Source organism: Roseinatronobacter monicus, assembly GCF_006716865.1.
Classification (GTDB): Bacteria; Pseudomonadota; Alphaproteobacteria; order Rhodobacterales; family Rhodobacteraceae; genus Roseinatronobacter; species Roseinatronobacter monicus.
The window spans coordinates 113174-170844 of the sequence record NZ_VFPT01000006.1 but is presented as its reverse complement, the minus strand read 5'-3'; the positions used below and the strand labels follow the sequence as shown (position 1 = coordinate 170844).

The window sequence follows — 57671 nt, the reverse complement described above, 5'->3', positions numbered from 1 at the left end:
GAGACCTATACCGGGCTTCGTGAAATTGTCGGCGCCATGCCCGCTCAGATGACAACGGCATTTCTGACGCAGATGATTGTGCAAGGCGATCCACGCATGATTGCCGTGGGGCGGTACTTTCTACTTGATCCAGTTGCTGAGATGCGCGGGGCGGCCATCGCCGGGTTCGAGCTGCTTGCCGGAAACGCAAATGTGGATGCTGCCCTGCTGTCCGACCTTATCCTGATCCGTAACTGGCTGCCAAACGGCAAAGCGCTCGATACACTGATCAAGGCTGCGCTGCGACGGGAACCGTCAGGTGGAAATGTCCCGCGACCGTGGCAGCTTCACCGGGTGATGACGTCGCTTCCCGACGGCACCGGCTCGCAAAGCATTTTGGGCGTTTGTAGCCGTGGAGGTACGCGCGCGGTGGCCGCCGTAATGATCAAGGAAGGGCACGGGATAAAGGACGCGTATGTTATTCCTTGTACAAGCAGAGGGGATCAGAAAACCATCGTTGAGCAAATTGAACAAGTAATGACGATGCATGACGTGTTGCCTGCATACATCACCCCCGCCATTCGCTGCGCCCTTGCCGATGGGCAGGCGCGCGGTGCGGTAACAGCACAAGGTTTCTTGGATGTCGCACCGATGTTCGGCATTGGCGATGTAACGCCTCAACCAGGAGGGAACACGGCACTTTTCGCAGCTGTTGATCCGGACGGTGAGCTTGCGGCTCTATCAGACAACCGCCGAAGCCGGTTGATAAACAAGAGCAGAGACTGGTTCTCTGAGCACGACATCTCTAGCAGCTGGTTCGCCTCTGATGCCACTTTGATGGCAGCGCTAGAAGAGGCATCAAGCACCCACAGCGCAAATAAGATCGTCGCAGGGCGTCTTGAGGAGGGGCGTGAACGCTGGGCAAAACGCTTTGCCCGATCAGCGCTGATCTTGCGCCACGACCGCAGCGCTCCGCCTGAGGCGTGGATGAGCTTTGCCGTTGTTGCTCAGGCGCTGGAGGCTGGACAAGAGATCAAGAAAATACCCGTCTTTGAGGATATCTTGGGGCAAACGCTGGAAGTGGCGGCGGCGCGCGCGATGGACGATCTCGACGAAGATTTGGAATGGGATAACGGAGATTTTGAAACGCCTGAAATCGAGCCCGAACGACCGGGAGAACTGACCAAGTTGCTCAAGGGTAGCCCGCTCAAACCGGATCAGATCGATGGCTACCTCACCGCAGTTCTGATCGCGCCGGAATTCACGCCACCAAATGAGTGGCTGATGCCGCTGATGGACGGAATCGAGGTGAAGGGTCACGGCTCCATTCAGCGCATCCTCGACATCCTTATGTTGCGGTATGGCGCGCTGAACGAGGCTGTTATCCTCGGCGTGGTCGGCGTAGAGGTCACAGACTTGCCCCTGAAGCGCTTCCAGGCCTGGACCGAGGGCTTCGCGCAAGCGGTAGATGGCATCAAGGGCGCCTGGCCGAAACGAGCACTCAGCCGCAATGACAAGTCGGTTCTCAATCTGATTCGAAACGCCGCCACTGAGGACCTAACACCGACCTTGAAACCGTTCTTGCCCAGCTGTCGCGTTGCCGTTAAATCTGAGATATAGAATCAAATGAAATCAACGACCTTCCTTTGCCCTTAAATGTGATATTTTGCCCTTAATTGCGATTTCGTTGCCCATAACTCTGAGACAGCGTTCAAGCGGAACCAGTTCAGTTATACCTAATGAAATCCAATTTTTAGCTTAGTTGTCTCATATTTATGGGCAAGAATTTTGGAGCAAGAAGACCGCCAAAGCGTTCTGTCTCATCGTTAATGGCAACGCGACACCAGGGCAGGCACCAAGCAATACCAACTCAGGATTTGCATTTCCGCGGCGAAAATCTATGGAGTTTGGGATCATGTTTAAAACTGTCGGCCTTGTAACTTTGGATCCGGCATCATCTGCCGATTGCTGTCGTAGCGTCAATGTCGGCCCAAAGCGGGCACTCGCAATCTTCCCGTGCGCGCATTGCATTCTGGTACTTCAGAGGTCGAACCATAAGTGGCGGCTGTTACCACGCACTTAAGTTAATAGATGGATGCCGCTGCCGACTATACGGATCACTTGTCCAAGCATTTGACGTGATGGGCGGACCCTTGATTCTCGGATCGGCCTTAACTCGTGGATTGCTTGCAAAAGGCCACTTACGAGTTTTGGGGTTGGCGCTGCCTAGAGTTGGCTGTCGCACCGGAAGAGCAAAAGACCGCCGCCCAGGAGATCCGGGCGACGGAACGACGGGTGATGGCGTTACCTCAAGAGATATGCGCCCGAAGTACGTCCAAGATTTCCTGTTCACTGGAAACCCTAGCCAGCTCTTCCGCCTTGACGCGATAACCCCAGCGGTCGGCAATCGCTTCGTAGCGGGGTCGGCGAAAGGTCAAGAGCCGCTCGTATGCCCAGATCGCAAAAGCGTCGGGGTCAACAGAATCCCAGTTCTTGTCTTCGCATAGGTAGTCGCGCTCGCATTGCGAAAAAAATGCGTCGGAATAGTAGATCGGTTTGGGCCGATGCTTGAAGCGCGCAATCAAGCGCTCTTCGTCTTCGGCCCCGGCTTCAAGATAAACAATGATATGCGTAGCGGCGAGATCGGACAAGATGGGATCGTTCGGATCCCAAGGGTCGACCACACTGCAAAAGCTGCCCGACGTATCGCACGTGAAACTTGGATAGCCATAGACTGTCTCAGAACGGCGCACGAAACTAGCGGTATCCTGCATCGCCGCCTGTTCAGCGTTGCGATGGATACGTTGGCGTTCGAGGAACTCTGCACGCGTCAGCCCTCCCTTCCTTGGATCGCCTATCTTGCCCAGATAGCCCGACATTACGTCCAGATTGTCGATGGAAAACTTGGCGCGCAGAGTCAGCGCATCGACCAGAAGCAGGGGGCCAAGCACCGGATCCTGCATGGCGCGGGCACGTAGATCATCATCGATATGGCTGGCCAGATAGGCTTTGCCTAGCCGGTAATCGACGGAATAATGGTACCAGCGTCTGGTGTCCCGCAAAAGGCGCGAAAGGTGGGTTTTGCCGACGCCGCTCATCCCGATCAAGGCGATCCGCTTGCCGCTTAGGCGGTCGAAGGTCCTGCTATCCAGAGGTTTCACTGAACGGTCTCCTTCCCACTCTGGATCTCACCAAGACAGCTCAGCGCAGCCGCATCGATCCGGTCAAACAGCCGGGGCGGTATAGTGATCTTCTGTCCCGTTGGCGGTATCGCGAGTTCGTCCCAGCCCACCTTGGACAGACCGAATACCGCCAAGCAGCGCCCGGCCAGGCCGGGGCAGATCGGCTGCATCAACGCCGCAATCAAGCGGAACTGAGCCAATGCCTGAGTGCAGATCGCTCGCCTTTGGTCGGGGTCATCGACCGTCCATGGCGCTTCGCGATCGACATATTCATTGGTCAGATCCGCCAGCGACACGATGCTGCGCACCGCCGCTGCCGTGTTCACCGACTCAAAACACGCCAGCGCTTCGCCCGCCAACACCAGCGCCTGGTCGAAAAGGTCAGAATCAGGCAGGCTATCGCTCAGCAAGTTGTCCGACATGGCGATTATCGGGCGCAACCGGCTCGCAATATTGGCAATCTTACCCACCAGATCTGAATTGACCTTCTCGGCCACACCCTCGGCATCAATGTTGAAATCGGTGATGCCATCACCCATCCGTGCCGCTATGGCATAACGCAGCGCGTCTGCATCGAGCTGGTCAAGCAGCTGCGCTAGCGTGACCGAGTTGCCGCGCGATTTCGACATCTTATGCCCCCCCACGGTTACAAAACCGTGCGCATGCAGCCTGTCCGGCAATGGGACATGCGCACCGCGTAGCAGGGCCGGCCAGAACAACCCGTGGAAATTGATGATGTCCTTGCCAATGAAATGCCGTGTCTCGGTGTTTTCGTCACTCCAGATGTCGGCCCAGTTCTTGTTGCTCTGCTTCTCTTGCAGATAGTGCTGAAGCGTCGACAGATAGCCAATGGGAGCATCTAGCCAAACATAGAAGAACAACCCCGGCTCGCCCGGAACAGGGATGCCGAAATAGGGGCCGTTGCGGGTGATGCACCAGTCGCGCAAGCCTTCATCTAACCATTCAAGCAGTTTCGCGCGCACCTCTTTCTGCACTGCGCCACTTGCAAGCCAAGCGCGGATCTCCGCAGCGAACGCCTCGATCTTGAAGAAGAGGTGCTCGGCGTCTTGCACCTGCGGGCGCGCGCCGGTCAGGGTCGAAACCGGATCAACCAGCTGGATCGCGTCATAGGTCGCGCCGCATTCACAGGCATCTCCATACTGGTCCTTGCGCCCGCAATCGGGGCAGGTGCCGCGCACACGCCGGTCGTCGAGAAACCGCCCCGCCTGCTCGTCATACAGCTGCGGCACGGTTTTGCGCTGCAAATGCCCGCCCCGCTTCAACTCATCGAAGAAGGCAAAGGCAATCGCCTCGTTCTCGGGCGAATGGGTGCTGTGATAAGCATCGAACGAGATTTTTGCGCGGGCAAAATCGGCGCGGTGGCGGGCACCGACCTCCTGCAAAACGCGCTCGGGCGACTTGTTCTGCGAGGCGGCCAGAAGCTCAACCGCCGTACCGTGACAATCATCGGCGCAGACGAAGATCACCTCCTGCCCCGCCAAGCGGCGGTAGCGGGCGAAGATATCGGCCTGGATCGCTTCGGAACCGTGGCCGATATGAAGATCACCATTGGCATAGGGGAGTGCGGTGGTCATCGCCAACCTCGACTTTGCCGGAGGAGTATAGGATAGGTTTTTCATGGTCGTGGTCCTTGTTTGGGGTTCGGGTCGCACCCCCGGAGCACGGCGGCCCCGGCGATGCGGCTGATCACTCGGCCTGTTCCCATGGGAACAGATCGCGGCCGTAATGGCCGAAGCTGGCAGTGTCGCGGTAACGCCAGCCCTCGCGGCGCCACAGGCCCAGGCGGTCCTGGATGGCACGCGGCGACAGATCGGAGAAGCGGGCGCGCACCCAGTCGCTGACATCGTGCTTGCCGTCGATGATGGCGCTGGCCGCTTCGGGCTGGAGCTGACCGATGCCATAGGCCAGCTTCACCGTGCAGTCGGTGCCGCCGCCCGGATGCGACGCCAGCACCTGACGGGCGATAAAGCGGGCCATATAGGCGGCGCTGCGGTCGACCTTGGTGGCGTCCTTACCGCTGTAGGCCCCGCCACCAACCGCTACCGAAGGACCGTAGGCATCGACCACGATCTTGCGGCCGGTCAGACCGCAATCAGCGTCCGCACCGCCTTCGATGAAGCTGCCCTTGTGGTTGATTTTCACCAGGTCCGGGGCAACATCGCCCAGACAGGGGTGGACCACCCGGTCGAGCACCTCGCGGCGCAACTCCTCGAGATCGACGCTGGCGCGGTGCTGCACCGACATGATGACGCTGATCACCTCGCCCGAAGGATCAAGCGCGACCTGCGACTTGGTGTCGAGGCGGAGCCAGTGCAGCGTGCCGTCCGTGGCCAGATCATAGGCGCGCCTGATCAGCGCCCAAGCCTTCTCTGTCTCGGGCGGCAGCATCGAGCGGGTGCGGGTGGTGGCATAACCTTCCATAATGCCCTGATCGCCTGCCCCATCGATGGTCAACGCCGCGATCTCGCCCGCCTGCGGGCGGATCAGGTTGGTCACGCGTAGGTCGTCACGCAGGTCGTTGCCAGAGGCGAAATAGACCTCGCGCACCGCCGCCTCGACCGCCTCGGCATCATACACGCCCTCGGGCGCGCTAATCTCGCCACCGACAATGATGTCGACACCGTTGATCATGACTTCGCAGGCCACACGCACGCTGCTGGGCGGATGGCCCGCCGCGACGGCGCGGTCCATCTTCACATCCAGCACTGCATCCGACATCGCATCAGCCTGCTTGTCGGGATGGCCCTTGCCGACGGCCTCGGCCACGCTGGTTTGGTTCTTGATCATATCTCAGTTCCTTCTTTCTTGGGGTTGCTCAGGAGAGGGGTATGGGGCACCACAAGGCGCATCTGCCGCGCGGCCAGCACCCCGGTCATCAGGGCGTTGATCCCGCAGAAGATCAGGATGGGCAGGTGACCGCCGGCCAAGGCGTATAACACCCACAGGGCATTGCCTGTAGCCAGCGCCACGTTGCGCAGAACGATCCAGCGGCTAACCGGCTCCGCCCGCCGCAAGGTCACGATCAGTTCGGGAGTGGTGCTGACGGCGCACAAGGCGCCCGCCGTCAGCCCGACCATGGTGATGGTCGCAGGATCAGCCATCGGCCTGCCCCATCGCCGTCTTGGTGCCCAGCGCGAGGTACATGTGACGCTGGCGGAAGACGCCGCCCGGATCGGCGGTCAGCCACAGGTGACGATCGCGGTGGGTATGACCGATCGGCACAACCGACACCCCGGGCAGGAACTTGAAGCCGCGGTTTTCATATACCCGCAGCGCCGGGATCGGCAGGCCCGCATTGGTCAGGCGAATTTCCAAGCTGATGCCGGTCACACCGCGCGCGACGCAATCGCTGATCGCCTGATCGACGACCTTGCCACCAACGCCCAGCCCGCGATAGCCCGGCAGGGCGACAACCGAGAACAACTCGGCCTCGTCACCGTCGAACTTGGTCGCGGCAAAGCCCGCGATGGCCAGGGTCTTGCGGTCCTCGGCGATGTGCAGGGTGGCGTCAGCGTCCAAGAAGTCCTGCAGGTCGTTGACGTAGAGGTTCGCGCCATCGGCGGACTGGCTGACCTGCTCAAGCAGGCTAGCCACCGCCGCCGCAGCGATCGGGTTCTCCCGCGCACGGCTACTGTAGAGGTAGATGTCCGGCATGTGATGCTCCGTTGCTGATGCTCGTGAACACCAACAACCGCAGCCGCCGCGCTATATGAAGAGACGAGAATTCACTCGCCGTAAACCACAACCTACTTGTGGATAAATCCGGAAAAACAAGAAAACTGCGTCGGTAAATTAACTAGCTCGTTAGTTTTTTAATTAACGCGTCAATTGATTATTGACGCAAATTTCCGTGCCTATCTCTAGGCTCGGCGAAGGGCTAGGGCGATTCGCCCGATAAGGCAAGACAGGAGGTCGACCAATGGGTGCACCGCGCAACGCCGATCTTTTTTATAATCGTCCGACACTGAATCAGGCGCTGGAAGCACTCGAAGAGCACTGGCCGACATGTTGGAAGGGCGAGGCCGCGAACCTTAAGAAACACAGCAAAAGCAATGACATAAGCCTGTGGTATGGTGGCGAGACCGAAGGCCGCGTCGGCGTCCGGGTGATGATGTTCGCGGCCCTGCTAATGTATCGCTATGCCGAGCCCTCGGAAGTCAAGCGTAGCGCCTTCGGCGCCGTCAACGCATCCAGTCTGGACTGGATGGTAAATATCGAACCAGGTGAGAATCTCGGAGAGGCGCTGGCCTCTGGCGACAAATCCACGGTCTTCGTGATGTTGCAACAGTTACTCAGGCCAAACAATAAGGACACGCCGGGTTATGTGCAAAACTTTGATCGCTGGTGTTTCATCTTCACCGCGTGCAGAGCCCTGAAGGCACTGCAGAAGCGCACTGGCCAGCCGGTGCAAGACTGGCCGACGCTGGCCGAGGATACCGCCGTCCTCTATGACCAACTTGTCGCGGACAGGCCGCAAAACGCGACAGATGTTTTCCGCCATATCGAAGCGCGCTGGCTGACCGGGCAGGACTATGTCGCGCCAGAGGGCATTCAGCCCAAACCTATGGCAGGCGCCGTTGTTCAGCGCCGGGCTTTGCACTGCATTCCCAGCAAATTCACTGACTACCTATCGCCAAAGGGCAGGTTCCGCGAAGACGAAAACCCCCGGACGATGGCCGGCTTGGCCAGTCGGATTATCAAGCATGTGAAAACCACCGACGCGTCAGCGCGGGTCATTCTGCTTTACGGAAACCAGAATGCGGGCAAATCGGGCTGTTTGGTTGAGCTGTTGCGTCAACTTCAGAACGAAGACCCGGACCGGCCGACCATCGCGCTCGATCTGGGCCGAGACCCCGAAGCGGCAGCCCCCCTGCCGGTGTTCCTGATCAATGTGCAGGACCATAGCAATCAGGACCTGGTCAGGCGGGTGCTGGCCTTTTTGCAGACCCTGGACGGCGCTCGCACCAACGATAGAAAGTCCACGCCGATCTCTTACGATCAGGCGCTTGCACAGATCGATGGTAACACCGTCTCGCCCGACGAGGGGTGCAGACTCGATGCGATGTATCGCGAGATCCACAAGCTGCACGAGCGCAATCCGGCATTTTTCATCCTGACCAATTGGGAAGACCTGACCTGGAGCACCCCGCGCGCACAGCTGCGCGACCAATGCCGCCCCTCGCTCATCTCGTGGCTATTCAACAGTAATCCAGAAAGTCACTTGCTGATCTCAACAACCAAACCGCCATCCAAGGCTGCAGCTCGGCGCTTGCCTGAGGCCAAAAGGGTCCGGCTGAAGGACCCGCTCTTGGAAGATATCGGCAGGTATTTCCCCGGGATGAAAACGCCTGCGCCTTATGACAAGACAATGAAGCGTGCGTGCGAAAAGCTGGGCCGGGTGACCGTTCCGGGTGACATCCTGATCCTGCTCGCCGCAGCCATGCAGCTTAGCATAGGTCACGATGCCGCCGAGGAACGCGTCAAGAAGGCGATCACCGAGCTGTCCAAGGTCAAAAAGAGGATTCAGGTTGGCACGGACGCGGTGGGCGACCTTGTTCGAATCTTGGTCGAAATACTGAACAAGCGCAACATGTTCCGCATCACCATGGCGATCGCAGCATCCGACGACGGCATGCGCCCGTCGACGCTGGGGCAATTGCTGAAGGACTGGGACCGGACTACCGGGCGCAAGCTGGAACGCCCGGCCGAAACGGTCCGTGAGAGTCTGAAGGAAATGGAGAATATTGCGCGAGGGTTCTTCCTGACACCCAAGACAGGCCGGCCAGTCGACATGGCCGAATATGGCCCGCATCAACGCATCAACCCATCCGAACCAAGCTGGGAAATGCATCAGACCTTGCGCGAGCTTCTCTTGTCCACACTCAGCCATCCGGACCATTTCGAATGGGCCAGAGAATACAATGTCATCTTGCGCGAAGCCGCAGGCCAGGTGGCGCGGGTGGCCCATCAACGAGCACAGGAAAGGCGTACACAGGCCACGCTGCGGTGCCGGGCGCCACAATGGCAAGGCATGCTGCGTGACATCCAGGCCTTTGAGGCTTTGTTGGCAAGCATCGATTTCGACCGTTTGATGGACCAAGAGGCGAATACGACGCTGATTGCAGAGAATCCGATGCTGCACCAAGCCCCGCCCGATGTTTTTGCTGCCGGCGAACGTCAGCGCCCCGCTGTTGCCTTCCGCTTTGCCGTGCAATGCCTCCTGCAAGAACTTCTGGACAAGGACGCGCAGATGACGATGGTCTGGGATCAAGACCAGATGCGGGCGCATCTCTACATGCTTGTTTTCCAGCCCACTGGACAGTGGTATTTCCAGCGTATCGACACGCTGAAACAGCAGGACCTGCCGCGAACCCTGCAACCCTATCTGCTCGACATTTTTTCGCCCGAACAAATCATCGAGCTTCTTGAATCGCTTGCGATATCCGCACTGCATAGCCAATCGCCGAAAGTAGTTCATTGGGCCTGGAGCAGGTCCTTGGAGCTCATCGAGAAGCTTGCGCCTCTCAAAGCCGAGGAGCCGCCGAGCGACCGGCGCAGGGCCTTGGTAAACCGCGCGATCCGCATCCTGTGCTCGGCCGTGGATATGGCCATTTTGCGGGGTCGGCCTTTAACCCGATTCAAGTCGCAATTCGACGAGGATCAGGTTGGCCACAGCAAGACTTTGTCGCGCCTGCGCAACCACATGCGGCGCGAATATCCCGAATTGGCTGCAAACGATCCCGAGGAGGTCTCGCCGGTGTTGAATTTGATCGAAGCCGCAGGGAGGCAGCAGATTGATACAATTCAGGCCTGGCTGCGCCTGCGCTCACGCGAGGTCGAGCTTGTCGCCCTGACTCAGCCAATGGAGAACGCGCTGGATCTATTAGAAGAGATTCACCAGATCGAGGACGTGCTGGCCCGCGAGACACGGAACGGCACAGGTACGGTGGTTTCGGGCCGCCCTGCACGAACGGCACTTCGGTTGATGCTGCGAGGCGACCACTATTTCCGCGGTACCGACAATCGCAAGGGTCTGCGCTGGAGGAAGGCGGATGCGCGCATTAAGGGTATGTTGCACGCAAACACCTGCCGCTTGTCCCGGTTTGGTGCCGGCGAACAGGTGGCGCTCCTTCTGGATCAGTCGCGGTACCATTTTTTGAACAGGGACCTCGATCGATCTTTGAGTTATGCGTGGAAGGCGCGCAGCGAGTGTAGGGAAGGTCAAATCAGCTATGGTATGCAGATGCAGGCCCTCAGCCATTTCGTGGCAATGGTGATCGAGGCTGATGAGGCCGGAAAAGACAGGGAGTTTTTCTCTGGGCTGCAATGGGGTTTCGGCGGAGAGTCGGGGCTGTTGTATATGGTCGAACAGGACGCAGATGCGGTCTTTCAAACCGCTAAGTCGTTGGGCTATCAACCAACACAAGGCATCGCACTGTATCTGCGCACCCGTGTTCGCTTGCGATTAGCTACGAAAGGCCTAGCCTCGACTGAAATCGAATGGGCGGACGGGCTGGTGGCGGATGCTTGCAGGGTGCAAGAGATCATGACGAAATGCGATGATCATTCGTTCCGCGAAGACATTCTGAAAGTCGAAACACTCGCAAGGGACCTTCTTCGCAAGGCCGAATACCGAAACATGGAGGCCGTATAGGGACCAGTAGAAATCACGTAGTTGGGGTTTACTCGACCCATTGTCGCGTTGCCGTTAAAACGGCTCTGCCTCAATCTGTGTGGCGGAACGGTAGCATTCTCGCCCGCAACAATTCTGGACCGGCTCGGCCGTACATGGCGCGTTTGAGGGTCTTCAGGCGATTGATCTGACCTTCTGCTTGGCCGTTGCTCCATGGCATCTCGATGGCGTTTTTGACCGCATCGAAGTCCCGGTTCAATGTGCGGGCAAAGCGCACGAGTGGCGCCAGGTCGGTTTCAATCGCGTCGTCGATCCATGCAGGGAGCGGGTCTGCTTCGCGGTCGCGCAGGATGCCGTTGAACCGCATGGCGAAACAGCGCATCGTTGCGAAGGCGGGAGAACCGGTGTCGCGTAGCCCTTAATTGGGCTCTGCCTCAATCTGTGTGGCGCATCTATCCTAAAACTGGAAAATTCAAGAGGGAAAGTCCGTTGTTCATGCAGTTTTCCCGAACGCTGCACCGAGATATTGACGCCGTGCGCAATGCTATCGAACTTCCGTGGAGAAACGGTCAAACGGAGGGCCAAATCAATCGCCTGAAGAACCTAAAACGCGCATTGTAAGGCCGCGCCGGACCAAGTACGCCTCAGAGCCTGAATGCCGCCCCTCCGCCACACAGATTGAGGCAGAGCCGATTTAAGGGCAAAGCGACAGGATGATCCAGGGCTAGGAGTAGCTCCTTTCTGTGGAGAATGGGTGGATTTGCGTCAGAATATTTTCTCAGTTTTGCGCCTTCTTCCGCGAGGTTGACGAGTAGGCTTGCCCGCAACTCTGGAAAAGCCACGGCGCTGAAGTCTTGATAGTCCAAAAACGAGAAGGTTTGGGCGTTTTGCCCCGAGATCTTCAACACTGACCATTGGAAATCTTCCGGAACTCTTTGCAGCGCAAGGCTCAGCTTATCCTTTGCGCTCGTCTGAATATGATCAACCGCACTGCGGTGCAAGTAGATCGCCTGACCTACCTTTTTTCCAACCGCATTCTTGAGAGATTTTTTGTTTTGCAAGTTTCACCCCTCGGGTTTGGATCTTTCTAAAGGCTCTGTTGAAACATCCTACCTGACCGAGGGGTGATCGATCTAGAGTACTGCTATAATGGCCTCGGCGGCTTCGAGAGCTTCATCCGAAGTATTGGTGTGCCCAAAACTAAAGCGTATGGAGGCTTTCGCTTCATCCGATGTAAGTCCAATTGCACGGAGGACGTAGCTTGGTTCCGAAATTCCCGAAGAGCAGGCCGAACCTGTAGAAGCTGACACGATGGGCTGCAATCGTTGGAGGATTTCTCCCGCATCGCGCCCTTCGAACCTTAGATTCGCGTTGCCAGAATGACGGGAGCAAAGCTTATCTCCATTCAATCCTATACGGTCGCGGTTCGATTGCAGTTTGTGTACGAAGAGATCTCGTAGACCTGCGACCCGCGCTCTCAAAGCAGTTCCGGCCTCAGAGGCATGGAACTCCGCCGCCGAGCCAAGACCAACACACAACGGAAGGGGCAATGTGCCGGACCGAAGCCCACCCTCTTGCCCACCTCCGTGAAACAGAGGTTCAATCCGGTCCTTCAGCTCACGGCTCACATAGAGTGCGCCAACGCCCATTGGCCCACCAAATTTATGCCCGGACAGACTAACCATGTCAGCCAAATCTGCATATTCTAGGAGGTTGACTGCGCTTGGTGCCTGCGCGAAGTCGGAGTGGAGGATTGCGCCTGAATCGCGGCAAAGTGCTGATATTGAGGCAAGATCTTGGATGGTCCCGATCTCATTGTTGACCAATGCCACGCTTACCAACAAAACACCCTCGCGTAGCATGTCTCGCAGTTTGTCGAGGTCGACGTGGCCCTTCCCGTTGACCGGAATCTCTCGAACCGAACATCCTTTTGTCTGAGCTACATAGGCTGCACTTTCCAATACGCACTTATGCTCCGTCGCTGAAACAAGAATAGTCGTGCGCTGACCTTGCCGTTGCTCAGGAGTGCTCAGACCCTTGATGGCAAGATTGTTCGCCTCTGTAGCTCCGGATGTGAAAATGATCTCATCCGGATCGGCTCCAATGCAGTTGGCCACTTTGGTCCTCGATGATTCAGTAGCCTTGTTTGCGGACCACCCTGTTGAATGCTCTGAGGAGTGCGGGTTACCATGGCAGTCCGTCCAAAACGGCTGCATTGCGGCCCGAACTGTTGGCAGGATCGGGGTGCTTGCTTGATGATCAAGGTAAATGGTCAAAGGGCTTTTCCTACCAAATAGGAGGTCATCTGTAGACCAAGCTTGATCCTGGGGTCAAGCACCAGGACGTTGTTGACCATCCCCTTGGAAGGTCGCTATAACAGCCCCAAACGGGGTAGCAGTTACATGAAAAAGCAAACAACATTTGCGCAGGATTACAAGCCGCACTTCTCCGGCCACGAAACCTTTCCCTTGCGTTATGGGTGGCTGGAAAAGGCTTTTGAAGCAGTTGATGATAGTGGATTGAATAACAAAAAGATTTTTTCAGAGAGTGCGGCAATTGCACATTTTGGCGTCGGCAAAAATATGGTGGCGGCAATTCGATTTTGGGCGCAGGTGGCAGGTATTCTCACAGCAGATGGAAAGGATGTAAGGACGACCGAGTTTGGTCAGCAGTTGCTTGGGCCAAATGGTCGCGATCCATACCTTGAAAGCGCTTCGTCGCTTTGGAAGATCCACTGGGATATTGCCTCTAATCCTAAGCATACAGCCACCTATTGGTTGTTCAATGTTCTCAATGAGCCAAACTTTGACCGCGATACGGTTCTAAGAAGGTTGATAGAATTTATTGATCAGCATGGTTGGAAGCTGCCAACCGAGAAGACGTTGTCTAACGATATAAGTGTCTTGTTGGCTAACTACGTCCCTAGTGTCCCAAAACGCGGCCCAAGCGAAGAGGCATTCAATTCTCCGCTTACCGAGCTGGGTTTGATCCGGCGGCGCACCAGTGGAAAGTTCGGTATGAATTTGGGTCGTAAGCCGAGCCTGTCTAACGGCGTTTTCCTCTATGCGGTATGCGATTTTTGGGAGCGAACATCTTCCGCGAACACGCTTAGCGTTCAGTCAATGTTACTAGAGCCCGGGTCTCCCGGAAGGGTTTTCGTTCTTGAGGAGGGTGAGCTGATTGATCGGTTGGCCGATGTCGCTTACATGACCGACGGTTTGATTTCTTGGTCTGAGACAGCTGGATTGAAACAGCTTCTTAGACAAGGGGAGTTCCCCCAAGATTTTGCAGAGAACCTGTGGTCCTCCGACATTTCTGCGTTGAGAGGTTCATATGCCGCTTAACGAAATTGTCTCGGTGAATGGACGCTTTCTGCGATCTGTTCGAATTGATCAAGATGACCGCAATGAAGCCCTAGAGGGTTTTGTCTTATCGTCATCAGTACGGGAAATCCTCAGAAACTTTTCACATCAACAATTTGAGAGCGGGCAAGGTGCCTTCACTTGGACCGGTCCGTATGGAAGCGGGAAGTCGAGCCTCGCACTCGCTCTCTCCGCGTTGTTGAGCGGGAGTAAGCAAGAACGCGCGACGGCTGCGAGCAAGACTGATCCGAAGTTTGCAAAGGAATTATGGAAGTTACTCCCTCCGAAGAGAGATGGCTGGAAATGTGTGTCGGTCGTTGGGCGCAGCATGGAACCCTTCCAGTTGATCGGTAATGGTATCAAGGATGCAGGACTTGCGGCACGCCAAAGGAAGTTTGATACGCCTGAAAAAGTCATTGACTACTTGCAGTATTTGGCCGCTGACGACCGTGAACATTCTGGAGGTTTAGTTCTCTTTTTGGATGAAATGGGGAAGCTACTTGAGCACGCGGCATCCTCAACAGGAGATGCATATTTCTTCCAACTGCTTGGTGAAGCGGCGTCGAGAAGCGATGGCCGCCTTATCGTTGTTGGTATCCTTCATCAATCCTTCCAAGAATATGCGAGCCGCTTGGCACGCGACATCAAAGATGAGTGGGGAAAGATCCAGGGCCGCTTCATCGACATTCCCGTCAATGTATCCGGCGATGAGCAGATTGAATTGGTGAGCAAGGCAATTATTGCTTCAGAGCAGCCGGATAGCGCTAGACAGAACGCAGAGGCAGCCGCGGAATTACTTGCCGATGTTCGACGTGGTGCGTCCGTAGTTTCGAAAGAGCTGCTTACTGGCGCTTGGCCACTCAACCCGCTTGTTACACTGGTGCTAGGGCCTGCATCGCGACGGAGTTATGGGCAAAACCAGCGTAGCATCTTCAGTTTCCTAGGCTCGTCCGAGCTTTTTGGCTTTCAGGACTACCTTGAGAAGGCGAGCATAGAAGATCCGAAAGACTACGGATTGGCTGATTTTTGGGATTATCTCGATTTCAATCTGCAAGCTGCAATCGCCGTGTCTTTGGACAGCCATCACTTTGCAAATGCGAGGGATGCCATTGCGCGGTGGGAAGCGAAAGATGGCGGCGAACTCGGTGTGCAACTGCTAAAGTCGCTAGCCATTTTGGAGCTGACGCAAAAGCAAACCGGAGTAGGTGCGACGCTGGGCGCACTTTGCCTGTCGATAAACCAAACAAGTGCTGCAGTAGAGGAGCTTTTGTCAGAACTTGAGGCGGCGTCGATTGTTGTTTTTCGAAAGTTCAGAGGCACTTACTCTCTCTTTGACGGGAGCGACTTTGACATTGAAGTGGCGCTGGATGAGGCATTGAGAGAAAGATCAGACTTCGATCTCAGCTCAATTTCAAATGCTTTGTCTTCACCAAATATCGTGGCGAAACGGCACTACCGTGAAACTGGTGCTCTGCGCTGGTGCGAACTCAAGGTAATGCTCGAAAGCCAGGTAGAAAACTATGTTACTAGCTTTGCACCTACAAATGGATGCTTTGGCGCATTTATCATTTCACTGGACGATGCGACGCCAAGCATTGTTGAGGATTTTGGTGAGTATGGGTGGGGGGCCGACTTTGCGGTTGTGAGGTCAGAAAAATCGAAGAACCTTGTGGCACTCGCACGAGAGCACTCCGCTTTGAAGGATATCTTGGCATCGAACCCCGAGATTCATCGAGACAAAATCGCGCGCAGAGAGCTTACCGATCGTATCGAGGCGATTGGAGGCCGGATTGAGCATGAGGTCTGGCAATTGATCGCAAGCGCAGAATGGGAAACTGGAATTTATGATCTCCCGATTCCCGCGCGCCGGAACCTCACAGTTTTAGCCTCAGAAATGGCAGACCGTCGGTTTTCCCAGTCGCCCAAACTAAACAACGAACTGCTGAACCGCACCAAGCCATCGGCATCGGCCAATTCAGCGCTCAAGCTGCTACTGCATGCTGCCGTCCTTAAAGAAGGTACTCCAGGGCTTGGGTTTAAGAAGTTCCCAGCGGAGAAAGCTCTGTTCGTATCGCTCGTTGAGGCTAATGGATTGTACCGAGAAGAGGGAAATGAATGGAAGTTTATGCCACCATCCGGAGAAGATGTCGCAAATCTGTTGCCCATTTGGAAAGCAACGAAAGACTTCTTGAAGAAGCGAGGTAACCGTAACGTACAACTTACCGATGTTTATGAGCTATGGCGGGCACCTCCCTTTGGGTTGAAAGACGGTTTGATGCCATTCCTTGCTGTGCTGTTCATGCTAGCTGAACGTCGGAACCTGTCACATTATCGGGAAGGTATTTTTCTATCGACTATTTCGGATGTTGACGTGGACTATGTTCTGAGAGCGCCGCAAATGGTCCAGCTGCGCTGGATCGAAATGAACCGAACGACCAAGAGGCTGCTTACTGAGCTGGCAAACGTGGTCGGTGAAGTTGTAGACAAACCAATATCAACTTTAAGTCCGCTAGAAGTTGGACGCGCACTCATCGCAGCTTACGAAACTTCAGCACCTTGGGTTCAACGAACCGCACGTCTTCCTGAGCACGCAAAAAAAGTCCGAGCGCTCTTCAAGCGTTCTAATGACCCACAAAAATTCGCGTTTGATGACATTCCTGGCCTCTACGGACAGGACATCGACATTCTCACAGATCAAGGAATCTCTGAAATCGCTCAAAACATCAAAGAAGGGCTCATCGAAATCCGTACGGCTTACCCTGCGATGCTCACAAGAATGCGCGAACACATTCTGAATGAGCTACAAGTTCACGGGCGCACTGCGAAGGCGTACCGAGAGCTGAATGAGCGCGCGAAGAATATCCGAGATGTTGCGGGTGACTTGCGGCTTCGATCTTTCATCACCCAGCTCACAAGCTTCAGAGATGACCTACAATCGATGGAGGCACTCGCAGGGTTGGGCATAAACAAGCCTGCCAAAGCTTGGATCGATAGCGACATAGACCGGGCAATTGTTCAACTCACCTTGCTCGCGCAACAGTTCAACCAGCACGAGTCAGTCGCGCGCGTGGCCGGGCGGAAGGACAAGCGCTCTGCAATGGCGTTGATTGTCAGCGTTGATGATCGGCCCACGCCTGTGATGGAGGAATTTGATGTCTTGGAATCCGAAGATGAGGAAGTGAACAACCTTAGTAGAAAGATTGAAGAGGTATTGCAGCAGGCTGCGGAAGGCACCGGTAGAAACGTGATCTTGGCTGCTTTAGCAAAAGTCGGAGCTGCGAGGATCAAACAATCAGACGTAAGTGAGGAAGTAGATGGCTGAAAAAGTTAAACATGTTCTAGGTTTGTCTGGGGGCAAAGATAGTTCAGCCCTCGCGATCTACATGAGCCAGGCTCACCCCGAACTTGATATTGAGTATTTCTTCACTGACACGGGCGAAGAGCTGGATGAGGTTTATGAGTACCTAGCGATGCTCGAGGGCTTTCTTGGCAAGAAGATCCGGTACTTGGACCCGGGGCGAGATTTTAAGTTCTACCTTGCCCAATATAATCAATTCCTCCCGTCAGCCCAGACGCGTTGGTGTACGAAAGACCTAAAGATCAAGCCCTTTGAGAAGTGGGTGAAATCAGAATTTACCGAGCAGGGGTATACAGTCTATAGTTATGTAGCGATCCGGGCTGACGAAGATTTTCGCCAGGGTTTGAACTCGAAAAATGGAAATTTAATTACCAAGCTGCCATTCAAAGATGATGGGATCGACAAGGCAGGCGTTTTTGAGATTCTTGAGAACTCAGGACTTGGCCTGCCAGCATACTATGACTGGCGTTCCAGGAGTGGCTGCACGTTTTGTTTCTTTCAGCAAAAAATTGAGTGGGTTGGACTAAAGGAGCGTCACCCTGAAGCCTTTGAGAGGGCTAAGCAAATGGAGAAAACCGCTCTCGACCATGGGTCGCCGTTTTCATGGAGCGAAGGGGAGACACTGCTTGAACTAGAAAAGTCGGAACGGATTGCTCAAATCCGCGCAGATCATGAAAAACGTGTCGAAAGAGCGAAGGCGAAGAGGAAGGTTGATCCTCTACGGCCGGAACAAGGCGCAGTTGATCTAGATGAGATCTATGGCCAGCAAAAGGTGTGTTTGGCCTGCCATAAATGATCTGATGTAAGATTTTTTTAGGATGCAGCGTTGAAGATCTTTGGTAACCGCCCGATTTCTACCGCGGCCATTTATCCTTGACGCGTGCGATTATTTCGGGGTCATCGACGAAGTCTTCGAGGAATGCATGCCATGTATCCTGTGATATGCGCGCATCGCTGAGCATGTCTTTGAGCTCTTCGATACCATCGTCGGTTAAGGTCGTGATGGATTCGTCCGCTCCAGTGTGGACGCTGACGATCGCACCATAACTGAGGTTGTCATCATTCCAAATGACAGCCTCCAACATCTCGAGGTCCTCGCCGAGCATTTCCGCGACATATTCGAGGGTGCAGAGATTAGTCACGGTGGTCATCCTGCGGCTTCAGGTTTTTGGCTTCCAGTTCCAGGGCAGCAGTTCCCCAAGGCGGGGGTTCATATGATCATGGATGCGATCCAGAACATCTGCCAGATAGGCTTGTGGATCAAGACCGCTCATCTTTGCTGACTCGATAATGGTCATGGCACGCGCAAGAGTTTCGCCCCCAGCATCTGAGCCTGCGAATAACCAGTTCCGTCTCCCGACTCCGATCGGCCTGAGCGCCCGCTCAGCAGCATTGTTATCGATGGCCACGCGCCCGTCATCGAGAAACAGCGTAAGTGCCTTCCAGCGGCTCAGCCCATACCGGAACGCTTTGGCCAGATCGCTTTTGCCGGGGATGCGTGTTAATTGCTGCTCTGCCCAGACCCGGAAGGCCTCGACCTTGGGTTTGGTTTTTTCCTGGCGCACTGCTTTGCGTATGTCTGCGGGCTGACCGTTGATCTGGCGCTCGATATCATAAAGCGCGCCGATCCGGTCGAGCGCTTCGCGCGCGATTTCAGATTTCGTCACAATCCAAACATCATGGAAGTCGCGCCTCAGGTGGGCCCAACATGCAGCCTCTCGGAACTGGCTCTTGCCGTTGAGATCAGGAGCATAGAGCTTGGTATACCCTTTGTAGCCATCGGCCTGCAAAATGCCGCTGGATTTGGCGAGGTGGGTCAGGACATGCTCTTCTTTCCAGTCAGGGGCGAACTGGTAGACAGCCCCCGGCGGGGCTCCTCCCGCCCAAGGGCGCTGGTCGCGAACATAGGCCCACAGGCGGCCTTTTTTCACACCTTTTCCAAGCCCTCTGTCTCGTCGACTTCGATCAAGGACCCGGATAGGTGTATCATCTGCATGTAGCAGATCGCTGGCCATGATTGCGTCCTCGATCATCTTGATCAGTGGCGCCAGTGCTTTCATTGCCCCGCCGCACCAGTCGGCCATCGTTGTATCGGAAATATCTGCTCCCATCCGGGCGAAGATTTCATTGAGGCGATACAAAGTCAGCTGATCATCGTATTTCGAGACCAGGATGAATGCCAACAGGTTTGGGCCCGCCATGCTGCGCGGGATTGGTCTGCTGGGGGCGGGTGGCTGAACGATCTTCTCGCAGCACCGGCAAGATTTCTTGATGCGCGCGATTTCGATGATTTTCATCTGCGCTGCGATCATATCAAGCAACTCGCTGACATCCTCACCTACCACCCGCAGATTGCCACCGCAGTCGGGGCATGTGTCACCAGGATCAAGCTCACGGCGTTCGCGGGGGGTATCAGGCGACACTTTAGGACGACGGCGTTGCTTCTTTTCTGGCGCATCTGCTGTGGTATTACGCGCGTCTGCGTCCGTGTCAGCGTCCTCACTCTCATCTGGCGACGTGTCTTGTGCCTCGGCAACAGCGACATTCAGGTCTTCCAGCGCGAGTTCCAATTGTTCGATCTCACGCTCGATCTTTTCCGAGCTGGAACCGAACTTCTGTTTCTTCAGTTTGGCAATCCGGATGCGCAGGGCTTGAACGAGCAAGTCATGCGCGCGCAAGGTGGCCAGGATTTTCTGGTTCTCTGCCTGCAAAGAGGTGATCATCACCTTCAGAGCGGCCGGATCGTTGGGGAGAGAAATCGCTGCTTGGGACATGGAAATTTATACCATATCCCAAGCCTTATATCCACTAAAAACAAGCAATTACAGCAAGATAAATCATCCGACACGGGCTGGCGGCGCGCCCCAATCCGGCCTTCGCCACTCCATTCCTTCCCACAGCATGGCCAGCTGCGCAGAGGTCAAACGCGCGCTTCCGTCAGAGGCCGAAGGCCATGGGAAACGCCCCTTCGAGAGAACTTTATAATACAGACAAAATCCCTGTCCGTCCCAAAACAGCAGCTTTATCCTATCTCCCCGACGCCCACGGAATGCAAAGACTGCGCCGCTCGCAGGGCGCTGGCGTAGCACATCCTGTGCAATCGCCGACAGGCCGGCAATCCCCTTACGCATATCAGTGTAGCCGCAAGCCAGATAGACCCTAACCCCAGTGCCCGGACCAATCATGCCGCTTCCACCGCCTTTATCAGCCGGGTCAAGGCAGACGCATCGACATCTGTATCAATGCGCAAACTCCGGCCATTGCGCAGAACAACCTCAACCCGCCCGTCTTGCTCATCACTAACCGCACAAGGTCTCGATGCCTCAGGGTCCATTTCCAAAAACTCGACCGGCAAAAACACCGTTTCAGGGTCGTATGGCAAAAGGCCCTTCCTCTTCAGATCGTATCGCCAGCTATAGATCTGCTGCCGCGTCACATCATGACGCTGGGCAATCTGGGTCACTGTCGCCCCACCGACTCCAACTGACCGTACGATTGCCACCTTCTCCTCATCACTCCAACGTCGCCGCCGTTCAGCCCCAAGTATTTCTCCGCGCATCAATGCCTCCAATAAGGGACGTCGTTAACGACGTCGTTAAAGACATCTCATAACATCGCGAAGCGCCCAGAAGCAGGCGGTTCAAATCGGGTGGTTACGATCTTTGGAAGCGGGCTTGCGGATATGTATTGGTCCGTCGCCCGCATCAAGGCACAATCACCGCGGTAACAACCGGCCGGTTACCTTCAAGGGCTTTACCAAGCAGCCGAATCTGTCAAAGTATGCCGAAAGCGCCGACCCCTTGTCCCCGCTGCTGGGCGGGTAGCAAACCGAGAGAGTGGAAAACAGCATGAGTTCCAGCACCGTAGTTGACGCCCTCGCAAGCATAGGTATCGCGCGATTAGCGGCTTTTTGGGGTGAGAACCGACTAGAGGGGCTTTCAGAACTTGGGGTTAGTACCCGTCCTCGCGCGGTAGCTGAGGCCATGCTGTCTGAGAGTGGTCTGGCAATCTTCAAAAAGAAAGACCTCAGAAACGCTGTGCTAGAAGTGTTTTCTCCACAAGTTATCCGCGACAAACTTGGCTCGAGGCCTGATGGTTGCCCTGTAACGATTCCACCGAATTTTACTTGGGGAAGAAATGAGGCAACGACCAATTTTCTAAAGCTGATGGACCTGGACATCGACGAAGCTTTCCCAAACGATTTTTTGTCTGGCCCAGAGCCGCATCTGCAAACACACATTGAAAAGCCCCTATTTGATTATCAAAACAGCATTAGGAAACAGCTTGTTAGTTTTTCCTTCTTGGAGACAGGCGCCAAAGGCGATGCCGCAAGCAGAAGAATCGTTGCTCACATGCCGACAGGCTCGGGTAAAACACGAACAGCTATGGAATTCATTTCAGATTTCCTTCGGTTTAACTGTTCACGCGAAAATCCCACTGTGGTTTGGCTTGCTCATAGCGAAGAGCTCTGCGATCAGGCTGTTCAAACGTTCCTTAGCATTTGGACAAAGCTAGGAACTGAGAATGCAAATGTTTATTCAATGTGGGGGGGCAGGAAGCCAGACAACATTGATCTGAGCAGGCCCTGTTTCATAGTTACTAGCTTTCAGAGTTGCTACTCTAGCATTCACTCAAACAAAAACGCTGATTTTGATCGATTTGCAGAAATTAGGCGCGAATGTAGTCTGCTGATTGTCGATGAGGCGCACATGTCGATGGCACCGACTTACAAAAAAGCAATAGAGTTTCTCTGTAACTCGAGCACCACTTTGATCGGCTTGACGGCTACGCCTGGTAGGCATCACGTTGGGGGTGATGTAGCTCAAACCAAGGCTCTATCAGATTTTTATGGCAACAAGAAACTCACAATCGACCAGCGATTGACCGGTGGGAGAAACTCGATTGAGTATCTTCAGGATCGTGGGATTTTGTCTTCTGTTGAACGTATGCGTCTCAACACTAGCGCTACTGTTAATCTTGACGCCGAGGCAGTTAGGCTAGTTTCAGATCTTTTAGACATTTCACCCAAAGTGCTGGCGGAGTTAGGCAACAACGCACAGAGGACATTGGAAGTAGTTGCTGCGGTCGAAAAACTTGCGCTCATTGATAAGAAGCAGACCATCGTGTTCTGCCCATCGAAGCAGAATGCATCTGATATGGCATTGGTCTTAAGGGAAAGAGGGTGCGCGGCAAGAGCGGTAACTGGCGAAACGCCACCAAGTGATCGGCGCGAGGCGATTGAAGATTTCAAAAACGGAAGTGTCAGGGTTCTCACAAATTTTGGTGTTTTGACAACCGGATTTGACGCGCCAAAGACAGAGGCCGTTGTGATTGCGCGTCCGACAACGTCGGTTGTGCTTTATTCACAAATGGTGGGACGGGGGCTTAGAGGCAATTCAGTTGGTGGGACGCTTAGCTGCACTGTGGTGGATGTGGTTGATAATATTTTAAATTTACCCAACGTGCCGCAAGCATTTACGTACTTTGACGAACATTTCGGGGAAGCAAAATGAACAAACAAGACAAGCCAGTGCAGATTGTTGATGCGTACTTGGCGCTGAACGCATTGCGCCAAGTTGGCTATCGAAACACAGCTACTGCTGTAGCTGAATTGGTTGATAACTCGATCGAGGCCGAGGCAAAAAAGATAACCATAGTTACGCTGTCAGCCAGAGAGCCTGTAGCAAAGCGTACGGTCTACCGAGTTCAAAAAATAGCGGTTTTGGATGATGGGCAGGGGATGACACCGGATGAGTTGGGACGCTGTCTATCACTAGGTTGGGGCACTCGACTAGATACCCGAGATGGTCTCGGACGTTTTGGCTTTGGACTTAAAGGTTCGTCTCTTTCGCAGGCGGAGCTTGTTGAGGTTTATTCTTGGCAAAATGGGTCGGTTAACAAGACGTATCTTGATCTACCGGAAGTCAAGGAAGGCAGACAGCAGTATCTTAAAAGCGTTGAAGAGACGGACCTTCCCAAGGAGATCGTCGAAGCGGTTGGAGGAAAGATCGGTAGGAGCGGCACGCTGGTCTTATGGTCCAAGCTAGATGGAGTGGATTTCAAGCGCCCGTCGACGCTCTTTTCTCGAATGCAAGAAGAGCTCTGCCGCATTTATCGGCACTTCCTGGATGACAATGATGACTATGGCAGAAAACGTGATGTGAGCTTGGTCGACTTCGATCTAGACAATAACAAAGTCGAAGCGTCACATGACTTGAAGCCTAATGATCCTTTGTACCTTTTGGAGCCGTCAAGCTGCCCAGACAGCGATGGAAAAGCTACGAACGTCGAGTTTGAGAAACCATACGCCATACCAGTTGAGTATGAGCCGGGAAAATTTTCGGACATTGAAATTCGCCTTAGTATAGCCAAGCCGGAGACCCAAAAAATGGGTGGTAACTCAAATCTTGGCAAGCACTACGCACGCAATACTGGTATCTCGTTTGTTCGTGCTGGCCGTGAGATAGACTTTGGTTCCTTTGGTTTTCTAGACAGTGATACCAGGCAGAGGTGGTGGGGGGTAGAAGTTCGTTTTAAGCCGGTTTTGGATGAGTTGTTTGGTGTTACTAACAACAAGCAGCATATTCGAGGCTTCAAGAAACTAGACCCGAAACATGACGTCGAGCAGATTGAAGCCTTGAACGAAGCTGCGGAGGACCCGGAGAATTCTGGCCATTACAAATCTTCACTGCACCTTGAGCTCAATCGAAATCTGACAGTTAAGATCAATGCAATGTTGGACTTGATTAAAACACGAAAGGAAGGGAGTTCTGCGGACCCATTTAAAGCCAAACCTGACCCCGTTTCTGAAAAGGTAAATAAGGATGTGGCGGAGGATCACACTGAAACATCCTCAGACAAAGAAGCTGAGGCTAAGTCGGAACAGGAGAAGCTGGCAGAACGTACAAAATATGTTCTGGAAACTCGCCCAGAGCTTTCTGAAGAGGATGCCCAAGCGTTCGCCAAAGCAACGATTGACTACAAGGTTGACCTGAATAAGGGCAGTTGGCCCGGGACAATGTTCTTGGACCTGCAGTTCGTAGCAAATGCTGCGGTTGGAGTTATCAACACCCGTTCGCCATACTACGAAAAACTATGGCGACATGTCGAAGACTCTGGCGATGATCGAGCGCTCAGTGCTCTTGAAGTTTACACGATGGCTTATGTGCGTACTGAAGATGAGTTCAGGAAAACCCTAGATGGCGATACTTTTGAGAAATTCCGTGATCGGTGGGGGTACTGGGTCTCAAAACTCTTAGAGAATATTGACAACTAGAATGCTTCTCTTAGAAACGGGTGCTTTTAGACGAGAACTTGAGGATGCTTTGTCTTCAGCGGAGCAAGAGGTAATAGTTCTTAGCGCATTTGTTAAGCTCGAGGCGCTCAAGTGGCTTATTGAAACAAGTAGAACTAGTAACCTTAAGATCGTATCTCGTTGGCAGCCGTCAGATTTGGCGGCTGGAGCTTCGGACTTGGAGTGCTTCTACCTCTGTGAGGAGGCTAATATTCCATTCGGGATATCGCGGAACCTCCATGGAAAAGTCTACATCGTGGATTCCAAGATCTTCATTGGAAGCGCAAATCTGACATCAAAGGGAATGTCCCTTTCACATTTGGAGAACGATGAGTTTGGAACTGGGTTCGAATATGGTCACACAGAAAAGACCAAAGTTCGTGACTACCTCGGATCTGTAAACTGGCTAGATCGAGATACGGTCGAATTGATGGCTGATTTCTTGGCTAGCGTAGAACGTGAGAAGAGCGCCAACCCGAATGAATGGCCTCAAAACATATCTGAAAAACTTCACCCCCAACCCATTGGAGTCTGGTTCCATGATCTTCCAATGTGTAGTTTAGACCAAATATTGACGCAGTCTGCTGAACCGTCGGCAATAGAGCATGATCTCGATTGTTTGCGAAGCACTAAGGACGCGGACGAAGATGAACTGTTGAACGGCTTTATGTCGTCGAAAGTCTGTTTTTGGCTGGAAACACAATTGCATGACTACGGTGAGCTATCGTTTGGGAAGGTCACATCTTTGTTCCACAACCAACTCCTTGACGATCCTATGCCATATCGGAAGAGCATCAAGGAGGGCGTGGTAAACCTGTTCGATTGGGCTAGTGCCTCGCTTCGGGGTATTTGACAGCTTTGATTTTTTCTGAATCTCTGTGGAGCGTAGCAGCTTTCTGGGGGTGAGATGATGACAAGAGGGTGCAAGCCGAAGTATGTAGTTCGACTGACGACAGAGGAGCGTGAACACCTTGAAGGGATGATCAGAACGGGTCGGCAAGCCGCCTACAGACTGCTGAAGGCGCGGATTTTGCTGAAGGCGGATGTGTCCTCTGATGGCCCGGGATGGGAAGATGCGCGCATTGCCGAGGCATTAGAGACCAGTCTCTCGACTGTTTTCCGCACCCGGCGCCAACTTGTGGAGGAAGGGCTTGAGGCGACTTTAGCGCGCAAAGTTCCAGCGTCGCTTTCACAACCTCGGATCTTCGATGGGCAAGCCGAGGCCAAGCTGATCGCGCTTGCCTGTTCCGAACCACCCGAAGGATATACGCACTGGACACTCAGGTTGTTGGAAAAGCGGGTTGTCGAACTGGGCATTGTTGAGCAGGCCAGTGATACCACAATCCAACGCACGCTTAAAAAAACGCGCTCAAACCGCACCGGAACCGGTACTGGGTAATCCCACCCAAAGCCAACGCTGGTTTCGTGGCGGCCATGGAGAATGTGCTGGACGTCTACACCCGTCCACACGATCAAAACCGTCCGCTGGTTTGTCTGGACGAGACCAGCAAACAATTGACCCGTGAGACCCGCACACCCATTCCCATGCAGCCAGGGCGCGAGGCGCGCCATGACTACGAATATGAACGCGCAGGTGTCGCCAGCCTGTTCATGTTATTCGCTCCTCTGGAGGGCTGGCGCCACGTCGAGATACGCGATCGACGCACTGCCATCGATTATGCCCATATCCTGCGCGATCTGGCTGATCTCCACTTTCCCTATGCCGAAAAGATCGATCTCGTGCAGGATAATCTGAACACCCACAACCCTGCATCGCTGTACGAGGCTTTCCCGCCTGCCCAAGCGCGCCGCATCGCACAACGGTTCGAATGGCACTACACGCCAAAACATGGGTCTTGGCTCAACATCGCTGAATGTGAACTCAGCGTCCTCGCTCGCCAATGTCTGGCCCGGCGCATCCCGGACAAAACTATGCTGAAGGCCGAAGTCGATGCATGGACAACAAATCGCAACTCCCAACGCGCCAAAACCAACTGGCAGTTCACAACTCAAGACGCGCGCACAAAGCTTATCCGGCTTTATCCGCAAATCGAGTGAATCGCAGGACTAGCAGGTGCAACTCAAAGTTTGAAGTGTTTAGGCCGCAGCACAGTCAGGTAATCCGCGCGGTGTAGTCGTGCGGAGTTCTTTATCGACCTGGATCGTAGGCACTTACAGTCAGGCTACCTGACCATCGGAAGGTTACTCAGACGGAGGTTCTCGCGTGCCTTGTCGCGCGCGTGATGTTTCACAAAGAGGCTCGGCGCGGCCTGATTTGGTGGAGAAAGCCGACTCTGTCGTAAGCGTCCGGCGTCGCTGCTCTGCCGGTAAGCGTCCGGCGTCCCCAACTTCGACACTTGCGGGTTAAATTTTTCTGTTTGATGTGATGTGGCGATAGATAATTCAATGGGTTAGCCACGCATGCCGACTGATTTCATGTAGTACATTTTTTGGCGAATTATGTAACCGCCCGATTTCTACCGCGGCCATTTATCCTTGACGCGTGCGATTATTTCGGGGTCATCGACGAAGTCTTCGAGGAATGCATGCCATGTATCCTGTGATATGCGCGCATCGCTGAGCATGTCTTTGAGCTCTTCGATACCATCGTCGGTTAAGGTCGTGATGGATTCGTCCGCTCCAGTGTGGACGCTGACGATCGCACCATAACTGAGGTTGTCATCATTCCAAATGACAGCCTCCAACATCTCGAGGTCCTCGCCGAGCATTTCCGCGACATATTCGAGGGTGCAGAGATTAGTCACGGTGGTCATCCTGCGGCTTCAGGTTTTTGGCTTCCAGTTCCAGGGCAACAGTTCCCCAAGGCGGGGGTTCATATGATCATGGATGCGATCCAGAACATCTGCCAGATAGGCTTGTGGATCAAGACCGCTCATCTTTGCTGACTCGATAATGGTCATGGCACGCGCAAGAGTTTCGCCCCCAGCATCTGAGCCTGCGAATAACCAGTTCCGTCTCCCGACTCCGATCGGCCTGAGCGCCCGCTCAGCAGCATTGTTATCGATGGCCACGCGCCCGTCATCGAGAAACAGCGTAAGTGCCTTCCAGCGGTGCGTATTCCGGGGTCATCCGGCCAGTGATTCCGAAAGTATCCGGCCACCCATTCCGATTTTATCCGGCCACTGATTCCGGAGCATCCGGCCACCCTGTGATGTGATGCTGCGAGGCAATCTGTAACTGGCTACCGTCTGGCTTTTTAGTCTGGAAGGAAGCCCGATGAAGAGATTGCCAATGCGGAAGATACGAGATGTTTTGCGGCTATCAGCCGAGGGTCTTTCGACCCGTAAAATTGGTGTCAGCCTGACGATTGGGCGGACAACGGTTAAGGCCTATCTGGATCGCGCTGCCGAGGTTGATCTGAGCTGGCCGCTACCACCAGAGATGTCTGACACCGACCTTGAGCGCCTGATTTACCCACGCACGGCGCGTGATATTGCGAACCGCGCGACCGAGCCTAACTGGCCCTGCATTCACCGCGAGTTGCGCCGCAAGGGCGTGACGTTGATGCTGTTGTGGGAAGAATATCGCGCTGATCATCCTGATGGGTATGGATACTCCCGGTTTTGCGAACTTTACACGCGATGGGAAGGCAAGCTGTCGCCGGTGATGCGACAGCGTCATCCTGCAGGTGAGCGCCTGTTCGTCGATTATGCCGGCCATACGATCGATGTGATTGACCCTGAGACCGGGGAGGTGCGCACGGCACAGGTGTTTGTCGCTGTTCTGGGAGCATCGAACTATACATTTGTCGAGGCGACCTGGACGCAATCCCTACCGGATTGGATCGCAAGCCATGTCCGCGCTTTGGATTTCTTCGGTGGTGTGACCGCCCAGATCGTCTCGGACAATTTGAAGGCAGGGGTCACCAAGGCGTGCTTTTACGACCCCGCCCTGCAAAATGCCGCTGGATTTGGCGAGGTGGGTCAGGACATGCTCTTCTTTCCAGTCAGGGGCGAACTGGTAGACAGCCCCCGGCGGGGCTCCTCCCGCCCAAGGGCGCTGGTCGCGAACATAGGCCCACAGGCGGCCTTTTTTCACACCTTTTCCAAGCCCTCTGTCTCGTCGACTTCGATCAAGGACCCGGATAGGTGTATCATCTGCATGTAGCAGATCACTGGCCATGATTGCGTCCTCGATCATCTTGATCAGTGGCGCCAGTGCTTTCATTGCCCCGCCGCACCAGTCGGCCATCGTTGTATCGGAAATATCTGCTCCCATCCGGGCGAAGATTTCATTGAGGCGATACAAAGTCAGCTGATCATCGTATTTCGAGACCAGGATGAATGCCAACAGGTTTGGGCCCGCCATGCTGCGCGGGATTGGTCTGCTGGGGGCGGGCGGCTGAACGATCTTCTCGCAGCACCGGCAAGATTTCTTGATGCGCGCGATTTCGATGATTTTCATCTGCGCTGCGATCATATCAAGCAACTCGCTGACATCCTCACCTACCACCCGCAGATTGCCACCGCAGTCGGGGCATGTGTCACCAGGATCAAGCTCACGGCGTTCGCGGGGGGTATCAGGCGACACTTTAGGACGACGGCGTTGCTTCTTTTCTGGCGCATCTGCTGTGGTATTACGCGCGTCAGCGTCCTCACTCTCATCTGGCGACGAGAGGTGGTCCTAGTTCTTCGGTAACCACCCGATTTGAACCGCCTGCTTCTGGGCGCTTCGCGATGTTATGAGATGTCTTTAACGACGTCGTTAACGACGTCCCTTATTGGAGGCATTGATGCGCGGAGAAATACTTGGGGCTGAACGGCGGCGACGTTGGAGTGATGAGGAGAAGGTGGCAATCGTACGGTCAGTTGGAGTCGGTGGGGCGACAGTGACCCAGATTGCCCAGCGTCATGATGTGACGCGGCAGCAGATCTATAGCTGGCGATACGATCTGAAGAGGAAGGGCCTTTTGCCATACGACCCTGAAACGGTGTTTTTGCCGGTCGAGTTTTTGGAAATGGACCCTGAGGCATCGAGACCTTGTGCGGTTAGTGATGAGCAAGACGGGCGGGTTGAGGTTGTTCTGCGCAATGGCCGGAGTTTGCGCATTGATACAGATGTCGATGCGTCTGCCTTGACCCGGCTGATAAAGGCGGTGGAAGCGGCATGATTGGTCCGGGCACTGGGGTTAGGGTCTATCTGGCTTGCGGCTACACTGATATGCGTAAGGGGATTGCCGGCCTGTCGGCGATTGCACAGGATGTGCTACGCCAGCGCCCTGCGAGCGGCGCAGTCTTTGCATTCCGTGGGCGTCGGGGAGATAGGATAAAGCTGCTGTTTTGGGACGGACAGGGATTTTGTCTGTATTATAAAGTTCTCTCGAAGGGGCGTTTCCCATGGCCTTCGGCCTCTGACGGAAGCGCGCGTTTGACCTCTGCGCAGCTGGCCATGCTGTGGGAAGGAATGGAGTGGCGAAGGCCGGATTGGGGCGCGCCGCCAGCCCGTGTCGGATGATTTATCTTGCTGTAATTGCTTGTTTTTAGTGGATATAAGGCTTGGGATATGGTATAAATTTCCATGTCCCAAGCAGCGATTTCTCTCCCCAACGATCCGGCCGCTCTGAAGGTGATGATCACCTCTTTGCAGGCAGAGAACCAGAAAATCCTGGCCACCTTGCGCGCGCATGACTTGCTCGTTCAAGCCCTGCGCATCCGGATTGCCAAACTGAAGAAACAGAAGTTCGGTTCCAGCTCGGAAAAGATCGAGCGTGAGATCGAACAATTGGAACTCGCGCTGGAAGACCTGAATGTCGCTGTTGCCGAGGCACAAGACACGTCGCCAGATGAGAGTGAGGACGCTGACACGGACGCAGACGCGCGTAATACCACAGCAGATGCGCCAGAAAAGAAGCAACGCCGTCGTCCTAAAGTGTCGCCTGATACCCCCCGCGAACGCCGTGAGCTTGATCCTGGTGACACATGCCCCGACTGCGGTGGCAATCTGCGGGTGGTAGGTGAGGATGTCAGCGAGTTGCTTGATATGATCGCAGCGCAGATGAAAATCATCGAAATCGCGCGCATCAAGAAATCTTGCCGGTGCTGCGAGAAGATCGTTCAGCCACCCGCCCCCAGCAGACCAATCCCGCGCAGCATGGCGGGCCCAAACCTGTTGGCATTCATCCTGGTCTCGAAATACGATGATCAGCTGACTTTGTATCGCCTCAATGAAATCTTCGCCCGGATGGGAGCAGATATTTCCGATACAACGATGGCCGACTGGTGCGGCGGGGCAATGAAAGCACTGGCGCCACTGATCAAGATGATCGAGGACGCAATCATGGCCAGCGATCTGCTACATGCAGATGATACACCTATCCGGGTCCTTGATCGAAGTCGACGAGACAGAGGGCTTGGAAAAGGTGTGAAAAAAGGCCGCCTGTGGGCCTATGTTCGCGACCAGCGCCCTTGGGCGGGAGGAGCCCCGCCGGGGGCTGTCTACCAGTTCGCCCCTGACTGGAAAGAAGAGCATGTCCTGACCCACCTCGCCAAATCCAGCGGCATTTTGCAGGCCGATGGCTACAAAGGGTATACCAAGCTCTATGCTCCTGATCTCAACGGCAAGAGCCAGTTCCGAGAGGCTGCATGTTGGGCCCACCTGAGGCGCGACTTCCATGATGTTTGGATTGTGACGAAATCTGAAATCGCGCGCGAAGCGCTCGACCGGATCGGCGCGCTTTATGATATCGAGCGCCAGATCAACGGTCAGCCCGCAGACATACGCAAAGCAGTGCGCCAGGAAAAAACCAAACCCAAGGTCGAGGCCTTCCGGGTCTGGGCAGAGCAGCAATTAACACGCATCCCCGGCAAAAGCGATCTGGCCAAAGCGTTCCGGTATGGGCTGAGCCGCTGGAAGGCACTTACGCTGTTTCTCGATGACGGGCGCGTGGCCATCGATAACAATGCTGCTGAGCGGGCGCTCAGGCCGATCGGAGTCGGGAGACGGAACTGGTTATTCGCAGGCTCAGATGCTGGGGGCGAAACTCTTGCGCGTGCCATGACCATTATCGAGTCAGCAAAGATGAGCGGTCTTGATCCACAAGCCTATCTGGCAGATGTTCTGGATCGCATCCATGATCATATGAACCCCCGCCTTGGGGAACTGCTGCCCTGGAACTGGAAGCCAAAAACCTGAAGCCGCAGGATGACCACCGTGACTAATCTCTGCACCCTCGAATATGTCGCGGAAATGCTCGGCGAGGACCTCGAGATGTTGGAGGCTGTCATTTGGAATGATGACAACCTCAGTTATGGTGCGATCGTCAGCGTCCACACTGGAGCGGACGAATCCATCACGACCTTAACCGACGATGGTATCGAAGAGCTCAAAGACATGCTCAGCGATGCGCGCATATCACAGGATACATGGCATGCATTCCTCGAAGACTTCGTCGATGACCCCGAAATAATCGCACGCGTCAAGGATAAATGGCCGCGGTAGAAATCGGGCGGTTACGTTCTTCGACCACTTTGGAGCCCATTTAAGGTGGATCAGGGTTTCATTTCAGGCTGCCATTCTCATAGGTTCTGTTTTGCTCGCATAGGCCTCGTCGGGGGTCAAGATGCCATGGGTCGAGTGCGGTCGTTCGGCGTTGTAATAGACTAGTGCCTCGCTTCGGGGTATTTGACAGCTTTGATTTTTTCTGAATCTCTGTGGAGCGTAGCAGCTTTCTGGGGGTGAGATGATGACAAGAGGGTGCAAGCCGAAGTATGTAGTTCGACTGACGACAGAGGAGCGTGAACACCTTGAAGGGATGATCAGAACGGGTCGGCAAGCCGCCTACAGACTGCTGAAGGCGCGGATTTTGCTGAAGGCGGATGTGTCCTCTGATGGCCCGGGATGGGAAGATGCGCGCATTGCCGAGGCATTAGAGACCAGTCTCTCGACTGTTTTCCGCACCCGGCGCCAACTTGTGGAGGAAGGGCTTGAGGCGACTTTAGCGCGCAAAGTTCCAGCGTCGCTTTCACAACCTCGGATCTTCGATGGGCAAGCCGAGGCCAAGCTGATCGCGCTTGCCTGTTCCGAACCACCCGAAGGATATACGCACTGGACACTCAGGTTGTTGGAAAAGCGGGTTGTCGAACTGGGCATTGTTGAGCAGGCCAGTGATACCACAATCCAACGCACGCTTAAAAAAACGCGCTCAAACCGCACCGGAACCGGTACTGGGTAATCCCACCCAAAGCCAACGCTGGTTTCGTGGCGGCCATGGAGAATGTGCTGGACGTCTACACCCGTCCACACGATCAAAACCGTCCGCTGGTTTGTCTGGACGAGACCAGCAAACAATTGACCCGTGAGACCCGCACACCCATTCCCATGCAGCCAGGGCGCGAGGCGCGCCATGACTACGAATATGAACGCGCAGGTGTCGCCAGCCTGTTCATGTTATTCGCTCCTCTGGAGGGCTGGCGCCACGTCGAGATACGCGATCGACGCACTGCCATCGATTATGCCCATATCCTGCGCGATCTGGCTGATCTCCACTTTCCCTATGCCGAAAAGATCGATCTCGTGCAGGATAATCTGAACACCCACAACCCTGCATCGCTGTACGAGGCTTTCCCGCCTGCCCAAGCGCGCCGCATCGCACAACGGTTCGAATGGCACTACACGCCAAAACATGGGTCTTGGCTCAACATCGCTGAATGTGAACTCAGCGTCCTCGCTCGCCAATGTCTGGCCCGGCGCATCCCGGACAAAACTATGCTGAAGGCCGAAGTCGATGCATGGACAACAAATCGCAACTCCCAACGCGCCAAAACCAACTGGCAGTTCACAACTCAAGACGCGCGCACAAAGCTTATCCGGCTTTATCCGCAAATCGAGTGAATCGCAGGACTAGCCATTTTCCGATGCCGCTGCGGGCCTGTGATCCGGTCTCAAACCCGTGCAAATAGACACATTCGTATTTGAGGGATCTCCACAGCCGTTCGATCATTCGGTTATCAATCCACCGCCCTTTGCCATCCATGCGGATCTTGATCTTCGCATCGCTTAACACGTCGATCCAATTGCCGCTGGTGAACTGTGATCCCTGGTCGGTGTTGAATATCTCCGGCGTGCCATGTTTTGCCAATGCCTCTTTCAGTGCCTCGATGCAGAACGCAGTGTCCATGCTGTTGGAAAGCCGCCAAGCTAGAACCTTGCGGCTAAACCAGTCCATGATCGCCACGAGATACAGGAAACCGCGCTGCATCGGAATATAGGTGATATCTGCACACCAGACCTGGTTTGGACGGTCAATCACGACGTTCCGTAGCAAGTATGGCCAGATTTTATGCTGCGGGTGTTTCTTGCTGGTATTCGGCTCTTGGTAGATCGGCACCAAACGCATGAGGCGCATCAAGCGGCGGACACGATGCCGCCCGCATGCGTGGTTGTTGCGCTTCATATGACGTGCCATTTGGCGCGATCCGTACCACGGCGTCTCCAAGAACTGCTTGTCGATGATCGCCATAAACCGCAGGTTCTCGGCGCTCTCGCCCTTTGGCTCATAGTACAAATTCGACCGCACCAGGGTCAGCAGCGCACACTGGCGACGGACGCTCAACTTGTGATCCTTGCTCACCATTTTTTGCCTCGCGTCCCGAGCAACTGGTGCGAGGCATTGGCCAAAAAATCCCGTTCCACCACAAGCTGGCCAATCTTGGAATGCAGCTTATCGACGTCAGCCGCACTTACCTGCTCCGGGGCTGCACCGCGCCGCGCAAAAGTTGCCGCCATGTTCTCTATCGCCGCGCGCTTCCAAGTGCCGATTTGTGTCGGATGAACATCGTACTTCTTCGACAGCTCCGCCAGCGTCAGCTCCTCGCGGATCGCTTCAAGCGCAACCTTGGCTTTGAACTCTGGCGAATGGTTCTTTCGTTTCTTCATTCTGGATCATTTCTCTCATCATGCAATCCACCTTAACAACTGGTCCGAAATTCCGCGACCACCTCTGTTCCTGTCAGACCGGCATCAGCAGACCAGCGCAGGATCGATCGATGGTCACGCCCTTCTTTTTGAGATGAACACCCTTTTCGAGAACTATGTCGCCCGTCTGCTGCCCCGCGCCCTGGCTGGCAGCGGTCTGCGGGTCGTGGCGCAAGGCGGTCATCGCGACTGCCTGTTTGAAGGGGAGACGGGTCGTTTTCGGACGAAACCTGACGTGATTATCCGGCAGGGTGAGAGGGTCGTCATGGTGATCGATACGAAATGGAAGCGGATGACACCGCAGATCGACGATCCGAAACAGGGCGTCAGCCAGGGGGATGTCTATCAGCTGATGGCCTACAGCCAGCTTTATGACTGCCCGAACGTCATGCTGCTCTACCCGCATCATGGCGCGCTGCCGCCCGACCCGATCTGCACGCGCTATGCGATCGGCGCTAGGGATTCTGCGGCGATCCTCTCTGTGGCGACATTGAATGTTACCGGCGCGTCGCAACGGCATGTGCTTGATTTGATGAGGTTGATCGAGCAATCTTTGTCCATCCCGACCGCGATGCATCCTGTATTAGCGGCACAATCGTGACAATAGAGCCCTGTCATTCATTTGGAGACCTGCCTTGCGCTTTCGGCGACCACCTCAATCGACAATCGATCAAGTACATATCTCGCGAGAGGGCGAGTCAGCGATCATTGAGTATGCAGATGCTGCCTTTGGGGTCGTGAATTTCAAACTCGGCCCCGAGATCGATACGCTGACCGATCGTGAAATCCTTGAGATGTTCAATGCCGTGATCGCGGCCCAAGAGGCGAGTATCGCCGATCCGGCCAATCGACCGATTGAAATCCCGAAAGGACGGCCGCAAATCGAATGGCTTGACGATTTCCAGCAATGGTTTGCCCGCGGTGATGTCCTGAAATGTGAGGTGTCAGATAACGAGAATGGCGATCTTGTCGTGTATATCGATGACAAGGAACTGGATGCCGAAGCGTTCCTGCAATTGATCAGGCCGTTCGCAGGATGGGGCATGCGCATCACCTTCATGGACGGATCCCAAATCCATGATGAGCCTGCTGTGATCGTGCGCGATCCGGATGATGACAATTGAGAATAGCGACGGTAGAGAACGTGAGCCGAGCTGCTGCTGTCCTTGTATTGGTGCTGCTGCCCAATTATCCAGATCGTCAGATAGCCAAATACCCATGATCGGAGCCGCTCATGCACACTCAAACGCAAATCAACACCCTGGCAGCGGTGCTGGACGATGTTGAAGTGATGCCTGATGCGATGTGTGTCAGTGAGTTGGACGGTTATGTCGCGGGCCTGCTGCTATGCCCGGAATTAATCACATCAAGTGAATGGCTGCCAGAAGTTTGGGGCCTTGATATTGCGCCAGCATTCCGCAGTCAGAAGCAGGCGGAAAAAGCGATATCTGCAGTCATGCAACATTATAACCGGGTTGCTGAACGCCTTGCATCTGATCAAGAGCCGTATTCGATCGTGCTTGAATATGACAACGAAGATGAAACGGCATATTGGCAGTTTTGGATTGCAGGCTTCGAGCAGGCCATGAGGCTGAGCCCTGAGGCATGGAACGTCTATCTCGATTGCGGCGACCGCAACACGGAAACTGGTTTCGCCGTCATGGCCTCTCTGATCGATATCGAAACTTTGGAGAGCGATCTGCCAGATGAAAAGCAGGCAGAAATGGCGCAAGCCGCGCCAGAGCTCATCCCGATGGCTGTCACCGCCATGAATTCATGGTTGAAGCGGCAGCAGACTGTGTTTGCGGGCGCGCGGCCGAATGCCCTGCCATTGCCCGTCAATTCCAACGTCATGCCCGTGCAGGCATACAAGATCGGGCGAAATGATCCTTGCCCCTGTGGCAGCGGAAAGAAGTACAAGAAATGCTGCCTTCTCGAGCGTAGTGACGGGGAATGACGGCCATTGCCATACTGAGCGGCGTGGTGCATGCGCGCCAGGATGGCGATCTTTGCGAGCGGGCCACGCGAAACTGAAAGCTCCATCACTCAGCATTGTGCGCGTGCCAACCGCAAGCCCACCAGGCGCAGCGCCCCCCCTACGTGAGGGTCGGCGCTTGGACCTATTCTCACGCAGCGGCACTCCCGGCGTCACCCCCCCCCCGGGATATCGGCGATACGTTCAACTGCAGCGCGGTTCTCGGGGATTGGCGAGATGAGCTTTGCTTTGCTCAGGATATGGCATTGCATAGTCGCTTGACTGCGCGCGACATCACCACGTATCAGTTGCGATAGAACATTTGGGGAACGAAGAAGGATTCGCGGATGCCAGTCTATCCGATAGAAGCCCCTGTCCCAGCAGAGGGCAAATCAGTACCGCTTTTGCTGGTGCGCGCCAGCGCGGGTTTTCCATCGCCAGCTGGAGATGACCTTGAGGATGAAATCGATCCCATTGCATGGGTAGTGCGCCACCCTGCATCAACATTTTGGTGGCGCGTAGAGGGTGATTGTCTTTGGGATATCGGGATACGTGACGGGGACATCATCGCGGTTGACCGTGCAGGCAAGCGGCGATTGGGGCGCGCCGTTCTGGCAATTGTCGATGGCGCTGTAACTGCCAAGATACTGCGCAAAAGAGATGGCAGGTTCTATCTGGCACCTGCCAACAGCCAGGAAAGCTTCCCCGATATCGAGTTGACAGAGGATAGCGAGATCTGGGGAGTGATTGCCGGAGTTGTGCGGCGATATGATTTGGCGTGACGCGGCCAATTGCGATAAGCGACAGCGCGAATTTCTACGTCAGCGCAGAACGGATCTTTGATCCGACCCTGAGGGGCGTGCCGGTTATTGTGCTGTCAAACAATGATGGCTGTGCTGTTGCGCGCAGCGATGAGGCCAAGGCGCTTGGTATCAAGATGGGAGCCCCCCTGCATCTGATCCGCGACAAGGTCGAGGCCCATGGGGTCCGGGTTTTCTCTTCTAACTATACGCTTTATGGCGACATCAGCCGACGGGTTGTTGCGGTGTATGAAGATTATACGCCAAATGTCGAAGTATATTCGATTGATGAGTGCTTTCTCGACTTTGGGGGGCTCAAAGACCGTGTTGCTCATGCGAAATCCATGCGACATGATGTGCTGCGCCGAGTGGGTATGCCAGTTCGCGTTGGCATCGCCGCCACAAAGACGCTCGCCAAATGCGCCAATGATATTGCCAAGAAGAACCCTATTTTCAGCGGTGTCTTGGACATGACGGATCCAACATTAGCGGATTGGCTTTTGCCACTTGTGCCGGTCGGAGATATTTGGGGCATAGGGCGCAAGACTGAGGGAAAGCTGCGCAGAATAGGGATAAATTCGGCTGCCGATCTGCGCGCTATGCCCCTGCGCCAGGCGCGGGCTATGGGCACCGTAATGTTGGAACGCACAGTGCTTGAGTTGCAGGGCGAGCCGTGTATTGCATTTGATGATGTTGAGCCTCAAAGGAAGGGCATGGCCGTCACGCGCTCCGCGGGCACCCCGATGTTGGATTTCGAGACGGTGTTTGAAGCACTAACAGCGCATGCTACGCGTGCTGCGGAAAAGTTACGGCATCACAACCTTGTCGCCGGCACGCTGACAGTATTTTTTCATACGAACCGTCACCGCGCAGACAAACCTCAATATACGGGATCACGAACGACGCGTCTTATCCCGATGACGTCAGACACTTTTGATCTTGTTGCGGCCGCCAAGCGGTGTGCATTGGCCGCCTGGCCGAATACCGGGGAAAAGCTTTATGCCTTTACCAAGGCCGGGGTCTTACTGGATGACCTTTTGCCATTTGAGCAGCGGCCGAGAACACTTTTTGATGTGCCGCGTGGCTCGCCAAGGTTGATGACAGCGCTGGATCAAGTCAACAAGCGCTTTGGCAAAAAAACCCTCATCCTTGCCAGTGAGGGTATGTCCCGGTCCTGGCAATTGCGGGCCGATCATCGTAGCCCACGTTATACAACACGGATCTCGGATCTCCCTGTCGTGAGGTAATTTGCTATTCTTGGCGGGCAAACGAAGTTTCCATTGGCCACCATTTTCAGGGCTGTTGCTGAAGCGGTTAATTTCGGCTGAGACTGCTCAATCTGCTCAGAATGTCCGTTGACGGTAAACTTTCCCGGGTTCCTCAAACTGCGTGGCGCTCCCTGAAACTTGAAAATGCAGGCGGATAGGCGCAGTTTCGTAGAAACATTGATTGCCTGGCAGCGATGCCTGCCGCCCTCAGGGCTGCCCGCATCCTCGAGGAAGCGGGCAGGGGGCGGTCTAGGATTGTGGATCGCCTTTCTTAATGTATCGCGCTGGCGAAGCTGGAGGCTGCGTCGCCATGGTTTGAAACACCGTAAGGTGCGCAGCTCCGCTTTGAGGCGATTTTACTGCATTAAGGTGCAGCATGCGTATTCCGGCGCATCCGCCCACCCATTCCGACAACATGCGCCCACCTGTTCCGGGGTATTCGCCCACCTGTGACGCGTTGCCGTGAGGCAGCGTGTTTTGGTTATCAGTCCTGAGGGGTTTCGTCACCCATTTTGGTGATGGTCTTGCGCATGGATTGGCCCTCGAGTTCGAGACGGTAGGCGTTGTGAACGATGCGATCGAGGATGGCATCGGCGAATGTGGGTTCGCCGATGACGTCATGCCAGGCTTTGATGGGTAATTGGCTGGTGATCATCGTTGAGCCGCGCCCGTAACGCTCTTCGACGATCTCCATGAGATCGCGGCGTTGCGGTGATGTCAGCCTGTCTGGGCCCCAGTCGTCCAAGATCAGCAATTGCGCCTTCGTGATGCTGCGGAACAAGCGGGGGAAGCGTCCGTCACCATGGGACAGCTCCAATTCCTCGAAGAGGCGCGGCATCCGTTTGTAGACCACAGTCACGCCGTCACGACAGGCTGCCTGGGCCAGTGCGCAGCCAAGCCAGGTCTTGCCGACGCCACAGGGGCCAGTGATGATCAGATTACGCTTGTCGGTGATCCATCTGCCTGTGAGCAGGCTTTGGAACAGCGCTTTGTCGAGGCCACGGCGTGCGCGGTAATCAACATCTTCCGGGCTGGCGCCAACATGGCGCAGCCTGGCAGTCCGCATGCGAGCCTCAAACCTCTTTGTTTCTCGGCTTGCGACCTCACGGTCAACGAGCAAGCCAAGCCATTCAGCATGGCCGAGATCGGCAGTTGCATCTTGCATCTGCAGTTCGGCAAAGGCTTCGGCCATGCCGTCCAGCCTGAGGGCTTTAAGGTGATGAAGGGTTGGATGGTCGAGCATTGTGTTCCTTTCAATGGAAGTAATCGGCGCCACGGATATTGGGGTGGGTGATGGCAGGCTCGTCCGTGGCGCGGGTGCGGGGCCTGCTCTCAAGCCCATTCTTGAGAATGGACAGGAGTGACGAATAGGATCTGGCGTTGATTTCGAGCGCACGGCGACAGGCCGCATCAAGTCGGTCGCGGCCAAACTTGTCGGCCAGCCGGATCACCCCAAGGCAGGTGCGATAGCCCTGTTCCGGGTGCTTGCGCTCGCGCATCACGACCTCAACGAAGATGGCCACGTTTGGCCCAACGCGAGCCGCACGTGCTTTGATACGCTCTGGCGTCCAGTCATCGCGGAATTGGTGGTGCGCTGGCATGTGATCGCGCAGCGTAGAGTGCTTCCCGTTGCTGGACGTCCTGACATGAGAGGCGACACGCTGCCCGAGATGGAAGACTTCGATGGTGCGGCCTGTGATCCGCGCCCACAGCTCTTTCTTCAGCAGCTGATAGGGCACGGAGTAATAATGCTTGTCGATCGCGACGTGGTAATCGAACCCGGCGCGGCACTTCTTCCATTCAGCATAAACATACGATGCTACCGGCAGCGACTTCAGGGCGGGTTTGTCCAGCTGTTCAAAAAGCTGTCTGCGGCTGGCCCCGAGGTGACGCGAGACCTTGTCGTTGAGCCTGTCAAGCAACGGCTTGATGGCCGCGTTCAACTCAGCAAGGCTGAAGAACTGGCGGTTGCGCAGCCGTGCCAGTATCCAGCGTTCAGCCAGCAATACCCCACCCTCTGCCTTCGCCTTATCTTTGGGCTTATATGGCCTCGCCGGGACAACGGCCGTGTCGTAATGCGCGGCCATATCTGCGTAAGTCCGGTTGATTACGGGGTCGTAAAAGCACGCCTTGGTGACCCCTGCCTTCAAATTGTCCGAGACGATCTGGGCGGTCACACCACCGAAGAAATCCAAAGCGCGGACATGGCTTGCGATCCAATCCGGTAGGGATTGCGTCCAGGTCGCCTCGACAAATGTATAGTTCGATGCCCCCAGAACAGCGACAAACACCTGTGCCGTGCGCACCTCCCCGGTCTCGGGGTCAATCACATCGATCGTATGGCCGGCATAATCGACGAACAGGCGCTCACCTGCAGGATGACGCTGTCGCATCACCGGCGACAGCTTGCCTTCCCATCGCGTGTAAAGTTCGCAAAACCGAGAGTATCCATACCCATCAGGATGATCAGCGCGATATTCTTCCCACAGCAGCGATAACGTCACGCCCTTGCGGCGCAACTCGCGGTGAATGTAGGGCCAATTTGGTTGCGCCGCGATCCGCTGGGTATTCTGATAAGGACGGTGGAACAGGCAGCGCTCAAGGTCAGTGTCGGACATCTCAATCGGTAGTGGCCAGGCCAGACCCAACTCCCTGGCGCGATCGAGGTAACCCCGCAGGGTTGTTCGACCAACCCCAAGGCTTGCAGCGATCTGACGGGTCGAAAGCCCCTCGGCTGATAGCCGCAAAACATCTCGTATCTTCCGCATCGGCAATCTCTTCATCGGGCTTCCTTCGTACCAAAAAAGGCGGAAGGTAGCCGGTTACAGATTGCCTCGCAGCAGCATGTCACAGGGGTGGGCGGATACCCCGGAATCCCTGGGCGGATAAAATCGGAACGGGTGGGCGCATCAAATCGGAATCGCTGGGCGCATCACCCCGGAATACGCAGTGCAGCACTCGTATCGCCATACAATATGTTGTATTTTTGGGCTTGTGGAATCGGGTCTGCGCGGCTTACGTTCTGTGCAGATCGCGACTTCGCCTTAGTGTCGATCTGCTCTTGAGCCAGCAACCGCCCGTGCTGTCTCGCATGCCTCACTCTGGGCCAGCTTCGTGCTGGCCCATTTTTCATTTGCCGATCTGGCGCTGTTCGAGGTTTTCGTCATCGCCATCAGATTTCATGACATTGGCGATAAGGTGGTTCAGGGTATCGTTGAAATAGATGGTCAGTTCGCGGTGCAAGGTTTGGAATTCCCGCGCGATGGTTCGCTCGAATGAGGATTTCTCAACGCGTACCATGACGGTGGTGCGGCGCTGGCGCGGATAGCGATAGGGCTTGACGTCATGTTTGCGGCACAGAGCCACAAACAGGCGGACGGCCCAGACATCTGGCAAGGAGTATTGCAATTCAATCTCGGGCTCATCGTGCGGTGAGCTTCCGATATCCAGCCGGGATTGAAGCCGCTCGAGAGCGGCTCCTGCGGCGGCGCGTTCGCCCGGGGTTGCGCCACGCGCGAACAAAGCCTCGAGTTTTGCCAGTTTATCCCTGATGTCGTCTTGATTGCGCATGCCGCTGTCCATCTGAGCCAATTTCTGGTGGCCTAGACCACCGGGGCGCGATGGGGTCAAGCTAGGCGGGAATAATATCGACGCACTCGCAATGCTGGCACCTTTATGCAGACGATCATGAGTTGGAAGATATTCTCGCAAGATGAACTTCTGACACGGGATACAACGCGGTGCTTCTAGCTGGGGTAATCAAAACCCTGCGCGGACAAGGCCAGGTTTCGGCGCAGGTGCCGATCCCGTTTGAGATGCCATTCGCGGCGCATGGCCTCTATGCGGGTTGGCAGCCGTTCGGCATAAATCAGACACCATACGTTTCCGCGTGTCGATTTTGCGCCCTTGCCTGAATTATGCTCAGCCAACCTGCGCTCAAGATCAAGCGTCCAGCCCACATAGGTGCGATACCCCTGCACTGTCTGGCTGCCCAGAACATAAACGAACCCGCTCACGAGGGCGTCTTGCCTGCCCTGCCGCGATGTCTCATCAACGGACCGCGCCGCCGCGCAGCAATACTACCAATGATCATGTGCAGGCGGCGCGCTTCAATATCATCGGGATCGAATGGGTTTCCATACCACTCCTTCATCCGCTCATGCTGCTCGTGCTCTGGATCTGCCCTCGCTTCGAGAAACTCTTCAAGCCCGCTGAGGCCGCCGACATCTTCTGGGGGCCCACGGCGGGCTCCAGAAATGAAACATGGGTATTCGACATCGGCGTCCCCCTGACGGACGTCTCCAATGCTGATCCGATGCCGCCAATTATCACCGAAGTCGTACACATAGATGAATTCACGAACACCACGCTCGAGCACGGTTGTGAGACGCAGCGCGCTAGCCTTGAAGACCTTACGCTCATACATGACGTCGTCAGAACACGGCACCCCGTAAACCTTGTCCCCAATCTCGAATTCGTAGAGGTGATAGTCCCACCACCCCATCACGACCTGTATGATCTCATGCATCCCAGCCGATGTGGTCGAGAGTGGCACGTCCAGTTCACGCCAGACCAATGGGTTCGTGTCTTCGATTTCGATTCTGATGCGCGCGATGGGTTCGATCATGGGCGGCAACAATCATCTTGGTGCATTGAGCGCATGGCAACCTCCAGCATGAGCGTCAGAATATCGGGTTCGTCCCAACAAAGGAACGTAAAGCGACAATAGGGTTTGCGGCATTGCGTTGATTTGACAACCTTATTCTTGATTTTGTTCCTCCTGTTTTCATATCATTGCTACGCGACCCTTTTCGGGGGCACGATACCGAGCGTGCCGCGGAGCTTTTCTTCTGAGAAGTCGTACGCGCCCAGCATGTTGATGTGCGCCCATGACATGGGCGCAGGCGCAGCTGGTTTTCCCTGGCCTCAGCGTCCGGTGCCTTTTCGACCTGTCTGGTCCTGCACTCAGCCGTAATCTACCCCTGGCGCTGCGGATGAAAGATTTCTTCGCCTAGCACGGCGAATTTTGGGTGCGAGTGGATTTGCTCATGGATACCTCTCTCTTGTCGTTATGCGGCATTGTCGGATTCTTCCAAGGTGTTGATTGCGTATTCTATTTTCTCGATATTTTCGGAGGTTTTGGATACCTTCGACTGCATATCTGCAATGATGGCCTTGGTTTGGTTCCGTCCACGCTTCAATGGCAGTCTGACGTCTGGCGGATCGTCATGTACGACTTCCACTTGCAGCAGCTTTTCAATATCGGCCTTCGACATGACCATGCGGCCACGACGAACAGTGACTTCGGGTAATGGCAAAGGCGTCGCGGCTTGTTTCTTTGCCTCGGCCTGATGCACGGCGATGAGGCTGGCAGTCTGGTGCGCAACGGCAGCCGCCACGTATTTATCGAGGTCAGCGACGGCCACCACGTCGGTATCGCCAAGAGGGTATGGGTATGGACCTGTCTGGCGCTCGAATATAGGGCCGAGCTTGAGGTCTTCGAAGTATTTGATGCGTTTGGCGCGGGCCGGATGCTGTCCGTCAATGACAAGAATAATATCGTCGAGGCTGAGCCGCGCGGATTCATCTTCGGTGAGCAGCGGACGCTCTTCCGTGCGCTCGCTGATATTTGCATTGAAGACGCCACGGCCCAAACCGCGCGAGCGCGAAACAACCCGTTTCGTGGTCATGCCGACACTCTCGCTGAGTTCTGTTGTCGTGCGCTTTTCCGATGGTGTCATATAGAGCTTGACCCCAGCCCCCCCTTGCAACGACAGCCGTGTGTTTTCTCCATAGATTTCATCCAACGCAGGGATGGTTTGGGTGATGATCGCTAGGTTCCCGCCGTATGATCGCAGGGTTTTGATACTTTCCGCCACGATGGGCATTTTGCCCAGCTTGTCAAATTCGTCGAGCATGATCATGACCGGCCAAGGCTCGTCTTCGCGCGGCTCATGGTGTTGCAAGCACGCAATCAGATCAGAGAAAAACAACCGGATGAGCGGCGCCAATGGTTTGACGTCGTCAGGAGATACGACCAAATAAACGGTCTGCGACGTTTCGCGGAAGGTCGAGAAATCAAAGTCGGATGCCGATGTGGCACGATCAATCGTCGGGTTGTCCCACGCGCTCAGGCCGGAAGTCATGAGAAGAGACAGATAGGATGTGAGCGTTCTGTCATTCGTGGATGCCATGCGCTGGAAAATAAGTTTCGCAGGCTCGCTCTGAACCTGCTCGGCATACATCGCATACTGCTCATTCTTATTGCCCCCCGACGCTGCCAGACGGTAAATCTTTCCGATAGTAGGCGATCCTTGCTCCATGGCAAGGATGCCGCAGGCGACAAAGAGATCGATCCCGCCTTCCAGAAGACCTTTGGCGTTATCACCTTCTGCTTGCAGGAACAGATTGGCGGTCTTGCGCAACTCCATCTGGCGCTGATCCGGGTTCTTCAGTTTGGCGATGCGCAATAGCGGATTGTAGCGATGCGTGGGTTTATCCCAGTCAACAGGCGCAAATCTCCAGATTTGATCGCCGCGCGACAACCGCTTGCGCGAGGTCTTGTCGAAGTTTTCGCCCTTCACATCGAGGACAACCGCAGAGCCTACATAGGTCAGAAGGTTCGGGATCACGAAGCCGGTGCCCTTGCCCCGCCCTGTCGGCGCGACAATAAGACAGTGCGGGAAGGCCGTCGAGCAAAGATACTTGGCGTCGGATTTGGGCGCGCCCATTTTTCCAAGCAGAAAGCCCTGCCCCGGCTTCTCGAAGAAACCGTTTTTCTTCAATTCGCGCTTGGTTTGCCAATGGGTTTCACCAAAGCGCGTCAGTCCCTCATGGACCAGGAACGAGCCAGCCAGCATCGCTCCCAGAATTGAGAACAGGAAGATGAACTGGATGACTTGCCACGCGTTGCTATGGTGAAGCCGGAGTGCGTCGCGCTGATCCCATAGCAGAGTCCAATCCACGGATTGCGCTGCCGCGAAGCCATAGATCTTCACGTTGATATAGCCAGTGGCAATGATGTAGCCCAAGGCCACTCCGAGAAGCGCGAAGAGCGCGATACCGATGAACAGTTTTCCTTTACCCATGATCGATACCTCTGTCTTGCGCGCGTCGCGCAGCCAAATCTTCTCTATATGCTTCGGAAACCTGTTTCAGGGCTTCGGGGGATTGACCGTCTGCCTTCAGGTAATCATGCGCGACGCGAAGCTGTTGGCTGTCGGTCCCTACACCATCAAGGGCAGAAACATCGCCCTCCTTGAGCCGCGCCAATTCGTCGGGGGTGAGCCGTTCTTCAACGGCTTGTTTGTATTTCGCTGCATCCTCGGCGTCAGCGGGTGATGGCATTTTTGCGAGATCGGATTTGGCCGCGACAAGAGCCACACCTGCAGTCGCAGCCGTCACCGTGGTTGCGGCGACAAGTCCGCGCTGGATGTCGCTGACATCCCAAGAACGGCGCATCGCATCATGCTTGACGACATCGCCGGTCCTAGGATCGCGCTCTGTGAAAGTGACTTGCTGCGTTCCAGTGGACGTTAGCGTGATCTTGTCGCCAGCCTTGATATTGTTGTCGTTGGCAACTTCTGAAAGACCCTTGCCCCATACGTCATGCATGCGTCCGTCTTCCAGACGAAGGCGCACAAAGTAGGACTCCGCCGCGTCTTTCTCATTCTTATAGGGAGCTTCGCCATGCGCGACGACTTCACCGCGCACCCCTTGAGCATAGTTGATCGCTTCGGGCGTCTGCTTGGTGGCGGATTGCGCGGACGTGTTACGATCAGCGCCGGTGCCCCGCTCGGAAACCGGTGTATCCGTGCGGGTCACTGTTCGTGCCCGTTCGAGATCGCCCCGCCGCGCCGCTTCTTCGATATCGCGCTCGTTCGGCTTGTAACCTTCGACTGTGATCCCTTTCGCGGCCCCCTCAATCCAGACTTCGCGCCGGAAGTCCTGCGGGCCAGAGACCTTCATCGACTCCCATCCGCGATGCGCGGCAAGATTAACCATATCAAGCGCCGTGGCCTTGTCGCACGCCTTTGTGGACAGGGAACTGCCCTCATCCACAAAGGCGGGGCGCTCATCATTATAGTTGCGGTAGAACTCTTGCTTGTCGGCATCCTTGGTGACGACAAAGCGTTCATAATAGGATGCGGGCGTATCCAGGGGTTCAAGCTGCCTGCCCTCTTCTGAAATACTGGTGGCTGCAACATCGCCGTTGCGAGAGGCGCTGATATTTTGCGCAGAGATGTCTCTGTGCCGGACGGCCTCAAGCTGTTCTGTTGTCAACTCCATACCGGTCGCATCGCTGATGCGATCATAGATGTCATCCAGCTTTTCCACTGCGGTATCGAGATCTTGCGGATCAGACAAATCCAGCCCATCGCGTTCTGCGATGACTTTAATATCACAGAGCGTCCATTGCTGTTCGAGCGCAGCGTTGGGTGCACCTGCCTTCAGGCGCTCAATTATTTCATCGGCGTCCAAGCCGGTATCCTTGACGACCTCGCGCAAAGCCGTGTCACCTGATGCTTCGATATTGGCGGCTGCGATCTCTGCGTTATCTTTGGCATAAATACCCAGATCACTGGCCCGCGCCTCATAGTCTTCCACACGCTGGCTCTCGGGCAATGCCTTATTCAAGATGGCGTGGGCTTCGTTCAGCCGCGCCTCCAAGGTCGGCCTTTCAGCAGGCGTCGCCTGTTCCATCTTTGTATCAGCATCATCCAGCGCCCTCTCAAGACGCTGAAGCGCGTCATTAAACCGTTCTGTCTGCTCCACTGGAATACCTCCGTAATTTTCGGGAATAATTGGCCGGCCCGCCGTCAGATCAGCGCCAGCTCGGTCGAGGTTTTCGGCGAGATCACCAAGCCGCGTATATGTGACAGAACCCTTGCCCTCGAAGTTGGTATGATCGATGGCCGAGATGCCGCGCGCAAGCGCCGCCAGCGCAGAATAGTTCTGGGCGTGTTTCGCGATAACACTCTGGGCATACTCAAGATCAGCCCCTGTTCTGGGTCGCTCGGCGCGCTGGCCATCGCGGTAATCGGCATCGGTCGCCGGGCGGTGAACATGGCCGCGCTCGAGCCGCGTTGAGGCTTCAAGATCAACCCCGTGATAGCGCCCCAACTCTGCGATCACCTGCTTGTAGTTTTCATAGCTGTGCTCTGTGCCCGCACGCAGCGTGAACAGCCCGTGATCTTCGCTGTGGCGATTGACGACGATATGCGCATGAGGGTGATGGCGGTCGCTATGGGTCGCCGCCACAAAGTCGTATTTGCCCTCGAACATTTCCTCGCAGAAACGCTGCGTGATCCCCTGAACAGCGCGCGCATCTGTCTCCGGGGGGAATGACACAATCAGATGCGCGGTATGGCCGGCTCTCGGTGCGGTTTTCCAATCATCTGACCAGCGATCAACGACCTCGCGCAGCTCACTGGGGGCCAGCGACCCCTCCCGCTCCAATGTGCCCGAGGACTCGATAACGACATCGGCCTTGCCCGTGACATATTCGAGTTGGTTCCCAAGCTGCCTGCTGTTCACGCAGCCGCCGCCGCGCACCAACTTTACGACAATTGACCGGTTGCCACTGGCCGCGCGGGCCATCTCCTGCTGTCGCCCAAAGCGGGAACCACGCCCTCCGCCCCTGGGCTTGCTCTGCTCACCACGCCCGCCCGCGCTTTTCGTCCAGCCCTCGTCAAACAGCGCGCCGGTCACCTCGGCAACAGCATCATTCCGTGCCATCTTGTGCCCCCAACACGATGGCGCGGAAGGCGGCATCTCGATCCCGCGCTTTGTCGGCTTTCAAGACCGATATCTGCGCGCGCGCAGCTTTCAGGTCATCCCGTAATTCTTTGAGAAGCGCGGCGTCAGTCTTGGTGAGTTTGCGGTCTTTCGGGTGAAGCTGGAAGTCATTGAGACGTCGCGCGATCTGATTGACGTTCGTGCCAATGGCCACAAAGGCGCGATCGAGCCCCCGAAGCGCAGCGACAAGTTCATCATCCGGCGTCAGAAATCCAGCCGGATGACGCACGAAGGCGCGCAGCGCGTCGGACTTTTGTTCAAACCCAAGCTTTGAAATTATCGCCTCAAAGGCGCGGATATCAGTGCGGGGCACGCGCACAGAGACCATCGCGGTGTCGGTTTTAGCCTCGACGCGCGCCACCCCGGCATCACGAACGACCCTTCGGATTGTGGCTTCACTCACCCCAAAGCGCTCTGCCAGGGCTTTTGTGCCAGCCCCTTTACGCTTCTGCGCAATGACTGCAGCCTGTTGCTTTTGCGACAGGCGGGGCTTGCGTCCAGTAGTTTTGATCGTGTGTGTAGTCAATAACCATTTCCTGCCATACAACACACATCTAACTACATCCTCACCAAACCAGCGTCAACAAGGATCAGGGCTTGCAAAGCCCCCTTGTTGTCAATTCAAGCGCAGCAGAGATGAAGAACGGCGAATTGGCGCTCCGCCCGCACAGCAGTGCCCCAAAGGCGCTCAGGGGCGCGCTCAGGGGCGGTACTGCTTATCTTCGCGGCTTGGGAGGCAGCGAGCCAAAAGCAGCTCTGTGGGCTTTAAAAGGGCTCATATGCCAAATGTGATACGGCGCATGCTACATGCTAAATCCTACATGCCAAAGGGCGTATGCCATATGCCGGTTGCTATATGGCGCATGCTACATGTCTACTGCTAAATGCTACTTGCCAAAGGGCGTATGCCATATGTGGGATGCCATATGCTATCAGGCGCATGCTAGATGCCACATGTTACACGTTATATGCTGAAGGGCGAATGCTGTATGCCAGATGTTACGAGCAGCGATTCAAATGCCAGATGCCTAATGTCAGATGCTACGCGCTAAATGCTAAATGTCGAATGCTATTCGGGGAACGCTGGACTAAGTAACAGGGAGCGGATAATTTAGCACGCAGATCATACAATGGGCGGCAAGCTCAGCGACACCAGAACACGAAGGGGCAAGACGATGGCAGAACAGACAGCAGACCCGATCGTATTAGCCGTGATCGGCATCAAGGGCGGGAGCGGCAAGACAACCCTGTGCTCCGCACTCGCGTCCGCAATTACAGACATGGGTAAAAGCGTCCTTCTTATTGACACGGACGATCAAAGATCGCTCTCCGGCTGGGCACAGGACGCGGAAGCTGCCGGAAACGGGTCGGAATTCATGACGTGCAAAGTCGCCCCGGACAGCGATCATTTAGATGCTGCGATTGACGACGCCTTCCGGCGGCAAAGCGTAGATTTCATAATCATTGACACCGCTGGTGTGGGGGGGCGGCAAGCTGATGAAATCGCGGTTCAGGCAAATTTGATTGTCACACCATGCATGTTGACCGGCCACAACTATCGCTCAACTACAAAAACAGTGGCATGGTATGACAAGCTGACAGCAAGAGTGGACGACGCGAGCGCTTTGGCGCGGTTGTTCGTGATCATCAACAAGGTCGCGACCCATGAGGGTGGATTAAAGCTTGGCCCCACCGAGCGACAGATTTTCCAGGATGCCAAAGCGTCATTCCCGCTGTTCCCGTATTTCCTGAAGGAACGAAAAGTCTATACCAACATGGAAGTCTCGGGACTGTTGCGGCCAGTCGCAAATCGGCTGGCAGCATCACCCAATGGGCTGAAGCGAGGGCAGGCGGCACCCTACGAGGCAGCGCTCGACGAAGCCAAGTTTCTGTTTGTCGAATTGCTTAAGAGGGGGTTGAGCGACGAGGATGGTGAGGAGAGTGCAGCATGACAGGTCGGAAAAAGCCCAAAATTCTCGCGCCAGACCCAGACCACGAGCACGCTATCTTCAAAGTGCTGCCAAAGCAGCAGCCGATCATTCCACTGGAAGACGCAAAACCGAGAGGGCCGAAATCGCCTCAAGCGAGAGAAGACAACAGCGCGGAAAAAATCACTGGACCGGAAAGCAGCACGCCGCCCGCGCCAGTGCGGGAAAAATCTGCGCACACAATCGACACCGCCCCAGAAAACGTTGCTCGGTCTACGTTCAGGCTCATGCCACTGGAACGGCATCGGGCTGACTTGGAGATGCTAGAGCAAGAAGGTTATCAGATTGACCTTATTCTGAAGGGGGCGATGAAGGCCGCGCGGAAAAACACCCCCCGCATTGAGGAGTATGTCCCGCCGCCCGACTTGGCCTATTGGAAGAAGCACCACGTAAGATGGGCTTTTTCTGTTACGAATGATACGATAGCAAAGTTGCGGGCGGCAGCGAAAGACCCTCTCGACGCATTGCCACTATCAGAGCTGGTTCGCGGACAAATCACCTCGGCATGGATACCTGCTCTTGATGAAGCCATCGCTAAAGTGAAGAGAGCACTCTGACATGGGCGAGGCGCGAAAACTGTCAGATGATAATTCCACCAATACGAAAAACGCCGTTCGGTCGTCGTTCAGGCTCATGCCACTGGAACGGCATCAGGCCGACTTGGAGATGCTTGAGCAAGAAGGTTATCGGATTGACCTGATTTTGAAGGGGGCGATGAAGGCCGCGCGCAAAACCACCCCTCGCATCGAGGAATATGTCGCGGCCCCCGACTTAGCCTATTGGAAGCAGCACCACATAGTGTGGAACTTTACTGTTGCGCCCGCCACGATAGTGAAGCTGCGCAAAGCGGCGAAAGACCCTCTGGACGCATTGCCACTATCAGAGCTGGTTCGCGGACAAATCACCTCGGCATGGATACCTGCTCTTGATGAAGCCATCGCCAAAGTGAAGAGAGCACTCTGAGATGGGCAAGACGCTTTTGATTGCAGCAACCTGCGTGATGCCCATCGCGGCTTATGCGATGGAATGGGAGCGTATGGAGACGCGCGGGATTGTTGCGCATACTCTTCAGGGTGAGGGCGCACGCCTCACGTTGGTTTGCGACCCGGACAATGCTTATGAATATCCCCAACAATATTTGCTGCTCGAATTTGAGCAGGATGCGGTAGAAAGACAGGTGGTGCTTGAGAGTGCGTCGCAAAAGGTCGAGTTGTCCTTGATTGCTGACAGTCTGCTCAAGCGGATCGCACCGCCCGAAACATGGGCAGCAATGCTTGATTTGATATCTTCGGGTGCCGCGTTCACCATCCGCACAGAAGATCAAAGCTGGAATATGACCCCAGACAGTCAACCAGATCACGGCTGCACAAGCTAAGGGGCCAGCCCCTCGCGCCGCCAAGAAAAATAGACAGGGCCGTGTCCTCGCTTCGCTGCGGGCCGCACCAACCCCGTCGATTTTTCTTGTCGTTGCTACCCCCGTCTTCGCCAGAGGGCAGGCCGGATAGCGGTTGCTATCCGGCTTTGACCATGAGGAAGACATGAACAAGAAACAGACTGCGAAACTAACACATGACATTTATGAACTGAAAGAAGGCCTTATTAACAGACAGATAGGCATTCTGTATCAATGGAATACCGGCGAAACAGAGATGCGCTGGCTGATACCGCCCACATCGTTCGAGGGGGGGCATATCATGAAGGTGCCGATTGTCGCCTGTGGAGCAAAAGCGACACAGGCCGCAGGTGCCGCGTAGGCACAGGGCCGCGCGCGTCTCGCCCGCAGGTCGGGGCGCGCGCGGTCATCCCCCTGGCCCTTCGGTTTGCAAAAAACCCGCCCCTTGCTCTGGGGGCGGGCCTGTTGGTTCCTGATCACGCTGCGGCGCGTACTTCGTTCTGCTGTGCCTGCGCGTCCATCAAGTAATCGGCGGCTTTCTGGGCTTCGGCGGCGGCTTTGAAGATCAGACGCTTGTCATCTTGCAAGGCGCGCAATTATCGTGAGGACGGCATAATGCGGAGGACGTCCGACAAGCCCCTTGTTTCTCGGTACTTCCCGCATTTTTCCTCCGCATTATCTTTGATGCGCGTCAGAGTGTGTCCAACCAGTCGAGCACGCTCTCGTCGCGCCGCCACGATGGCGGACTATCGGTCTTTGGTCTTTCGACCCGCTCTAGCGCCTTGCGTTTGGTCTCCAAGTTGGCCTGGGCGTAGTGGTTTGTGGTCTCGAGGCTGACATGACCCAGCCAGCTGCGGATCACCGTGACGTCCACGCCGGCGGCGACCAGGTGCACGGCTGTTGCGTGCCGGAAGCTGTGTGGCGTCACTTGTTTTGCCACCAAGGTTGGCACGGTCTTCTCAGCCGCCCGGACATATTCCGCAAGCTTGAACCGCACGCCGGAGGCGCTCAGCGGTTTGCCATAGCGGTTCACGAAGAGTGGCGCATCGACCGGCCTCGGTGTTCGCTCAAGCAGCGACTTCAGCAAGGCGACCGTCTCCGGCCAAAGCGGGCTGATCCGTTCTTTACGGCCTTTCCCGTACAATCGCACGCAGGCCGGAGCATCGAACCTGATCGCCTGGGGGCAAAGGTCGAGCGCTTCCTGGATACGCGCGCCAGTATTGTATAGAACCGACAGCAAGGTATGGTCTCGCTGGCCGATCAACGTGGACTGGTCGGGTTGCGCCAGGATCGCCTGCACCTCTTCGGGTTCAAGGTAGTCTGGCGCGCGGATCGGCGCTTTTTTCGTCGGCACGTTCAAAACCTCCGCGCATTGCGCCATGAGCTGCGGTTCGCGTGTCGCCACGAAGCCAAAGAAGCCGCGCAGGGCCGCAAGACGGCAGTTCCGGGTACCGATGGTGTCACCGCGTTCGATCTCAAGATATTGCAGGAAGGCGATGACCTCTGCCGCGGTCAATTCGCTCAGCGCCAGACGAACAACCGGCTTGCCACGCCGGTCCGCGACAAAACGCAGAAAGAGCCGCCAGGTATCCCGATAGGATTTGACGGTGTGTTGGGACGCGTTGCGTTGCTGGACCATCCAATCGGTGAAGAACATGCGCAGCAACTGTGGGAGCGGATCAGATTTCATGATGTCACCTCCACCGGTTCAGCATTACCGGGCGAAGCGAAGGACCGGAACCTCTCACTCGCTTCGTGCAACAGCTCCTGGGTTACGGTGATGTAAACCAGGGTTGAGTTGATGTCGCGATGGCCCAGGTACGTGGCGAGATACGGCAGTTTTTCCTGCGGATTTACGCCTTGCCGATACCAGTCGAGGATCCGGTGAACAACGAAAGTATGGCGCAGATCATGGATGCGTGGCCCGATCTTGCCTGCGGCTGGTTTCAAACCAGCCATGCGCAGAATGGCGACGAAGTGGGTGCTGATGGATGCCCGACAGTACTGCCGGTTATTCTGATCATGCCAGAACAAGCCAGCGTCAAGGCTACGCGAGACGTTGGCCTCCTGCCGCGCCTTGAGAAGCGCAGACAAGGCATCCATCGCGCTCTCCGACAGCGGCAGGATGCGGGATTTGAAGAACTTCGTTTCCCGGATCGCGATGCTCCCCACCTGCATGTCAACGTCGCCAAGTGTCAGCCTTGCAATCTCGCCAATTCGCAATCCGGCGCAATAGGTCAGAACCAGCATCGTGTAGAGGTTGATCGGACGCGAAGGAGCGCGCGGCGACGGGTAGGTCCGGGCGATTGCAAGCAGTTTCTGGATGTCCTCGGGGCTGTAGATATGCGGACGCCGCCAGCCGCGAGCAACCTGCTTCACTGGCCGGTTGTCCGGTCGCCTTTCGGGCCGTGATGGATCGTCGTGACACAGGACCTTGTTCAGGATACGGGCCAATTTCTCGCATTCGGCCAGATGGTTCGCGTTCGCCTTTACCCGGCGGTAGTGCTCGAGCATGATCTCCAGCGGCTGGTCATCGAGATCGCGCCTTTGCTGTAAAAAGCGGTCGAACCGGCGGCAAATGACATCGGCCGCCTCATATCGATATCCCCGGCGCTGCATCCGCTCGACATGGTCGCGCATCAACTCGCCCAACGAACTCGCGTAGGGTCGGGGTTGTCGCAATGCCTCGAGCGCCCGATCGGGATTGGGGGACATCAAGGCCCTGACAACGCCGGTGTCGCTACTGGCATTATAGTTGCGGCGAAGGTCGGAGATCGGGTTGCTGGTAATTCTTCCATCATCCGCCAGAGTATCAAGGAAACGGGCCACAATCCGGGCGCGGTTCTGCACCGTTGAATGGGCCCAGACCTCACCGCGCTCACGCAGCCAGTATTCAAGTGTTTGCTGGTCGGTTGCGCCAAACCGCAACACCGCCTGCCAGAAGCTGTTCAGCGCCTGGCGATAGTAGATTGGCGTTATCGCGTAATGCAGTGGAAGCTGGGCGATGTAGTTCTCGATGATCACATCGCCATCTTCAGGCCAGCGCGTCATTGCTTCACCTCCAGACCTGGAAGGTTGATAGCAATCGAACGCAAGTCCTCGGTGGCGAGCTTCAGATAGGGAGCTGTCGCTTCCGGGGATCGATGGCCCAGCACATCGCCAATGATCTTGCGCGGGGTGGATGCCCTCAGCATGCTGACCGCGCGGGCATGGCGGAAGACATGAGGACCACGCTTGCCGACCGGTTCAATTCCGGCGACTGCGAGACGTCGCTTGACCACACCATAGAGGCCGCCTGCCGTCATCGGTTGATAAGGCGCACGGCTTCTCACGAAGACGGTGCGCATATCAGTGTCCGGACGGCCGTCCCGCAGGTAACGCAGGATCGCTTCCCCTACGGATTCCATCAAGGGCAGCACAGCCGTGGCATTGGATTTGGAGCGATGCACCCGAATGGTATCCGACCGCCAGTTGATATCCTCGATCTGCAGGCGACCGACCTCACCGGATCGAAGGCCATACTTGGCAAGAAGCTGCAGGATCGCGTGATCGCGCAACCCCAAAGGCGAGTTGTCCTGCCCTGCAAGTATAAGCACCTCCGTTATCTGATCCGCAGTCAGGACCGACGGAATGCCCTCGTAGGCGTAGAGAAGCGGGGCAATCACATGACCCGAGAGATCATCCGGATGCAGCTTGCTCCGGTGTAGATGTCGCAGGAAGCCACGCAACCGTTCGGCCACGTCCTTGAGCGATTTGCGAGCCAGGCCAGGCGCCCTGATATCCATGTAGGCATCGATGTGGCGCACGCTCAGATCGGCAAAACCGGCTTTCCCATTTCGCTGGATGAGCCATTTGCAAAAATGGCGCGCCTCCCACATCAGCGCCGTGATCGAGGGCTCGGCGAGACCGCGTTCGGCCCGCAGCCATCGCTCATACTGATCGCAGATATCGCGGGCGAAGCGCTCCGCTTCGGTCATGGAAGGCGGCGCTGGCGGCCATTCTGACAAAGCGGAGCGGAGCAAAGCGTGAATGCCCGACCGCGGGATTGATGCCCAGCTGGACCCCGGTGCGCGCCCGCGATCCAGTTGGAACTGCCGGACTGCGTGGCGCAGGTACCGTGCGACAAGGTCCGGGGTGACGTCCTGCACGTCAATCGCATGCTCTTCTAGATAAGCGAGGAATTGACCCGCGTAGAGGCAATAATTGTGAATGACAGTAGGGCTATAGCGCTGACGGCTCAGCGTGTCGCGAAGCTTGGAAAGTTCCTCAGATTGCGATGATGACATTTGGTTCTCCTTGGTTTTTGGGTCAACCAAGGGAGCCTCTTGTCTCAAATAATGCGCAGCAAGGGCAACCGCACCCCAGCCCAACACATTGAAATCAAACGGGCTACGAAATTCTCCTCCGCATTATGCCGTCCTCACGATAATTGCGCTAATGATGAGCTCACCATTAGCGCAACCAGCCCTTGATATAAGCGCCTGATTGGCCAAAGTCGGGGGTCAGGCCAAGATGGGCGCAAACCATGCAATTTCCGATCTCGGCGATCAGTTCTTCAAACGCATATGCCTTGCGGTCGTTGAATTTCTCGAACCGGTCAAGGCGATTTGACGCGCCTGTCCAATGACAACTTTCATGGGCAAGGGTTGAAAAATATCCGGCGGCGCTGTGGAACGTGTTGACAGGGGGCATATGGATAAAATCCTCGATCAGGTCATAATAGGCGCGCGGGTCTTCGCTGGTGCGGATCTCTGCGCCGGTTGCGGCAAAAAATGCCTCAAGCTCCGGGTCCGTCTTGGTGCCAAGGTCGCGCGCTTCCTCGGCTGCCATGCCATAGAATGACGCGGGCAAACCTTCGATTTGCTCGGCGTTGAATACCGTGTAAGATTTCAGGTAGGGAATGGCCTTTTCTGTGCCGGTCGCCTCGTCTTCGCGCGCAACGGTGCCATATTTGACCACGGTTGCGCCCTTTGCGCCGCGCTTGACCTGCGCGCCTGCCTCTTTCGCTTGGCGATATGTGAACCAATAGGCGCTACGATATCCGCGCTTGGATGCGACCAGCCAAAGCATCAACACATTGATTCCGCGATAGCCTTCGCCATTGGAGCGCAAAGGAAAAGCTGCGCCACCTGCCTCACCTGTCCACGGCTTGCGCCATGCGGGGGTGCCCTCTTCAATAGAAGCGATGATTTCGGTGGTGACGGTCTCGTAAAGATCAAACTTTGTCATGTCTTGTGTCCTTCTAGCGATCCCCGCCTTGGTCTGGGCCTTCGGTCTGGGGTGCCCTTAAAATCGGGCATGGGTTTCTGGTGAGGTTCCGCGTAGCGGCCCCTCTCCTGAAACCCTGCCACGTGGCGAACGCAGGGGGGGGGCCACGCAACTTGAAAATCCAGCCGACAAGGGGGTGGTGCGGCCCGCAGACCGCCAGGTCGAGGACACGGCCCCGTAGGCGGCGCAGTATTTTCTGGTTGCGTGGGGGGGACAGCGTCCCCACAGATCGGACGCGCTTGCGCGGCGCAACAAAGCGGGGCGTTTGGCTTGTCCAAATCCCCCGCAGGTCTTCGCGCCCAAGGCGCGGCAAATAAAAAAGGGCAGCGCGCAACAGGCCTGGCGCAAGTCAGGCGTTTTAAAAATACAACCACCAAAGCTGCGCTGCGGCAAATCTGGTTGCGGGCTTGAGAAACTCC

General features: G+C 55.7%; 48 protein-coding genes and 5 pseudogenes (1 of these 53 cut by a window edge). 25 read left to right on the top strand and 28 right to left on the bottom strand.

Annotation, left to right across the window (positions count from 1 at the left end):
• Positions 1–1599, top strand: partial view of a UPF0149 family protein gene (locus BD293_RS22500; RefSeq protein ID WP_142086002.1) — the 3' portion only. It extends 474 nt beyond the left edge of the window; only the last 1599 of its 2073 coding nucleotides appear in the window; its start codon lies off the left edge, out of view; the stop codon is at positions 1597–1599.
• A gap of 689 nt (positions 1600–2288) precedes the next feature.
• On the opposite strand, the gene BD293_RS22495 is transcribed toward BD293_RS22500, so the two are convergent.
• From BD293_RS22495 to BD293_RS22475, 5 genes are all read right to left on the bottom strand, one after another.
• On the bottom strand, positions 2289–3140 hold the full coding sequence (locus BD293_RS22495) for a nucleoside/nucleotide kinase family protein (RefSeq protein ID WP_142086001.1): 852 nt from the start codon (positions 3138–3140) through the stop codon (positions 2289–2291).
• Positions 3137–4756, bottom strand: coding sequence for a methionine--tRNA ligase (metG, locus tag BD293_RS22490; protein WP_170207305.1), 1620 nt, complete (start codon positions 4754–4756; stop codon positions 3137–3139). Before metG ends, BD293_RS22495 begins: the two co-directional genes overlap by 4 nt.
• 112 nt (positions 4757–4868) lie before the next feature.
• Entirely contained in the window at positions 4869–5969 is a 1101-nt protein-coding gene (locus BD293_RS22485; protein WP_142085999.1) for a methionine adenosyltransferase domain-containing protein, read from the bottom strand.
• Complete coding sequence (locus tag BD293_RS22480; RefSeq protein WP_142085998.1) at positions 5966–6283, bottom strand: hypothetical protein; 318 nt, start codon at positions 6281–6283, stop codon at positions 5966–5968. The genes BD293_RS22485 and BD293_RS22480 overlap by 4 nt, the downstream gene beginning before the upstream one ends.
• Complete coding sequence (locus BD293_RS22475; protein ID WP_142085997.1) at positions 6276–6836, bottom strand: GNAT family N-acetyltransferase; 561 nt, start codon at positions 6834–6836, stop codon at positions 6276–6278. Before BD293_RS22475 ends, BD293_RS22480 begins: the two co-directional genes overlap by 8 nt.
• A 265-nt stretch (positions 6837–7101) precedes the next feature.
• Here BD293_RS22475 and BD293_RS22470 point away from each other — a divergent pair, with 265 nt between their 5' ends.
• Positions 7102–10836 (top strand): hypothetical protein, encoded by a 3735-nt coding sequence (locus tag BD293_RS22470; protein ID WP_142085996.1) that lies wholly within the window; start codon positions 7102–7104, stop codon positions 10834–10836.
• 70 nt (positions 10837–10906) lie between these two features.
• Here the strand turns inward: BD293_RS22470 and BD293_RS22465 are convergent.
• The 3 genes and pseudogenes from BD293_RS22465 to BD293_RS22450 form a co-directional block, all read right to left on the bottom strand.
• Positions 10907–11218: pseudogene (locus BD293_RS22465) on the bottom strand (transposase); the annotation flags it as partial.
• 241 nt (positions 11219–11459) lie between these two features.
• Positions 11460–11876: a class I SAM-dependent methyltransferase gene (locus BD293_RS22455; RefSeq protein WP_142085995.1), complete on the bottom strand. Its 417-nt coding sequence runs from the start codon at positions 11874–11876 to the stop codon at positions 11460–11462.
• Between the two features lie 72 nt (positions 11877–11948).
• A complete protein-coding gene (locus BD293_RS22450; RefSeq protein ID WP_142085994.1) occupies positions 11949–13091 on the bottom strand; it encodes a cysteine desulfurase family protein in 1143 nt (380 codons plus the stop codon).
• Positions 13092–13217: 126 nt separating this feature from the next.
• Here BD293_RS22450 and BD293_RS22445 point away from each other — a divergent pair, with 126 nt between their 5' ends.
• From BD293_RS22445 to BD293_RS22435, 3 genes are read left to right on the top strand one after another with little or no spacing between them, the layout of a single operon-like run.
• Entirely contained in the window at positions 13218–14159 is a 942-nt protein-coding gene (locus BD293_RS22445) for a DUF4007 family protein (protein ID WP_142085993.1), read from the top strand.
• Entirely contained in the window at positions 14149–17499 is a 3351-nt protein-coding gene (locus BD293_RS22440; protein ID WP_142085992.1) for an ATP-binding protein, read from the top strand. Before BD293_RS22445 ends, BD293_RS22440 begins: the two co-directional genes overlap by 11 nt.
• The gene (locus tag BD293_RS22435) at positions 17492–18331 is read left to right on the top strand and encodes a phosphoadenosine phosphosulfate reductase domain-containing protein (RefSeq protein ID WP_142085991.1); all 840 of its coding nucleotides are present in this window, start codon (positions 17492–17494) and stop codon (positions 18329–18331) included. Before BD293_RS22440 ends, BD293_RS22435 begins: the two co-directional genes overlap by 8 nt.
• Positions 18332–18389: 58 nt before the next feature.
• Here the strand turns inward: BD293_RS22435 and BD293_RS22430 are convergent, their stop codons facing one another.
• The 4 genes from BD293_RS22430 to tnpA (BD293_RS22415) all read right to left on the bottom strand — a co-directional run bounded on the left by BD293_RS22430 (position 18390) and on the right by tnpA (BD293_RS22415) (position 21094).
• The gene (locus BD293_RS22430; protein WP_142080139.1) at positions 18390–18686 is read right to left on the bottom strand and encodes a hypothetical protein; all 297 of its coding nucleotides are present in this window, start codon (positions 18684–18686) and stop codon (positions 18390–18392) included.
• A gap of 9 nt (positions 18687–18695) precedes the next feature.
• Complete coding sequence (gene tnpC, locus BD293_RS22425) at positions 18696–20309, bottom strand: IS66 family transposase (protein WP_142080153.1); 1614 nt, start codon at positions 20307–20309, stop codon at positions 18696–18698.
• Positions 20310–20372: 63 nt separating this feature from the next.
• Entirely contained in the window at positions 20373–20720 is a 348-nt protein-coding gene (gene tnpB, locus BD293_RS22420; protein ID WP_142080138.1) for an IS66 family insertion sequence element accessory protein TnpB, read from the bottom strand.
• Positions 20717–21094, bottom strand: a complete 378-nt coding sequence (tnpA, locus tag BD293_RS22415) for an IS66-like element accessory protein TnpA (protein ID WP_142080137.1) — start codon at positions 21092–21094, stop codon at positions 20717–20719. The genes tnpB (BD293_RS22420) and tnpA (BD293_RS22415) overlap by 4 nt, the downstream gene beginning before the upstream one ends.
• Positions 21095–21383: 289 nt before the next feature.
• Here tnpA (BD293_RS22415) and BD293_RS22410 point away from each other — a divergent pair, with 289 nt between their 5' ends.
• The 4 genes from BD293_RS22410 (at position 21384) to BD293_RS22395 (ending at position 26887) form a co-directional block, all read left to right on the top strand.
• Positions 21384–23048 carry a DEAD/DEAH box helicase gene (locus tag BD293_RS22410; protein WP_142085990.1) on the top strand — a complete coding sequence of 555 codons (1665 nt, stop codon included), beginning with the start codon at positions 21384–21386 and terminating at the stop codon, positions 23046–23048.
• Positions 23045–24811: an ATP-binding protein gene (locus BD293_RS22405; protein WP_142085989.1), complete on the top strand. Its 1767-nt coding sequence runs from the start codon at positions 23045–23047 to the stop codon at positions 24809–24811. The genes BD293_RS22410 and BD293_RS22405 overlap by 4 nt, the downstream gene beginning before the upstream one ends.
• 1 nt (position 24812) lies before the next feature.
• Positions 24813–25682: a phospholipase D family protein gene (locus BD293_RS22400; protein ID WP_142085988.1), complete on the top strand. Its 870-nt coding sequence runs from the start codon at positions 24813–24815 to the stop codon at positions 25680–25682.
• Positions 25683–25739: 57 nt separating this feature from the next.
• Positions 25740–26887 (top strand): IS630 family transposase gene (locus BD293_RS22395; protein WP_142084307.1). Its coding sequence is split into 2 segments (ribosomal slippage): positions 25740–26187 and positions 26187–26887, totalling 1149 coding nucleotides; the frame shifts between segments, so codons are not numbered across the junction.
• A gap of 419 nt (positions 26888–27306) precedes the next feature.
• Here the strand turns inward: BD293_RS22395 and BD293_RS22390 are convergent.
• Positions 27307–27603, bottom strand: a complete 297-nt coding sequence (locus BD293_RS22390; protein ID WP_142080139.1) for a hypothetical protein — start codon at positions 27601–27603, stop codon at positions 27307–27309.
• Positions 27604–27612: 9 nt separating this feature from the next.
• Positions 27613–27900 (bottom strand): annotated as a pseudogene (locus BD293_RS22385) (IS66 family transposase); the annotation flags it as partial.
• A gap of 166 nt (positions 27901–28066) precedes the next feature.
• Here BD293_RS22385 and istA (BD293_RS23305) point away from each other — a divergent pair.
• Positions 28067–28744, top strand: a pseudogene (gene istA, locus BD293_RS23305) (IS21 family transposase); the annotation flags it as partial.
• Here the strand turns inward: istA (BD293_RS23305) and tnpC (BD293_RS22375) are convergent.
• Positions 28709–29455: pseudogene (tnpC, locus tag BD293_RS22375) on the bottom strand (IS66 family transposase); the annotation flags it as partial. The pseudogenes istA (BD293_RS23305) and tnpC (BD293_RS22375) overlap by 36 nt on opposite strands.
• Before the next feature lie 127 nt (positions 29456–29582).
• Between tnpC (BD293_RS22375) and tnpA (BD293_RS22370) the strand changes: the two are divergent.
• From tnpA (BD293_RS22370) to BD293_RS22350, 5 genes are all read left to right on the top strand, one after another.
• The gene (gene tnpA / locus BD293_RS22370; RefSeq protein WP_142080137.1) at positions 29583–29960 is read left to right on the top strand and encodes an IS66-like element accessory protein TnpA; all 378 of its coding nucleotides are present in this window, start codon (positions 29583–29585) and stop codon (positions 29958–29960) included.
• Positions 29957–30304 carry an IS66 family insertion sequence element accessory protein TnpB gene (gene tnpB, locus BD293_RS22365; RefSeq protein ID WP_142080138.1) on the top strand — a complete coding sequence of 116 codons (348 nt, stop codon included), beginning with the start codon at positions 29957–29959 and terminating at the stop codon, positions 30302–30304. The genes tnpA (BD293_RS22370) and tnpB (BD293_RS22365) overlap by 4 nt, the downstream gene beginning before the upstream one ends.
• A gap of 63 nt (positions 30305–30367) precedes the next feature.
• Positions 30368–31981 (top strand): IS66 family transposase, encoded by a 1614-nt coding sequence (tnpC, locus tag BD293_RS22360; protein ID WP_142080153.1) that lies wholly within the window; start codon positions 30368–30370, stop codon positions 31979–31981.
• A gap of 9 nt (positions 31982–31990) precedes the next feature.
• A complete protein-coding gene (locus tag BD293_RS22355; RefSeq protein ID WP_142080139.1) occupies positions 31991–32287 on the top strand; it encodes a hypothetical protein in 297 nt (98 codons plus the stop codon).
• 244 nt (positions 32288–32531) lie between these two features.
• Positions 32532–33679 (top strand): IS630 family transposase gene (locus BD293_RS22350; RefSeq protein ID WP_142084307.1). Its coding sequence is split into 2 segments (ribosomal slippage): positions 32532–32979 and positions 32979–33679, totalling 1149 coding nucleotides; the frame shifts between segments, so codons are not numbered across the junction.
• A gap of 10 nt (positions 33680–33689) precedes the next feature.
• On the opposite strand, the pseudogene BD293_RS22345 reads toward BD293_RS22350, so the two are convergent.
• Positions 33690–34723: pseudogene (locus BD293_RS22345) on the bottom strand (IS3 family transposase); the annotation flags it as partial.
• Here BD293_RS22345 and BD293_RS22335 point away from each other — a divergent pair.
• From BD293_RS22335 to BD293_RS22315, 5 genes are all read left to right on the top strand, one after another.
• Positions 34689–35363: a 5-methylcytosine restriction system specificity protein McrC gene (locus BD293_RS22335; RefSeq protein ID WP_211841119.1), complete on the top strand. Its 675-nt coding sequence runs from the start codon at positions 34689–34691 to the stop codon at positions 35361–35363. The pseudogene BD293_RS22345 and the gene BD293_RS22335 sit on opposite strands and share 35 nt — an antisense overlap.
• Positions 35364–35397: 34 nt before the next feature.
• Positions 35398–35886, top strand: coding sequence for a DUF7713 domain-containing protein (locus BD293_RS22330; protein WP_170207303.1), 489 nt, complete (start codon positions 35398–35400; stop codon positions 35884–35886).
• A gap of 110 nt (positions 35887–35996) precedes the next feature.
• Complete coding sequence (locus tag BD293_RS22325) at positions 35997–36719, top strand: UPF0149 family protein (protein ID WP_142086021.1); 723 nt, start codon at positions 35997–35999, stop codon at positions 36717–36719.
• 365 nt (positions 36720–37084) lie between these two features.
• The gene (locus BD293_RS22320) at positions 37085–37519 is read left to right on the top strand and encodes a LexA family protein (RefSeq protein WP_142085982.1); all 435 of its coding nucleotides are present in this window, start codon (positions 37085–37087) and stop codon (positions 37517–37519) included.
• Positions 37516–38784 (top strand): Y-family DNA polymerase, encoded by a 1269-nt coding sequence (locus BD293_RS22315; protein WP_142085981.1) that lies wholly within the window; start codon positions 37516–37518, stop codon positions 38782–38784. The genes BD293_RS22320 and BD293_RS22315 overlap by 4 nt, the downstream gene beginning before the upstream one ends.
• Positions 38785–39289: 505 nt before the next feature.
• Here the strand turns inward: BD293_RS22315 and istB are convergent.
• The 8 genes from istB to BD293_RS22275 all read right to left on the bottom strand — a co-directional run bounded on the left by istB (position 39290) and on the right by BD293_RS22275 (position 49153).
• A complete protein-coding gene (gene istB / locus BD293_RS22310) occupies positions 39290–40048 on the bottom strand; it encodes an IS21-like element helper ATPase IstB (protein ID WP_142079313.1) in 759 nt (252 codons plus the stop codon).
• Positions 40049–40058: 10 nt separating this feature from the next.
• Positions 40059–41588 carry an IS21 family transposase gene (istA, locus tag BD293_RS22305; protein WP_142079387.1) on the bottom strand — a complete coding sequence of 510 codons (1530 nt, stop codon included), beginning with the start codon at positions 41586–41588 and terminating at the stop codon, positions 40059–40061.
• Between the two features lie 346 nt (positions 41589–41934).
• Positions 41935–42387, bottom strand: a complete 453-nt coding sequence (locus tag BD293_RS22300; protein WP_246086453.1) for a hypothetical protein — start codon at positions 42385–42387, stop codon at positions 41935–41937.
• 164 nt (positions 42388–42551) lie between these two features.
• Positions 42552–42821, bottom strand: coding sequence for a GIY-YIG nuclease family protein (locus BD293_RS22295; RefSeq protein ID WP_142085980.1), 270 nt, complete (start codon positions 42819–42821; stop codon positions 42552–42554).
• Positions 42818–43432 carry a plasmid pRiA4b ORF-3 family protein gene (locus BD293_RS22290; protein WP_142085979.1) on the bottom strand — a complete coding sequence of 205 codons (615 nt, stop codon included), beginning with the start codon at positions 43430–43432 and terminating at the stop codon, positions 42818–42820. Before BD293_RS22290 ends, BD293_RS22295 begins: the two co-directional genes overlap by 4 nt.
• A gap of 442 nt (positions 43433–43874) precedes the next feature.
• Positions 43875–45893, bottom strand: a complete 2019-nt coding sequence (locus BD293_RS22285) for a type IV secretory system conjugative DNA transfer family protein (protein ID WP_142085978.1) — start codon at positions 45891–45893, stop codon at positions 43875–43877.
• Entirely contained in the window at positions 45886–48543 is a 2658-nt protein-coding gene (locus BD293_RS22280; protein WP_170207302.1) for an LPD7 domain-containing protein, read from the bottom strand. Before BD293_RS22280 ends, BD293_RS22285 begins: the two co-directional genes overlap by 8 nt.
• On the bottom strand, positions 48530–49153 hold the full coding sequence (locus BD293_RS22275) for a helix-turn-helix domain-containing protein (protein WP_342781424.1): 624 nt from the start codon (positions 49151–49153) through the stop codon (positions 48530–48532). The genes BD293_RS22280 and BD293_RS22275 overlap by 14 nt, the downstream gene beginning before the upstream one ends.
• Positions 49154–49778: 625 nt before the next feature.
• Here BD293_RS22275 and BD293_RS22270 point away from each other — a divergent pair.
• From BD293_RS22270 to BD293_RS22250, 5 genes are all read left to right on the top strand, one after another.
• Positions 49779–50555, top strand: a complete 777-nt coding sequence (locus BD293_RS22270) for a ParA family protein (protein WP_170207301.1) — start codon at positions 49779–49781, stop codon at positions 50553–50555.
• Positions 50552–51148, top strand: coding sequence for a hypothetical protein (locus tag BD293_RS22265; protein WP_142085974.1), 597 nt, complete (start codon positions 50552–50554; stop codon positions 51146–51148). The genes BD293_RS22270 and BD293_RS22265 overlap by 4 nt, the downstream gene beginning before the upstream one ends.
• Position 51149: 1 nt before the next feature.
• Complete coding sequence (locus tag BD293_RS22260) at positions 51150–51554, top strand: hypothetical protein (protein WP_142085973.1); 405 nt, start codon at positions 51150–51152, stop codon at positions 51552–51554.
• Between the two features lies 1 nt (position 51555).
• Positions 51556–51966, top strand: coding sequence for a hypothetical protein (locus tag BD293_RS22255; RefSeq protein ID WP_142085972.1), 411 nt, complete (start codon positions 51556–51558; stop codon positions 51964–51966).
• 163 nt (positions 51967–52129) lie between these two features.
• Positions 52130–52345: a hypothetical protein gene (locus BD293_RS22250; RefSeq protein ID WP_142085971.1), complete on the top strand. Its 216-nt coding sequence runs from the start codon at positions 52130–52132 to the stop codon at positions 52343–52345.
• A 330-nt stretch (positions 52346–52675) separates the two neighbouring features.
• On the opposite strand, the gene BD293_RS22245 is transcribed toward BD293_RS22250, so the two are convergent.
• From BD293_RS22245 to BD293_RS22230, 4 genes are all read right to left on the bottom strand, one after another.
• Positions 52676–53674 carry a site-specific integrase gene (locus BD293_RS22245; RefSeq protein ID WP_246086387.1) on the bottom strand — a complete coding sequence of 333 codons (999 nt, stop codon included), beginning with the start codon at positions 53672–53674 and terminating at the stop codon, positions 52676–52678.
• The gene (locus tag BD293_RS22240; protein WP_142084816.1) at positions 53671–55035 is read right to left on the bottom strand and encodes a tyrosine-type recombinase/integrase; all 1365 of its coding nucleotides are present in this window, start codon (positions 55033–55035) and stop codon (positions 53671–53673) included. The genes BD293_RS22245 and BD293_RS22240 overlap by 4 nt, the downstream gene beginning before the upstream one ends.
• Entirely contained in the window at positions 55032–56300 is a 1269-nt protein-coding gene (locus tag BD293_RS22235; protein ID WP_246086452.1) for a site-specific integrase, read from the bottom strand. The genes BD293_RS22240 and BD293_RS22235 overlap by 4 nt, the downstream gene beginning before the upstream one ends.
• A gap of 136 nt (positions 56301–56436) precedes the next feature.
• Entirely contained in the window at positions 56437–57213 is a 777-nt protein-coding gene (locus tag BD293_RS22230; protein ID WP_142085970.1) for an ArdC family protein, read from the bottom strand.
• Positions 57214–57671 lie beyond the last annotated feature (458 nt).

Bases quoted from the DNA above. Each gene is read 5' to 3' on its own strand.
- metG (WP_170207305.1), bottom strand. From the start codon at position 4,756: ATGACCACCGCACTCCCCTATGCCAATGGTGATCTTCATATCGGCCAC.
- BD293_RS22485 (WP_142085999.1), bottom strand. From the start codon at position 5,969: ATGATCAAGAACCAAACCAGCGTGGCCGAGGCCGTCGGCAAGGGCCAT.
- BD293_RS22480 (WP_142085998.1), bottom strand. From the start codon at position 6,283: ATGGCTGATCCTGCGACCATCACCATGGTCGGGCTGACGGCGGGCGCC.
- BD293_RS22475 (WP_142085997.1), bottom strand. From the start codon at position 6,836: ATGCCGGACATCTACCTCTACAGTAGCCGTGCGCGGGAGAACCCGATC.
- BD293_RS22470 (WP_142085996.1), top strand. From the start codon at position 7,102: ATGGGTGCACCGCGCAACGCCGATCTTTTTTATAATCGTCCGACACTG.
- BD293_RS22445 (WP_142085993.1), top strand. From the start codon at position 13,218: ATGAAAAAGCAAACAACATTTGCGCAGGATTACAAGCCGCACTTCTCC.
- BD293_RS22440 (WP_142085992.1), top strand. From the start codon at position 14,149: ATGCCGCTTAACGAAATTGTCTCGGTGAATGGACGCTTTCTGCGATCT.
- BD293_RS22435 (WP_142085991.1), top strand. From the start codon at position 17,492: ATGGCTGAAAAAGTTAAACATGTTCTAGGTTTGTCTGGGGGCAAAGAT.
- BD293_RS22430 (WP_142080139.1), bottom strand. From the start codon at position 18,686: ATGACCACCGTGACTAATCTCTGCACCCTCGAATATGTCGCGGAAATG.
- tnpC (WP_142080153.1), bottom strand. From the start codon at position 20,309: ATGTCCCAAGCAGCGATTTCTCTCCCCAACGATCCGGCCGCTCTGAAG.
- tnpB (WP_142080138.1), bottom strand. From the start codon at position 20,720: ATGATTGGTCCGGGCACTGGGGTTAGGGTCTATCTGGCTTGCGGCTAC.
- tnpA (WP_142080137.1), bottom strand. From the start codon at position 21,094: ATGCGCGGAGAAATACTTGGGGCTGAACGGCGGCGACGTTGGAGTGAT.
- BD293_RS22410 (WP_142085990.1), top strand. From the start codon at position 21,384: ATGAGTTCCAGCACCGTAGTTGACGCCCTCGCAAGCATAGGTATCGCG.
- BD293_RS22405 (WP_142085989.1), top strand. From the start codon at position 23,045: ATGAACAAACAAGACAAGCCAGTGCAGATTGTTGATGCGTACTTGGCG.
- BD293_RS22400 (WP_142085988.1), top strand. From the start codon at position 24,813: ATGCTTCTCTTAGAAACGGGTGCTTTTAGACGAGAACTTGAGGATGCT.
- BD293_RS22390 (WP_142080139.1), bottom strand. From the start codon at position 27,603: ATGACCACCGTGACTAATCTCTGCACCCTCGAATATGTCGCGGAAATG.
- tnpA (WP_142080137.1), top strand. From the start codon at position 29,583: ATGCGCGGAGAAATACTTGGGGCTGAACGGCGGCGACGTTGGAGTGAT.
- tnpB (WP_142080138.1), top strand. From the start codon at position 29,957: ATGATTGGTCCGGGCACTGGGGTTAGGGTCTATCTGGCTTGCGGCTAC.
- tnpC (WP_142080153.1), top strand. From the start codon at position 30,368: ATGTCCCAAGCAGCGATTTCTCTCCCCAACGATCCGGCCGCTCTGAAG.
- BD293_RS22355 (WP_142080139.1), top strand. From the start codon at position 31,991: ATGACCACCGTGACTAATCTCTGCACCCTCGAATATGTCGCGGAAATG.
- BD293_RS22325 (WP_142086021.1), top strand. From the start codon at position 35,997: ATGCACACTCAAACGCAAATCAACACCCTGGCAGCGGTGCTGGACGAT.
- BD293_RS22320 (WP_142085982.1), top strand. From the start codon at position 37,085: ATGCCAGTCTATCCGATAGAAGCCCCTGTCCCAGCAGAGGGCAAATCA.
- istB (WP_142079313.1), bottom strand. From the start codon at position 40,048: ATGCTCGACCATCCAACCCTTCATCACCTTAAAGCCCTCAGGCTGGAC.
- istA (WP_142079387.1), bottom strand. From the start codon at position 41,588: ATGAAGAGATTGCCGATGCGGAAGATACGAGATGTTTTGCGGCTATCA.
- BD293_RS22300 (WP_246086453.1), bottom strand. From the start codon at position 42,387: ATGGACAGCGGCATGCGCAATCAAGACGACATCAGGGATAAACTGGCA.
- BD293_RS22290 (WP_142085979.1), bottom strand. From the start codon at position 43,432: ATGATCGAACCCATCGCGCGCATCAGAATCGAAATCGAAGACACGAAC.
- BD293_RS22285 (WP_142085978.1), bottom strand. From the start codon at position 45,893: ATGGGTAAAGGAAAACTGTTCATCGGTATCGCGCTCTTCGCGCTTCTC.
- BD293_RS22280 (WP_170207302.1), bottom strand. From the start codon at position 48,543: ATGGCACGGAATGATGCTGTTGCCGAGGTGACCGGCGCGCTGTTTGAC.
- BD293_RS22270 (WP_170207301.1), top strand. From the start codon at position 49,779: ATGGCAGAACAGACAGCAGACCCGATCGTATTAGCCGTGATCGGCATC.
- BD293_RS22265 (WP_142085974.1), top strand. From the start codon at position 50,552: ATGACAGGTCGGAAAAAGCCCAAAATTCTCGCGCCAGACCCAGACCAC.
- BD293_RS22260 (WP_142085973.1), top strand. From the start codon at position 51,150: ATGGGCGAGGCGCGAAAACTGTCAGATGATAATTCCACCAATACGAAA.
- BD293_RS22255 (WP_142085972.1), top strand. From the start codon at position 51,556: ATGGGCAAGACGCTTTTGATTGCAGCAACCTGCGTGATGCCCATCGCG.
- BD293_RS22250 (WP_142085971.1), top strand. From the start codon at position 52,130: ATGAACAAGAAACAGACTGCGAAACTAACACATGACATTTATGAACTG.
- BD293_RS22245 (WP_246086387.1), bottom strand. From the start codon at position 53,674: ATGAAATCTGATCCGCTCCCACAGTTGCTGCGCATGTTCTTCACCGAT.
- BD293_RS22240 (WP_142084816.1), bottom strand. From the start codon at position 55,035: ATGACGCGCTGGCCTGAAGATGGCGATGTGATCATCGAGAACTACATC.
- BD293_RS22230 (WP_142085970.1), bottom strand. From the start codon at position 57,213: ATGACAAAGTTTGATCTTTACGAGACCGTCACCACCGAAATCATCGCT.